We start from the raw sequence: 57,671 nt of genomic DNA, 5'->3' as shown, positions 1-57,671 counted from the left end.
GAGCATCTTTGTCCCTCACCTACAAGATGCAGTAGAAGATGCATACAAACGTCTTTTATTCCCTTCTCTGGAGCGAGAATTACGTAACAAGCTTACAGATAAAGCGGATGAACATGCCATAGAAACTTTTGCAACCAACCTATCAAATCTACTGATGCAACCACCGCTAGATCACAAGGTAGTGATGGGAATAGACCCTGCCTACCGTTCAGGTTGTAAGGTTGCGGTAGTAGACGAAACAGGTAAATACCTCGAGGGTACTACAACCTATCCTACTCCTCCACAAAAGAAGGTAGCCGAAGCAGAGGAAGTATTTCGGAGGTATATCGACAAATATAATGTAAATCTTATTGCCATCGGTAATGGTACCGCAAGCCGGGAAACTGAACAGATCGTGGCCAACTTCATACAAAAGCGAAAGGAGAAACATCCTGAGGAGGAACTCAACTATATGATTGTGAATGAAGCGGGAGCCTCAGTTTATTCTGCTTCTAAGATAGCAGCTGATGAGTTTCCAGATCTGGAAGCAGCACAACGCGGAAATATCTCTATAGCACGCCGTGTACTTGACCCACTGGCCGAGCTGGTAAAAATTGATCCCAAGTCAATTGGTGTCGGATTATACCAGCATGATGTTAACCAGAACCAACTGGCACAATCACTCGATGATGTCGTTGAGAGCTGCGTAAACCAGGTGGGTATCAATCTCAATACGGCAAGTGCTCCATTGCTTTCTCATATCTCCGGACTTAGTAAAAGGGTTGCAAAAAACATCGTAAAGCGTCGTGAAGATGAAGGGACTTTTACAAATCGTGAAGAAATAAAAAATATCAAGGGTGTAGGTGATTTTCGTTTTCAACAGGCTGCCGGATTTATGAGAATTCCGGAATCCAAAAACCCACTAGACAACACCGCAATTCACCCGGAAAGTTACGATGCCACAGAAAAACTTTGTAACCTTTTTGACATCGATCTCGATAAATTAAATGAACAGAATGAAGCTATTTCTAAGAAACTAAAAAACATCAATAAAGAGGAAGTTGCCGAGCAGATCAATGTTGGAATTCCAACCCTTGAATTGATCATTGAAAATCTTCAGAAACCAGGACGTGATCCTCGAGAATCTCTCCCAAAACCAGTACTCCGTGACGACGTTATGAAGATGGAAGATTTGAGTGAAGGACAAACACTTGAAGGCACTGTTAGAAACGTTGTCGACTTTGGGGCTTTTGTTGATATCGGAGTGAAGCAAGACGGCTTATTACACATCTCAAAAATGGCAAATCACAAAGTTGAAGACCCGCACGATGTAGTAGCAGTTGGAGATATCTTAAAGCTTACCATTGTATCACTTGACCTAGAACGAGGACGTATCGGATTGTCACTTGTTGACTAGAAACTTCTGATATTTGGGTAAATTGAAGAAATAACTTAGATAAATATCTATACAAAAATTTTCTTTCAGGGCTACCGATTTATAGTCGGTAGCCTTTATTTTTTTGGACTTATTTCGTAATTCAAATACTAAAATTACCTAAAAAGCTTAACATATACCTATTTTTTTTATATGTAATTCTTTTAAATAATTGCTATGCATGATTTTATATATATTTTAATTTCAATGAAAAAATGTCTCATCTAAAGAAAAAAAGTTTAACCTTAATTATTTAGGCTGTACACACAAGTAGAACTAATATAAAACAAAGCATTTTATAAATACTATAAAGCATTGTTTTTATTATACTTACGTATTTTTAATTCAGAAATTAATGTTACGACTTACAGAAACCATTATCACTTACCTAATTTATTTAAGTTCGGCACAAATAAACCCATACATACAACTCACACCGCCAAATAATTGACCACTACAAATCATTGCCTGCCATGACTTTAAGCCCTAAAACAAGCATATTAAATAAGTATTGACAGATTTAAATATCGGCTCTTATTACCCATACAGACTATCCTCCCCTGCCATCTGAACATTAGAAACTGTATGTTCTTGTTACGCAATGATTTATCCATATTTACGCCCAACAATCGGGGTATTGCCTATTGTTACTGACAAAATGCCAAGATAGCAACGAAAACTTGTTAAGCCTTCCTTTTTTGTTCAACACCACCCCTGTTTTGACTGAACATCCAGGAAATAATAAATCCTCCAATCATCCTTTTTTTATCTTTCCACATCTATAAGATTACCACTCTACCAACTGTTATCTTCCCATTCATTTGTGAAAATCTACTCTTAACTTTTAGAGACTAAAAAGCCGATCATCAGTACTATAAATTTACACCATTCCTAATCTCTGTTTCCCATCCAATATTGATATTCCTTCCCTCCCCTTTTAACTGTTTATAGAAATTACTAAACAGTAATAATAGTACTACTGGAAGGTTGAAATATGCCAGCAAATCCAGTGCTTTATCCCTCCCCTTTTTTTATGAAAAGCAGACATGGATCGGTTAAAAAAAGGCTGAACTTGACTGCTCTTAATCATTTTCTATTTCTACTTATCAAATCAATTTTATCCTTCTTTATTAATCACTGAATTACCCGTAAAATGCCCTTCTAACATCTTCCATTCTCAATCATTCTGAGGAGAAAATATAGCCTAAAAAACTTATTGCTAATATTTACTTAACCAGTCATAATGCAAGCATTATAATGTTCCCAAATTTTACTCTTTTATTTATGACTGGCTTTAATGGTTAGTCTCCCAAATAGTAAAATTTCATACTTCCCTTAAATTTTTATTACTATTGGTCAAAGCTTTAGCCAAACCCATTGCTACAATTAAAACAAAAAGTTCACATGCTAATAATCATGTGAGTAGGCAACGTTTATTTATATGGACTACCAACAAATTACTGAAAAGTATCACCTTCCCGTTTACAATAGATTTCCTATTACTTTAGTTAAGGGTAAGGGTTCTCACCTTTGGGATAATGAAGGCAATAAGTATCTGGATGCCCTTGCCGGTATCGCAGTTAATAGCTTGGGACATTGCCATCCCAATGTAGTAAAAGCCGTGCAGGAACAGGTTGAGAAGCTGATGCATATTTCCAACTTCTATTACAGCGAACCCCAGGCCCAACTACTTGAACTTCTTGCAGAACTTTCAGGACTTGATAGAGGTTTTATCTGTAACAGTGGTGGGGAAGCTATGGAGGCTTGCCTTAAATCGGCCCGCCGATATGGAAGTGCTCATCAAAAAAAAGGACCCCTCATAACCATAAGTAACGCTTTTCACGGACGAACGATGGCAACAGTATCAATGGGTATGGATAAGTACTCTAAAGGCTATGACCCACTTTTAAAAGGGTTTACCGAGATTCCGATGAACAATATAGAGGCCTTAGAAGATGCCTTTGATGACCAAACACTGGGCGTAGTAATAGAATCCATACAGGGCTCGGGAGGACTCCACGTGGCCTCACAACCATTTATGGATAAAGTACAACAACTTTGCAATAGCCATAATGCTCTGCTCATCGTCGATGAAGTACAAACCGGCATTGCCCGAACAGGAAAAATGTTTGGTTTTGAGCATTACGGCCTTCAACCTGATATCATCGGTTTGGCCAAAGCGATGGGAGGAGGGTTCCCTATCGGGGCAATGGTTTGTAGTAATGAAGTAGCAAAGACCCTGAACTATGGCGACCATGGCAGTACATATGGAGGGAACCCGTTGGCTTGCGCAGCTTCTCTTGCGGCTTTAAATACCGTGATAGATGAAAATCTAGCTGCAGAAGCTACCCAAAAAGGTGATTTTCTCAAGAATTTACTTATTGAGTTGAGTACCGGAATACAGGAAGTAACTGATATTCGCGGCAAGGGCCTGATGATTGGCGTTGAACTCTCTTTTAATGGACGGGAAGTTGTGGAGGAGATGATGCATCTCGGTGTGCTCTCAAACTGCACACAGGGTAATATTATTCGCTTAGTCCCCCCTCTGACTACCAGTACAGAAGATCTGACCACTCTGGCTGAGGTACTTATTGCCTCCATCAAAAAAAATATATCCTCTCATAAAATAAACTAAAAGTTAATTAGTTAGAGTACTTAAAATTAACCCATTCTGGTATTGCCTTGTATTCACTGAATAGGAAAACTGTTGCAATCTTACTGGTTATTGTTTCATTACCCCTATTGGCAACCACTCTTGGGATGGCCCAAGAAACAGATACAACCCAAATCAAAATCAAGGAAGACCCGAATTCATCTCGTATTCAAATGCTAGATCAATCTTTTGATCGCTCCATCTCCGGCGGATCACTTACCCAGATGGGTACTCATGAAGTGCCAAGAAAAAACCAGTATTACCAAGCTCCATTTAAAGGACAAATATACCTCGACCAAGCAGTAGAAGCCTACCGGGAGGAAATAAGGAATAAAGTTGGAGATGGTTGGTTCTGGAATTTTCTAAAATCTATAAGCCCTTATATCAAACTTGAGCTTGGTGCATTTGAAACCATGCAGATGGAATATGTTGATCGAGATAACCCACTCTGGAAGTCATACTCCAATGATGATAAACTTAAATAGCTTGGTACGAATACTCCTATTCATCAAAAAGCTCTTTAAAAGCTACTTCCACTTTTTCCAGATCCTCATCCATAACTTGAAAATGGAAGGTAGCCCGAAGCGTTTTTGGACCAAAAGGAACAATACGAACTCCTTTTTCTTCTAAATGCGGTATTACTGATTCAGCATCGCCCTCCTTCACATCAAAAATAAGGATATTGGTCTCCACTGAATCTATATCTATGGAAAGCTTACTGCAACTGCTAATTGTTTGAGCAAGCTCCTTCGCACGCTGATGGTCCTCTTCCAACAGTGGATAATGGTATTCTATAGCATGATCAGCGGCGGCAGCTAAGATTCCGATTTGACGCATCCCGCCGCCCCACATCTTTCGCATTCTGCGAGCTTTCTTAATATTTTCCTTCGAAGATAAAACCATCGAACCCACTGGAGCTCCCAACCCTTTACTAAAACAAACGGATAGCGTATCTGCAATGGTGCTGTAGAAGATAGGGTCGGTACCTGTAGCCGTCATCGCATTCCAGAGTCGTGCACCATCCAGGTGTATCTTGAGATCATTATTATCTGCAAATTCACGGATTCTATTTAGTTCTTCTTCCTTGTAACAACAACCACCGCCCTTGTTGGTGGTATTCTCCAGTGAAATCACCTTTGTCCTGGGATCCCAATCGTGCGAGCCCCTTACATTATTTTGAAGCAAGTCTACCGAAAGTTTGCCCTTTTTCCCTTCCAGGGTTTTCAATAGTACGGAAGACAAGTGAGCAGCAGCAGTAGATTCATAATTAAAAATGTGTCCGGTTTTATCGATCAAAACTTCATCCCCCTGCTTAGTAAGTACGTTGATACTCAGCTGATTTGCCATTGTACCACTGGGTACGAAAAGTGCGGCCTCGAACCCAAATAATGACGCTACTTTTTGCTCCAGGCGATTAACAGTGGGGTCTTCACCAAAAACATCATCGCCCACCTCTGCCTCGGCCATGGCTTTGCGCATTTCCGAGGTCGGTTTTGTTACCGTATCACTTCTAAGGTCAATCATTATCGATATATTTTATCTGGTAATTATTTCAAATAATCTTAAGCCCTGCTCTAACTCATTCCCCCCCTCTCTTTGGCGGCAGTAAAAAGTTTTATCCTTTATGCAGATAGAATTTGAGGCATTGCATAAACCCAAAATTAAGTAAGATAATAAAGCAGAAAATTACTTCTGAATGCTTTAAGAGGTATATTGGGAATAGATCATTTAGTACTATCAAGAATACTCTGATAACTTTGAGTATCGATATTTGTCCCACATACGATAATACCGACATTCTGGCCTTCGATCTTATCAGCGAGCGGACCGGTAGCCGCCGCTAATGCTGAAGCCCCGGCGGGTTCAACAGCCAGCTTTAACTCCTCAAACATCGTCCGCATCATCTGCGCCATCTTTAGATCCGTAATTGTCACCACATCATCCACAAAACGTTTACATAATCCAAAGCTGTATGGTGCCGCATGCGGAGCACCCAAACTTGCAGCAACCGTATCCACATTATCGATTTCTACGGGCTTTCCCGCTTCCAGGCTTTTACTCATGCTGTCAGCGCCAACAGGTTCTACGCCGTATACAGCACAATCTTCGACGGTTTGCTTTATAATCGCTGCAATTCCGGCACAAAGTCCACCCCCACCAATGGGTACAATCACAGCATCCAGATTGGGACACTCCTGCTGTAGCTCCAAACCCACCGTCGCCGTACCGAGTGCTGTTTCTTTTCCTTCAAAAGGATGAATAAAGGTCCGTTGCTCTTTCTTTTCGATCTCTTTAACCCGTTCAAATGCAAGGTGTACATCATCAACGAGCTCTACAACAGCACCCTGTGACTTACATCGGTCTATACGGAATTGATTTGCCGTTTTCGGCATCACTACTTTAGCAGTAGTACCCACCGATTGTGCAGCATAAGCAACGGCAATAGCATGGTTTCCGGCACTTACCGCGGTAACACCATTTTCAAGCTGTTCGTCTGAAAGCTCCAGCATATTCATCAGTGCTCCCCGCGGTTTAAAGCTGCCGGCGTATTGAAAAAGTTCCAGTTTCAGAAATGCCTTTGTCCCCTTTCCTAATAGGCGTTCAGCTACCTCTCCTTTCCACTGCCAAACGGGCGTTCGGCGGACCTTATCCCCCAATTTTTCACGGGCCTGTTCAATCTGGCGAGGTGTCGGTATCTGGATCGTTTCCATAGGTGATATAATTAAATATCAATTTCGATGAACAACTCATGAAATAATAAGAATTTTAGAGAAATGGAAGCAGTTCAACAGCTTTTTACAGCTTATTTTGCGAATCTAATTTTACTCTTATTCTATCCTCCTGTAAAATAGGCAAGGCAATCCTTTTCCTATTTCTTCTAAGCCTTCTATGAAGAAATATAAGTCTACAATTTTAGCCCGAGCGAGACATACGCGTTACTTTAAATCTTACTTGTTCAAGTTTGCAGCTTGGGTTGGACACAGTGGATCCCCATTTGGCCTTCCTCCCTCCACTCATTTTATTTTACCGAATTATTTTTAGTTTGTAATAAACATCCATCAAGTTTTCATAATGAGTACAGGAAATTTAAACATTGACGAATCAGAACATCAACGAGCTCCAACGCTCACTGAACGCGGGTTTCATGCCCTTGCAGCACTGGTGCTTGGCTTTATTCTCATCAATATTATAGCATTTTGGATGTTTCCGGGTATTGGCATTGGAGGAGTATACCTCTTGGCTGGAATACACTCATTCGCAACTATATTCAGTGAGGTAACTACAGTACTCATTTATACCTTTTTGGCACTATGTTTTATCGTTGGTTGGTTCCAAGGGAAACCCTTTGTGGACCACCTCAAATCATATATCAGCTATTGGCGATTTTGGTAATACTACGACCTATTTCAACAAGTCAGCACAAAGCAATACCCTGCCAGATATAACAAAACCCCCGAACATATTACTGTTCGAGGGTCATATTCAATAAATCCACTGGAGAATAAAACTAGTGCTCATAAAAACCTTCACCCGTCTTATCACCCAGTTTGCCGGCATCAACCATCTTAACCAGTAATGGGCAAGGACGGTATTTGGGATCTTTAAATCCTTCATACAACACATTCAGGATATCAAGGCAAACATCCAAGCCGATAAAGTCAGCCAAACGAAGTGGCCCCATGGGGTGTGCCATCCCCAGCTTCATCACAGAATCAACGTCTTCAGGCTCAGCGACACCTTCGTATACACAATAAATAGCTTCATTAATCATAGGCATCAGCACACGATTCGATACAAAGCCGGGATAGTCAGCTACTTCTACGGGATTTTTATTTAACAGCTTTGCAGTTTCTTCAATGGTATCAACTGTTTCCTGGTTGGTATCGAGTCCTCGCACAATCTCAACCAACTTCATGACCGGCACCGGATTAAAAAAGTGCATTCCAATAAATTGCTCGGGACGTGAAGTTGTTGTAGCCAGTTTTGTAATCGAAATGGATGATGTATTTGAGGCAAGAATGGCCTGATCAGGTGCTGCTTTATCTACATCACCAAATACCTTCTTTTTGAGCTCAAAGTTTTCAGGAACTGCTTCTACAACTAAATCTACATCCTTAACACCCTCGACCGTATTGGTATGTGTTTCTATATTCTCAAGGGTCTCTACTTTCTGTGCTGAATCGATCTTCTCTTTTTTGACCATTCGATCCAGGTTCTTCTCAATCGTTGCCAACGCTTTATCTGCTAATTCCTGGTTCATTTCTATTAGATTAACAGAAGTGCCATTCATGGCGAATACATGGCAGATACCGTTACCCATGGTACCGCCACCAATAACTGCTACTTTTTTAATATCCATAAATTATCAAGTTCGTTACGATTTAATCTTGTTCTTTTGCTATAGGAGAGTATAGAAATTCTGTGGCATTTTCAATGTTAAGAACGACAACATTTTTAGCTCTCTTTCCTCCTAAAACTGCAACCCTCTGAAAAGCTATTATATCCCCTATAGATTAATTACTATGTTTGCTACATTCTTGGGTGACTATCAACAATATCAGCAACTATGAAAACACTTTTTCGTGCGCTTCTTTTCATTATAATTCTCATAACGGGAATTAGTGGTATTGCCGTATACTGGACCTTCTACCGCCCACTGCCCGACTATCAAACCTCTATTGAGCAACCCACCCTCCGGGAAGAAGTTAACATCCATTGGGATTCGCATGGTGTTCCTCATATCTATGCTGATAACAAGCACGATCTTTACTACAGTCTGGGCTATGCCCATGCACAAGATCGCCTTTGGCAGATGACCGTATCCCAGATGGCCGCTGAAGGTCGATTTGCTGAATTTCTGGGTAAGGATCTTTTAGAATATGATAAGTTACAGCGCACTATCGGCTTCTGGCGTATTGCCCAAAGAATCGAATCAACACTGGCCGATTCAACCCGACAACTGCTACAAGCATATGCCGATGGGGTAAATAACTACGTAAAAACACACCCTAAAAGCTTACCCATACAATTTACCCTGGTAGATATGTCTCCCATAAAATGGACTGTTACCCATTCAATTGCATTGGCAAGGTTAATGGCCTGGGAGTTAAACCTTGCATGGAAATCAGAGCTTACCTATGCCTATTTGGCTCAACACCTGGACCCTCAAAAATTTTCAGATCTACTCCCAAACAAAAATTTAACTGCACAACATAGCTCTCTTAATAGTTCTCACCAGTGGGCCAAAGCCCTGATACCTCTCGTACAAAAAAATGAACAGCTCAATCAACTCATGGGCACCGAGGGTAGCTCTGTAGGTAGTAATGCATGGGCGGTAAGTGCAAAAAAATCGGCAACGGACTATCCTCTTCTGGCCGGTGATCCACATCTGGGACTTAATATGCCGGGAAAATGGTATGAAGCCCACCTGAATGTTAACGACCAAAACTTATCAGGTGCAACCCTGCCGGGTGCCCCGATAGTTGTACTAGGTCAAAACGACCACCTTTCCTGGTCTTTAACCAATATTATGCTGGATGACACCGACTTCTTTCAAGAAGCTATACATCCCCAAAATCCCAATCAATACCTACTTGATTCACTGGCCGGGGAGCCCGTGTACAAAAATTTTGAGCTTCAGAAAGAAGTAATGAAAGTTAAAAACGAGGATGATACGCTCTTTACACGCCGCCTCACACAACATGGTCCCGTGGTCTCAAAGGTCTTTCCTGAACAAAAATATATCGATGACCGCGTTATTACGATGCGCTGGACAGGTCAGGAGATCACCAATGAAATTGGAGCACTCCTTACAATGAACTGGGCAACAAATTTTGAGGAATTTCAACAGGGAGCACAAAATTTCAAAGTGCCCGGTCAACATTTTATTTATGCTGATACAGCCGGTAATATTGCACGCATTGCCTCAGCTAACATCCCGATCCGTAATGAAAGCCCACTACTTTTACGTAAAGGATGGAAACCTTCTCAAGATTGGCAAGGATTTGTCCCCTATAACGAAATGCCTTCACAGATCAATCCTGAACGAGGATGGGTTGCCAATGCCAACAACCCCCCTGTAGGTGAAGAGTATCCTTATTACTTATCGATCTACTGGGAACCTGATGCACGATATGACCGTATTCGGCAATATTTGAACCAAGATATTTCATTATCGGCAGAAGCATTTCAACAGATGCAAAATGACTCTTACTCTCTGTATGCCCGTGACATTACCCAAATCATTCTTCCCATTTTAAAAAATAGTAAGGAGTATGACTTTACCACCGTTATCTCATATCTCGAAAACTGGGACTATTCGTATGGGCCCTCAGAAACTGCTGCTTCGATAATGGATGTCTTTTTGCTGCGTTTAAGTAGAAATATTTATGAGGATGAGATGACAACCGCGATCTATAAAAACTTTATTAAATTTTCTGCACTGCCCGAACGTTCTATTCTTTATTTGCTGAATAACCAAAGTCCATTTTTTGATAATATAAATACACCGGATACCACAGAAACAGCTGATCAGATAATAACCAAAAGCATGAGCCAAGCCGTTCAATATCTAAAAGGTGAGTTTGGCGAAGAACCTTTTGAGTGGCGTTGGGAACAGCTGCATACCATCACATTGGAGCCCCCATTATTTGGACGTGCCGCCGAATCACCTAATGCTTCCACCTCCCTTAAACTTATTGTCAACAACCTTTTTAGTTCCGGCCCTCATGCCGTTTACGGCCATGATATGACCATCAACAATGGCGAATATAGCTGGAATGATCCTTTTGAAATGATATTAGGTCCCTCTATTCGCCGGGTAGTCGACCTATCTGATATGACTCGGACCTTCTCTATCCTACCAAGCGGACAATCGGAAAACCCCTTATCCCAATACTATGGTGATCAAACCGATAGTTGGCTAAATGGACAGTATAAATTTTTATACCAAGACAGTACCATGCTCAAAGAAAGTCAATATAAAACCATGAAACTGATGCCCACTAACCAATGATCTAAAAAGTAAACCGCTCTGGTATTGATTCACTTTATACATTCAACTATGTTGCATCCACTTTTATAATAAAACTATTTAGGTTCGAACGACTCATGTCCTGTATATCAAAAAAGCAGCAGCACCTATACAATACTATTATCATTCTGATTGTAGCCTTTCTATCCACCCAAAGCTGCTCCCACAGCCAACAAACCACTGCCAAAACCGATAGAAAGTCCTCTGTTGAACAACCCAGTGTGCTTACTAATATTAACTCTTTTAAAAAATCGGATACAACAGAAATACCGTCTAGAAATATATTATCGGCTAACAATATCAAGGTCGACTCACTGCTCCAAACCCTCAGCCTGGAAGAAAAAATCGGACAACTATTCTTCGTTCGTGCCTACGGTTATTTCAAAAATGATGATGATGCTAGTTACAAACGATTAATTCGCCAGATTCGGGACCACCATATCGGAGGAGTGATATTCTTCAATGGTGATATATATGGGCAAACTATACTCACTAACAAGTTACAAAGGAGGAGTAAAATTCCCCTATGGATTACCCAAGATATGGAATATGGGGCTGCTATGCGTGTTGATGGAGCTACGCGATTTCCACCGGCCATGGCTGTAGCCGCTACACAGAATACCGACTATGCCTACTGGATGGGTAAGGTCACGGCCCAAGAGGCAAAAGCATTAGGTGTAAACCAAATTTTTGCCCCTGTTCTCGATGTTAATAATAATCCCAATAATCCAGTCATTAATGTTCGTTCTTTTTCCGGTGATCCTGACACCGTAGCAAAGTATGGAGATCGATTTGTTCAAGGTGTACAGTCCGAAGGGATTGTTTCTACAGCCAAACACTTTCCCGGCCATGGAGATACCGATACGGATTCTCATCTTTCACTGCCCGTTATAACCTCTGATTTTGCACGCCTTGACTCGGTCGAACTCCTGCCCTTTCGTTCTGCTGTAGGCGAAGGAATCAATAGTATCATGAGTGCGCATATCTCTTTCCCCAACGTAAGTACACAAAAAAACTTACCTGCCACAATGGACTCTACTGTTCTTAATCAGATTCTCATAGACAGTCTGCGGTTTAGGGGTATGGTTGTCACCGATGGTCTTGAGATGAAGGGGATAGCCAGTCATTTCTCTCCCGGAGAAGCTGTCATTAAAGCTCTCAATGCTGGTGTAGATATGATGCTGCTAAGTCCAGATGAACTAACAGCCATTAATGAAGTTAAAACTGCCGTCCATAAAGGGAAGTTACAAGAGTCTCGCATTGATAGATCTGTTCGAAAACTACTGCGCTGGAAGAAAAAGCATGGCCTATTTGAAAAAAGACAGATCGATATCAATAGCCTTAGCAGTAAAATAAGTAACCGTGATCATGAACTCATTGCTGAAGAAATCAGTCGAAAATCACTCACATTGCTTAAAAATAAGAACGATATTTTACCACTCAGGGCAGCCAAATATCCAAAAGTAACGGTCGTATCTGTAGCTGACGATGAATCAGGAAGTGCCGGCGACGGCTTGGTTTCGCAAATCAAAGATTACCATCCAGATGTTAGCTCTCATGTGCTTGATAAAAGAACCAGTGAAGCCGAAATGTCGGAGATGCTGCAAGATGCCAAAGAAGCCGACCTGCTGATTATAGGGTCATTTATTTATGTACGCTCGGCAGAAAAGGTACAGCTAAGTAAAGAGCATCTCACTTTTTTAAAGAAACTTTATAAAGATACGCCATCAGTACTTGTTGCCTTTGGCAATCCCTATATCGTACAAGACTTGCCCGAAACAGATGCACAACTTATGGCATGGTCAGCAAATAGAGGACAGGTTAAAAGTGCGGTACCTGCACTTTTTGGAGGTTCTGAGATCAATGGACGATTACCCATTAAAATACCAGGTATGTATGAAATCAACCACGGCCTCACCCTGCCCCAAACGACCCTGCGAGCAGATGCTCCGGAAGTAGTGGAGCTATCCCGAGATTCTCTACAACAACTGGAAACGATAATGAATGAGGCTATATTCGACTCGACCTTTCCCGGCGGTGTGATTACTGTTGTTAAGAATGGAGTTATTGCCTACCAGGAAGGTTTTGGCTACCAAACTTACAAGAAACTAACTCCTGTCAAAGAAGATGCGATTTATGACCTGGCCTCGCTAACGAAAGTGACAGCAACAACACCGGCTATTATGAAGTTGGTGGAAGAAGGCATTATTTCTATTGATGACAAGGTTGGAAATTACATTCCGGAGTTTACAAAAGGTCAGAAAAAAAATATTACAATTCGAAACTTACTGCTCCATAATTCAGGCTTGCCCGCCTTTCGGGTTTATATTGATTCTTTAAAATCAGAATCAAGAATTATCGAAGCCGTTAAGAATGAACCCCTTGTTTATAATACGGGTACCAAATATGAGTATAGCGATCTCGGTTTTATCCTGCTCGGAGAGATCGTTGAAGAAGTAACAGGGATGCCACTCAATAAATATGTGCAAAAGAAACTCTATTATCCCTTAGGGATGAACAGCACCTTCTTTAATCCCAAACGATACAACCATTGGGTCAATAAACGAATTCCACCCACAGAAATCGATACGACCTATCGTATGAAGACAATGAAGGGTGAAGTGCATGATGAACGTGCTTATTACCTGGAAGGTGTTGCCGGACATGCCGGGCTCTTTTCCACGGCCAGTGACCTAGCAATATATTGCCAGATGTTACTCAATGGGGGCTCATATGCAGGAAAAGAGTATCTAAAATCTGAGACCATTAACACATATACAAGCCGACAATCATCCCATTTGAATCGCGGGTATGGGTTCGATCGCAAAAGCAACGGTTTTAGTACAGCAGGATCGCTGACCAGTGATAAAACGTTTGGCCATACCGGCTTTACCGGAACCAGTTACTGGATTGATCCCGAAAGAAATTTGGCCATCATCATCTTAACAAATCGTACCTATCCGCACCGCTCATTTGGCAAAAACATTAGCGAAATCAGAGCCCGTGTAGCCGACGCGGTAGTATCATCAATTATTGAATAATGAATATTTCTGATCTAACTGCACATTCGTACGTTCCTTACTCTGACAACCCGAATATTGCTGTTGCCAAAAGTACAACTGGCCGTTATTACCCGGGATGCCGTATAGAAAATATATCGTATCCCCTAAGTATCAGTGCAATACAAAATGCCCTGTTTTGCTGTATCAGTGAAGGCGAGACGCCCGAGAAAGTGTGGGCTCCAAATACTGAGAAGACACTGCTTTCTTTCTGGGAAGAAGAATTCGATGTTGCTGTTACTACCCAAGAACAAAACAAATGGACTGATGTCCGCTTTCCAAATATAGTGCTCCAAGAGCATACACCCATAGAAAAAACGTTACAAAAACTTCTGGCTAAAGCAGTGGTGGGCGAATCGGACTTCCCGGTAGCAGCAATCTTGGAAACGGAAATAGGCTTTTTTAGCGGAGTTAACATCGAATGCAGTAGTTGGAGTATGGGATTGTGTGCCGAACGCGTTGCTATAGGCAAAGCGCTTTCCTATGGGGCTCAGAACCTTAACCGACTCCACATCCACACACGAGACGGTGAATTTAGCAGTCCCTGCGGATCATGTCGACAGGTAATTATAGAGCACATGCCTCAAAAACAGGTCTATCTTCATCATGCCGATAACTCAAAATCAGTTCATTTCGGGCAAGATCTTTTGCCACATAGCTTTCGATCATCAACACTTAGCAATCGATAACTTTCTTTAACTCTATATTTTCATGCAGTATCTCGCAGCACTTGATTACGATCACCTTGACAACGGTGTTTTTCTAACCTCATTGGCCCGTTCCCTATCCCAACAACAGGGTGAAAAAAAACTGCGCTCTATTATTGTACACGGCGACAGTGAATATACTCAGCGTATTATTCAAACAGGCGTTATGAGCAAAGAAGCCAAAGTTCGTAGTGTCAAAGATCTCAATAATAGGCTGGTTGCCCTTTTTGCCGACCAAGGCGTCTCAACGGTAGGGATAAATCCCAGTCAACGAAAGATGATAACTCTGAAAGAGGATAAGCTTTCACTGGATCATTCCTTTTTAAATTCCCTACCCGAACAATCGGTATTATTACTTTCAACACTTGTTTATAATATTGAAACAGAAAGTTCCACTGTCGTTGAACTACCAAGACTGATTTCTTTTTTAGGAGAAGAATTGAAAGTCGATGAGCTGTTTCTATTTTCAAAAGATGATGAGGCTGAAATATTTACCAATGAGGCAACACCCGAACAAATTCAGTGGAATACAATGGAAGATGACTTCCGAGAAAAACGGATTCCGGATGAATTTTCAAATTTTGAGCAATCTGTGCGGCTTACTTCAGCACGAGATTTCAACCAATTACCGAAATTAAGCCACAGCATTGCTATAAAAAGCTCTTTGTAAAATTGAGAGCTAATTAGTATGGAAATGTAAAAATACACATCCAAAACAGGAAAAACCTACCTAATATGTTAAAAAGGGCTTTTTTTACTTGACACGGCACTTCCATATACATAGATTCGACCATTCGATGTTAAAAGACAGCGCATCGAAAAAAGTTTTTTAAATCTCAAATATTAATCAAACGGAGTTATATAATGAGCCGATTCGATGAAATGAGCGAATTGTTAGATCAGCTAGAACCAGACATTAATAAGTTTTACGACAAAGGAAATAAAGCTGCGGGTACCCGTGCACGTAAAACTCTTCAGGCAATGAAGAAAAAAGCACAGGAAATCCGTATGGAAATCCAAGAGTGGAAAAATACTGGGAAGGTTTAACAACCCTAAGAGTTTTTCACAAAAGGGATGTTTCTTTAAGGAAACATCCCTTTTTTTATTTCCGCTTTTTTAGAAACCTTGTATTTACCCATAAAAAAAGCGACCTGGATTTTTCCAAGTCGCTTTATAATAATATTTAAAAGGCTGTTTAATTAACTATGTTCGGCATCAAGGAAATTTACGATCGCCTGCCATACTGCTTCTAATTTTGTATCCTCTTCTGCACTATATGAGGTACCTTCATCGGTTATCACTTCACATGAAGTGCCCTTAATAATGACAGTGTGCCCCATATCATTTTCAATTTTAACAACCACAGGCATAAGCCACTTCCAGGATGCGTGAAATTTCATATCTTCTGGCTGTAGAAACGCCAGTGGGATATCTTTTACATCATCCTGCTTAATTTTTATGGTACTACCCATGATACCTTCTATCAGCCGGCTTCCTTTATTGATTTCTTCCTGTGTCATAAAAAATGTGTTTGTTACTAATATTTTCTAAATCTAAAAATGATTCCCCTAAATTTGGACAAAATAATATTGAGTTGAAAGTAATTATTTGTTCCTTCCAACAATTTGAGATGCCAAGGGGAAAATGTTAAATATTGAGGCCAAACTTACTTATCAGCTCTGTACATCTTAATCCTATTCCTCCTCTCTTACTTCCTCTTCTTGGTAAGATTCAACAGCCTCTTCAACAGTTCGATAACTTTTAAACACTGTTATCAACTTGGTAATCATGAGCAGACTCTCAATCCGTTGATTTGCACCGGCAATTCTAAGATCTCCTCCTGCATTTCGCATGGTAGTCATACCGCCAATTAAGATACCAAGCCCTGAAGAGTTCATGAACTTAACGCTACTGAGATCTGCAACAATTTCTTTTTTTCCCTCGTCAATCAATTCATGAAGATCTTCATTAAACTTATTGGCATCCGGGCCTCCTCTTAAATTTCCACTAAACTCAATTACTACACAATTATACCGTTCATCTATCGAATATTTCATAATACCAATATCAGTTCGTTTAGATTTATAAATTCCCACCCTTAAAGTGTGATTAATATAAAAGACTTAACTATTAATGCGAATTAAGGATTAGATAACTCATACGATTATAAAAGGAGAAAGGTACACTACTGCTTGATAATACGACTAAAGAACATAATCCCTCAACTGAGATACCATTATGATACCTCAGTCGCTAAGGAATATATATATTTAGAACCACGTAGACCATGGAATACGAGATAAGACAAACAGTAGACCAAGGCCATAAAAGATGAGCACTTTCTTATAGCTTGCTGTATCTTCGGTAGCCTTCTTCGACTTGGAATATCCAATAGTTATTAAAGCAATACCCAGTATCATCATTAAGGGATGCTCCAACATTAATAACCTAGCCATTGAATCCCCCATCGCTTCGCCCGAAAAGTTAGAAAGTCCATTGGGAGATATAAAATAAAGTACCAAGCCTACCAAAAGCTGGATGTGTGCTGCAATAAGACCGACAAGTGCACTTTTACGCACGGTCTCAGTAAAAGGCTTCTTATTTAGAAAGTTGATAAGTACATAAAGAAAAACTACGACTAAAATTGCCAGAACAAGGTAAGCCAGCCCGGAATGTAAATGCAAAAATCCTGTATACATAAAATCGATAATTTTTAGGGTAAGTTATTTGATTGCTTCAATAATAAGAAACTGCCCAAGCAACGGAAACCCCTACTGTTTTGGGGATACCCCTCTGAGATTCTTTTACAAGCCAAAACAAAGATAACCTTCTGGCTGCTACTATTTTCGGCGTCTGAAATATGCTAAAGCAGCTTATCAAAATTGGAATATTTTATCTTTCAATCTGGTTACAAATTGCTATTTTTCATCTTATTTGAACTATTAAAAATTCCCCCATTATGCGCCCCATTGATACCTCTATCAAACGTACCCTTCCCTTCAGTACCGATCTAAAACTTCGTCGCAGGTTTATGATTGTAGACCAAGATATTGTTGGGAATATGCGATGGGGACGATTACTGGAGAAACTTGATAAGCTGGCTGAGGATATTGCATTACACTATGTACACCAGTATGAACCCAAAGCTCGAGTTGTCACTGCTGCTGTAGATGATATTGCACTTCATGTCCCGGCAGAAATAACGAAAGATGTATATATGCGTGCCAGAATTAATTATGTAGGTCGCACCTCTATGGAGGTAGGAATCCGGGTTGATCAGGATAAAAATGCGGAACACTCACTGGCCTCTTGTTATTTTACTATGGTTAGCCGTATTGGTGAAGGCAATAATGCCGAAAGTCTGCCTATCCCTCCTTTGGAATACGAAAGCCCCATAGAAAAGGAACGTTACAACGCCGCTATTGAGCGACGCCAAGCTTACAAAGAACAGATGGATGCCCTGCAGGACCCCCCCAGTAAGGATGAGTTCCAGCTTCTGCGTCAATTACATCATGCACAGGAAGAAAAAAAATTTGATGGTATGCTGGCCGGCAACTTGGTAAAAAGTAATATGGAGCGGATGTATCCTGATCATGAAAATGTGCCCAAGAAAATTTTTGGGGGCTATGTAATACGACGGGCTTTTGAGCTGGCCCTCATGCATGCCGAGGAGATTGCTCCCCACCGTCCGGTCTTTGTACGCGTTAACCGCATCAATTTTTTACAACCTATTCGTATTGGTGACAAACTCGATTTTACCAGCCGTATCGTCTATACTGGCAATACATCCATCAGCATAGAGATTAACATTGAGCGTACCAGCCTCGATAAAGTGACCAAGGCTCTTTCAAACACCTGTGTGTTTACCTTCGTGAATGTTGATGAGAATATGCAACCCCAACCAGTACCCAAAGTATATCCCACGACCTACGCTGAAGACGAACGATATTTGAAAGCCCACCGCCGCCGAAAAGAGCACTTGGAAAACACCCATTAATTTGCATTTCCTAAACTTTAGGATTCTCTAATATATCTTAAGCCTTACATTCTTATCCCGATAAACTATGTAATACCAGGTTATTTAAGCGGTTAAAAAAAAGGGGATGTAATTATTAGGTATAAGATATAAGTATGGGTGTTAGTCAACAATAATGGCATAATTATTAAAAATATCTTCTCTCTATTTAAGAATTATTGATTATTCTTCCCCTGTCATTATATTAATTATTAAACATGATATTTTATGGCAGCTCTTAAAAGGATTAAAGATTTTAAGCAACCTACTCCAACCAATAAAGAACGTCCGTTTGAATATCACGAGCTATTCTTTTCCATAACGGATAAAAAATCGCATATCACCTTTGCCAACGATGTTTTTATACGTATCAGCGGGTATGAGGAAGAAGAGTTAATCGGTGTGCTGCATAAACTGATTCGTCATCCCGATATGCCCCGGGCCGTCTTTAATATATTTTGGAACTTTTTATTAAATGATAAACCCGTTGCCGCTTATGTCAAAAACCTTGCCAAGGATGGCTCATATTATTGGGTCATGGCCCTTGCATTCCCCTGCGAGGAGGGATACCTCTCGATACGACTAAAACCGGGCAGCGTCATGTTTACTACTGTCCAGGCATTGTATGACCAAACTTTACTATACGAAAAACAACAAGAGAAAAAGACCGACAAGAAAACGGCCATGCAGCAGGCTGAAGAGTTTTTATTACAAAAAATTGATGACCTTGGTTTTGAAAGCTATGAAAGCTTCATGTGGAGTGCCCTTGAGGCTGAGATGAAAAACAGGCAAAACCATCTGGACAAAAATGAATTTCGGTCGACCTACCAAAACAGTACCATACCTAAGCAAATGCTTGAACTCAATGACCTGCTTTACAAGCTTTTCAAACATCTGGATAATCTAAAAAGCTTACAGACTACCCTTAATGAAAATTCAGGCTTCATTCTGGAACTAGCCCGAACCATTTTCCTATTATCTATCAATGCTCAGATAGGTTCCTCCCGGTTGGATCAAGATGATATCTCACTCTCTGTTGTTGCCCAAAAGATGGGAGAACAAGCTGTTAAAGGGGAAGACTTTTTAGAGCATATGCAAGTGACTATATCTCAACTTCAAGATCTATTAAATCGTCTTTCGTTTGATATTATTTCATCTAAACTGATGACAGAAACAACGAACTATTATGCGAATGAAGTTTATAGCTCGGATACTAACTCATATTCATTCTCTGAGCTTTCACCCCAAGACATCGTTTCATTACTCCAGGATTCTTTCCTTCCTTATGTTACCAAAACTAATCACTCCCTTAAACAGGTTCCCTCTTATCTGAACGAATTGGATCATGACGTACAAGATATCGAGCGATTCTTAAAAGTGCTTCGGTTTGTGCATAATACCGGCAAAATTGAAATTGCACGACTCAAAAAATCCGCAAACGGCTTTTCCACCACTTTCAAGGAGCTACTTAAAGAAATCGATTCTGCCCAGAAACGTGTCGAATCGTTAGCGAATCATATTCTTGAAAGTAAATCACATAATAAGTTCTATGCAGCTAGTAACAGATCCCTCAAACAGATAACGGAACAACTGGGAAATGAAGCGATTATAAAAAATGCAGTAACGACATGATGTGACTGTATAAAACTCAATATAAATCTGAATACATAAATAATGTGGATATTAGAAGAAGTAACCGGCCAATCCTCCCGCCCTTTTACCAATGGGCAGAGGGCTCCCAAGATTACAGAAGATAGGTCTTAAGGATGGAATAAGTATCTACAATCCCTCTTGGAACCGTTACCGACTGCTATCTGCAAGAGATTGATCACTCCTTAGTTATTTAGAGAATAGATACCTTCATTAATTATTTGGTACAGCCTCAAACACATCTTTAACACCATTGATGCTTAGCTATCAGATTAATCGTTCTACCTTTTCATCGGTATATTCTAAGTCTCTTCACCCTAGATTATGCAGGGTATCGCTAAGCAGGAACTTTTTATAGCTTGAAGCATAGAACCCTCACCAAAGAAGGGCAAATAACAACGCTCATCGTAAATTAACCGCAACAAATAGAGGCTTTCTGGCTATTTACAAAACTACTTGACTAACCTATTGATCAGCTAATCTATACGGATAATGTCTACCGGGCAGGCTTCGGCCGCTCGCTGATTGTATTTTCGTTCATATTCACCCACATCGGCCCGGTATACCTGCCCTTTTTTCTTACCGCCAATAAGTACACATTTGCCATCGCGTTTCGACATCTGCCAGCGTTCCGGCCAGGCTTCTACGCAGTAATTACAGCCAATACATTTTGATCTGAAGAATGTAATTTTCATTGGTCCCGATCCTCCCAGAGATACACTTTATCTCCTTCACGCACCTCTGCATCAATTTTCAGGGTACATTCTTGTCCCTGCACCGTTTTTTCAACCGGCTGATCATCCACCCATATTGATTTAATATTCGGTTCAGCTACCCCGGTTTTCTTCCCGATGATCAGGATATCATCATCTAGGCTTAGCTCTTTGGTTTTTATCCGGACATGGGCCACTTCTGCCTTGGGGTAATAGTGCAACACTTTGCCAATAAAAGTTTTCTCTTTTTCAGCCGCAGAACCATGGACTTTACTCCACTCACCGAGGCGTTGTCCCAAGTAGTAGCCATTCCAGAAACCACGATTATATACGTCTCGAAGATCCTGTATCCAGCGATCCACCTTTTCCGGCGTGTATTCATCATTTACCACCGCTCGTGCCGCTTCGCGATAGCATCGGGTTACCGTTTTAACATATTCCGGTGAACGCCCACGTCCTTCTAACTTCAATACTTGTATACCGGCACCCAGCAGCTGATCTAAAAAATCGATAGTGCACAGATCCTTGGGAGACATGATATACTCATTATCAATTTCCAGCTCGTTGCCATCATCACTGGTTACTCTGTACGAATGACGACAATTTTGCTTGCACGCCCCCCTGTTGGCCGATGAATTATAAGCATGCAAGCTTAGATAACATTTACCCGAAACTGCCATACAAAGCGCGCCGTGGGCAAAGACCTCAATCTCTACCAATTCTCCCGAGGGACCAATAATCTGCCGTTCTTCAATACCTTCTACAATGTTTTGAACCTGTCCCAGGCTCAACTCACGGGCCAGCACCATTACATCTGCAAAGTGGCTGTAAAACTCTACCATCTCAATATTCGAGATATTCGCCTGCGTTGAAATATGTACTTCTACATCTTGCTTGTAAGCATATGATATGGCCGATTGATCAGCTGCGATAATAGCGGTAATTCCCGCCTCTTTGGCCCCATCTACAATACGACGCATTAGCGGAAGATCGTGATCATAGAGCACAGTATTCAGTGTTAAATACGTTTTTACCCCTTGTTCCTTGGTGAGAGAGGCGATTTCCGGCAGGTCTTCGAGTGTAAAATTATTTGAGGCTCTTGCTCGCATATTGAGCTGTTCGATGCCAAAATAGATCGAATCAGCTCCCCCCTGCAGGGCCGCACGGAGCGATGCCCAGCTGCCCGCCGGAGCCATTATTTCGGGATATCGGGTTTCCATAGTCTTCTCAGATGTGGTAGATATGCGCATGAGCAAAAGCTGTTATCCTTTGTAAATGTTTATTATTGCAGTTTCCTGAGAAGCCAAATATAAAATATTTAGGAGTCTTTTATATTAAATATTTGTAATTAATTTTTATCCGGATAATTCCTGCTATGGTGTTAAACAGAAAATGAGTTTTCATCCACAGATCTTAAAAAAGTTGATCTGCAAGAACGGCATACATATCAACTTTCCCCTCTTCGAAAAAAGATTATGAGGGATAATCAACGATCAACCATAGCTAACATCCCTTGGTATTGGCCACGCTTTCAATCCGAACACCGGTTTCAGTAAACTGCCTTGTCCTACCCTTCAAACCGATGAACATCCAGTTCCTCAGGAATCTCTTTTCCATCAACAAGATGATCCGTCAAAAGTGAAGCCCCATAATGTGAATACAGTAATCCCTTGGAGTTCATGCCGGTATAGATGCACATCTTATCATTATTAGGATGACGCCCGATCACCGGTAGTCGGTTCGGAGTTGTTACGCGGACTCCGGCCATCTGTACCTGCTTTGTAACCTTCGAAGAAACATCTTCAAACATAATATCCAGTTTACCGGCAATACGCTTATAGGCTTCCTCCGTGGTTTCCAGTGAATCAAAATGGTGCTCATAGGTGGAACCGACAATCAGCTTTCGCTTGCCACGTCGCATACAATAGCCTTTGGCAGAAACCGCATGTCCCCACTTCAGATCCTCTTCAGCCTCGAACTGCACGATTTGTCCTTTTACCCCTTCCAACGGTAGACCTGCCCACTCCTTGAATTCAGGCGTACGGTAACCTGCCGCAACAACCACGTGCTCTGCCGTACGTTCATCATCCCCTATCTGTATCATAAACTGCCCTGCGGAACCGTCATACTGATAATCGGCCTCCTCGTATCTACATGCTACACCCTGCTCGCGCAGATACGTTCGATAAGTATTCAAATAGTTATCTACATAGACGGTATAGCCACATTCCAGGTAAAGTCCCCCAAGATTGGATGCTATTTGGGGATTAAGTTCCTCGATCTCTTCTTCCTCCATCCAACGTACCCAGCCTTCGGGCCACTCGTATTTATCCAGTGCCTTCTTAAAATTTTTAGCCAGCTTTTCGTTAATTGCCGGACGAAGCACCCCACTGTCAGATACCAGATCATCACGGCCCGAATAGTCCATTAGTGTTTCTATCTGATTGCGTAATGCTTCATAGCAGTCCTTAGCATTCCAGCACAGCTTAGCACGCATACCCGTAGCCGGATTTACCAACCCAGCCGGTGGACCGGGAGCATCCTCAGATACATGGGGATCAATCAGCAACACCTTTTTTCCAGCTTTATTTAACTCATTAGCTATGGCGGTACCACAGATCCCCGCACCAAATACTACTGCATAAAAATCACTCATAAATACTTATTAACTGTATCTTAATTTTGTTTTAAAATCTAGCTTACTCTTCTGTTTTCATCACTTTTACCGTCCACTCTTTGGGCATGGTAGAAAGATATTCCCACTTAAAGGGATCCTCACTTTCAGCCTCAAGTTGATAGTACAGCGGTTTGGGATCATGATCATTAATAAACACAAAAGCTTCGCCCGGCTTTAGCTCATCAAAAGCATCAAATACCAAGTCGTGACGTTTTGCAGGCGGGTGTGGGCGCACATCAAATTTATTGACGACGGTAATATCCCCGGCCGTACTGTCACTTTCTTCCCGCTTAGTAACGTGAACTACATATTCTCCGGGCAGATCCTTTTGGTAGCTCCAGTCATATTCACCCTCAAATTTATTCTTAAATATCTTTCGGATCACTTCTGGATCTTTATCAGCAATAATCTCCATAGTGTCTCCTTTCAGCATCATACTGTAGCGATGGAATACCGCATACTTTCCTTCTTTATCATCTGCCTTACGTAGATCCAACAGGGTTGAAACACCTTCGGTATCGCGGGCCTCCGAGGACTGTGTTCGCGTTACCCTCACTTTCCACTCTTCGGGGTCACGTTGCAAGTATTCCCATCCGACGACATCCCCATAAATGGAACGAAATTCATAGTATAACGGCTTGGGATCATGATCGTTGATAAATACAAAGCTCTCTCCGACGGGCAACTCTTTAAATAGCTTCAACAGCTTTTCATGTCGTTTAATGGGAATGAGTGATCGCACGTCTAGTTCTTCTGTTTGTAGCATAACATTGTTCATTTTGATATTTGAGCAGGTCTAATCCAAACTTAGTTTTAACGTTCATTTACAGGCTATACCTACTATCGTATTTAATACTATTTTATCTTATTATTACTAAAAGTTTTATTCCCCACATTTTCACGCTTATTGCGAAGTTTAATCAATAGAAATATCGTAGGTGCAAGCATGATCACCTTCGGCAATAAAAGTGGTGCGCTCTGCCGCTTCATTGAACAGCTTTTTGTAAAACATCTCTTCGAGCTGGCAAGGCAATCGTGTTTCTTTAATAACTTCACTAAAGGGACAGTTACACTCTTTGATCTCAACTTTCCCTTCTTGGGTATCAAGATCAAACTCCGGCATAAAACCCTCCTCTTCAAGCATTGCCATTAACACTTGTAGTTTCGACTCCATATCACCGGCCGACGATTGATCCATGCGGTCCCTGGCTGTATCAAACCGTTTCTGCCAAAACTCCTCAAAAAAATCTTCAACGACCTCTTCATTGCCGTTGTCTTTCAGGTATTTAATGATATCACGAATTAATACCGATTCGGAGGATGGAAACAAGCTGTTGCCTTTGGGAGTGAGCTGATAATGTAAGCTGGGGCGACCCGGTCCGGAGCGTACATATTCGCGTTCTACATAGCCATCGCTTTCGAGCTGCAGGAAGTGTTCGCGAAGGGTTGTTTTGGCCAGTTCAATCTGGCTTACTGCCTCATCAATGGAGAGTGTTCCCTTTCGCTTTACTAAGTCAATTATTTCTTTTTTTGAACCAGAAACCATAGCAGTTATTGTTAAAATGTTATTTTTAGAGGTTAGGACCTACTGCTTTGCTTTAATTTCACTTTTGATACGCGGTATCAGCTGATCTTTTTCAAAGGAAAACTGTTTCTCAATGTTACCGAACAAAATTTTAAAATTTTTATTTTGCATCTTCAATAATGTGCTGGCATCATCAGGATTTTGAAACTGCTGTCCCTGCCTGCGGAGACTATTCATCAGATGTTGCAACCGATCACGATCTTTAGCAAGGATAGAAAAAGATCGTTGAAGTTGACGCACGATACCATGGCTGATATTTGCTTTTCGGCCTTCATCTAAACGTATAGCAAGGGGCATAAACTTCTTTTCCTGAAATGTATGATACAGCTTGATTGTTTCTGAGAAGGATAAAAAAGCTTCTTTTACCTCTTTGAGCCAAGGATATTCATCAATATGTTTTTGATAAACTTGGGGAAAATCTTCTCCAAGTTCTTCCATTACCGCTGTACAAGGGCTGATAAAACTATTTTCCATATAGGATTTCCACTTTTTTAGGGATTCCTCTTCACCCGGTACTGGTAGTTGTTGACGATTTCTCATAGCACGGTGATTTTTCATCCACTCTAATACTTCAACTTCGCACCACTGCTGTTTCTCACAAACAGAGCGTAATGTTTCTTCCTCATGTTTGGTTAACGATAGCCCTATTGAAGCCAAAAGTTCGGCAGCTTGCTTGTTCGAATTTGTTATTTCTGCAATAGTAGCTTCCGGTGTTAACCCGGCACAGGATTGATTAGTATTCATAATAAAAAATGTCAAAGTGATTATTTGTTTCAATCCATACTTAAGATATTGATGATTTTTAGACGAATCAATAAAAAAGGTTAAAACCGTTTTTATGGTTGATATTAAATTTGGGGACTCCTACATTTGGATAGAATCACCAAAAAAACTGATTTTTTAGCAAAATGGCTTATGTTGTTACCGAACCCTGTGTCCAATGCAAACATACTAACTGTGCGGCTGTCTGTCCGGTGGATGCCTTTCGGGAAGGGCCAAACTTTCTAGTCATTGACCCTTTTGAATGCATCGACTGTGATGCCTGTGTGGCAGAATGTCCCGAAGAGGCTATTTATCCCGATGATGAGGTCCCCTTGGAATGGGAAGGGTATATTGACCTGAATGAACAGCTCTCAGAGGCTTGGGCCGACCACATCATCAACCAGGAAAAAGATCCCCTGCCCGAGGTTGATGCCTGGAGCGATCGTGACAACAAACGAGATGCATTAATTAAGAGCTGGGATGATGCGGTAGCTGTTGATTAGTTTTCATACGACCTGTTACAACTTTTACGAATAGAAATGATTAAATTTTTAACATGCTAACTTTCTACTCCATAGACCGAGGCAACATTGTTCAACAACTCAGAGAGGTGATTGACCCGGAGCTGGGTGTCAATATTGTGGATTTGGGCCTGGTTTATAACATTTTTGCCGAAGACGGAACATTGGTTGTTGAATATACTGCTACTACACCGGGTTGCCCTATGCGACGGTACCTACAGCAGCAGATCGAGGCGGCATTAGCCACTGTAGATACTTTTGAAAATTATGAAGCTCGTCTTGTCTGGGAACCGGAATGGTCGGTAGAGATGATCGAAAATGGTGTTGATTTTTTCGGGCATCCCCCACCACAGGTGAACGATAGTTGATGGCAATCTTGTCCCCTATTATCCCTAATTAATTAGATAATAATGAGCTCCTCCAGAACTCCCACATACATTCTAATTGGACTACTTGCCTTTGCTGCTTTTGGCTTGTTAACGGGACTTTATGCAGGACTCCTTCGCCTTGGCATATTCCACCATTTATCTACCCAATCGATATCTCCCCTCTCCCATGGCCCCCTAATGATTAATGGTTTTCTTGGGACCTTAATTGGGCTTGAACGGGCAGCAGCCCTTGAAAAAAAATGGGCATATGTAGCCCCGATACTAATGGCTGCGTCAACAATTTTTGGATTAATAGGTCATGCAGAAACAGCTCAATGGTTGATGGTTATGGGGGCGCTGGGATTGGCCGGAGTTATGACTTATCTCTATTTTCTCCAGCCTAAAGTCTATCACCTCATTATGGCCCTCGGAGCACTTAGCCTGCTGACTGGAAACCTGCTGTATCTCTGGGGATGGCATATCTATGAGCTTGTAGGTTGGTGGGCTGCCTTCCCGATGCTTACCATCTTTGGCGAACGGCTGGAACTAAATCGAATTATGCGTCCCCCAAAACGAGCCCAACACTTCTTTACTGCACTAAACATTTTATGGATTGCATCGCTGGTTCTGGTTCATTTTACCCGTCCTCTGGGCTGGCGCATCAGTTCAGTTCTGCTTATTGCTATCGCCTTATGGCTTTTTAAATATGATATTGCTAAACGTACGATTAAATCTGTAGAATGGACACGCTACAGCGCTATCAGTTTACTGTCGGGATACAGTTGGCTGATTATAACGGGCCTATTTGGCTTGTGGCAGGGCTTTTTAACCGCCGGTCCTTTTTATGATGGCCTGCTGCATATGATATTCGTGGGCTTTATTTTTAGTATGATTTTTGCTCACGCTTCGGTTATTATTCCATCGCTCTCGGGACGGCTTGTCCCTTATCATAATTATTTTTACTTCCCCCTTATCTTATTACACGCCTTCTTGGCACTACGCATTATTGGCGATTTTGCGATGCTCCCTTCGTTACGAAAGATCGGCAGTTACGGTAATGTGCTGGCAATTATTCTTTTCTTGGGAGGAGTAGTATTTCAGCTATTTATTAAAACAAAAAAACCGTTTCCCAATAGAAATCATTAGTCAATTTTAAATTCAAAACTATTTTTTTTCTACAATGCCTGTAAGAAAATCAGAAGCCCAATGGAATGGCAATTTTCAAGATGGAGAAGGTTCAATGAAAATTGTTAATGGGACGACTTTTAACGAAAACTATTCGTATGCCTCACAATTTGAAGATGGACTAGGTTCGAATCCTGAAGAACTTATCGCTGCAGCACACGCCGGTTGCTATTCCATGGCTCTCTCCGATACCCTTGCCAAGGCAAACTATAATCCTAAAAAGGTTAACACTAAAGCAGAGGTTATTTTTGAAGTTACCAATAATGGAGCTGCAATTTCAGCAATTAAACTACAATGCACAGCGGATGTGCCGAATATTGATATTACAGAATTTCTTAAATATGCCGAAGGGGCAAAGGCCGAGTGCCCGGTTTCAAAAGCTCTTTCCGTTACTGATATATCTCTTGAAGCAGAACTGCTATAATTAAACTCCTGAACTGCTAGCCTAACTACGATATCATGTACTACTTATCGGTTTACATCCATATTATTTCAGCAATTTTTTGGATTGGCGGCATGCTATTTACGGCTGGTGTATTGGTTCCTGTTAGCAGAAAACCATTATTAAAGAATAAAAAAGGAGCCTTCTTTGCGGTAGTTGGTAAAAAATTCAGCCGCATCTCATGGGCTTTATTTTTAGTACTAATCATCACGGGCATCACCAATTTACTAACCCGTGGGCATACAGTAAGTCAGCTCTTGGATCCTTCTTTTTGGACGAATGTTTTTGGAGGATACCTGTTTATCAAGCTACACATTTTTGCACTCATACTTATTGTCAGTGGAATCCACGATTTCTATGCCGGTCCCAAGGCGGTAGAACTTATGGACAGTGATCCCAAAAACAATAAAACACAAAAGATGCGTAAACTATCAAGCTGGTTGGGACGCCTAAACTTAGTTCTTGGTCTGACAATTTTGTATTACGCCATGCGACTGCTGCGGGGATAATATAGTAGCTTCTGCTCAATCTATCTTGCGCCTACTCATCCCGGTATGATGCTCTGCCTTTATTAGGTACTAATTAGCTCAGCACAGTATAATATCGTAAGAAAAACGATTGCTTTGTTGTCAAGAGTATGAAGTAAAATAGGAAAAAAGCATAATAATATGATAAAAGTAGCTGTAGTAGTACTGGCAGGAACAGATTCTCATGAATCACTTGGTCGCGTCGTCAATGCCCTGGAACTAACTAAGGAGCTTCAAGACCATAATGAAGAAGTGAAACTTATATTTGACGGAGCTGGAACCGAATGGATCCCCGAGCTTGAAGATGAAAACCACGATGCTCATCCATTATACAAAGCTGTAAAAGCTAACATACATGGAGCCTGTCGTTTTTGTGCAAAAGCTTTTGAAGTCTTCAAAGAGATTAAAAAAACAGATATTGATCTCCTCGATGAATATGATCAGCACCCAAGTTTGCGAAATTTCATTGCTGATGGATATCAAATAGTGACGTTCTAACATCCTACTCTAGTAATATGCATGATAATAAATATTAATTAAACACTATTTATACTGTAATTAATATTTAAACGTATTTTATCATGATTCCATCCAGTTTTCGGATGAAGGGCTCAGAGAGTTTTTGCGAAGATGTCCTCTAACTAGAAAACTGCCATCTTTATGACAGCTAGAGCCCCCAAAGCCAATTTTTTATTACAAAATAAACATGGGATCTCTTTTTAATATTAAGAATTATTAGTAAACTCCTAACATGTTGTTTTATATTTACTTATCAATAAATAATGGAGGGAGCTATGAAAAGGTTAGGTATATTGTTAGGGGTTTTTGTAATACTACTTACATCAACTGCTTTAGGACAAGAAGAGGAAAAACAAAAAAATGAGATCTACATTGTAGATTTTTTAAAGCCTCAAATTGATAAAATACAGGTATTTGAAGATGCTTTAAAAGAGCATAATAATAAATACCACAGCGACTATCCCGTTTTTGTTTCTTACCACATGACGGGAAAATTCGCTGGTTATTATGGAGTAGTTATGGGGCCACATACTTGGACGGAGTGGGAAGCCAGAGAAACCAGCCAGGACCACGACAAACATTGGTTAGAGGAGGTACTACCACTTTGTGAGAAGATATCAGAGCCTCAATATTGGCGAAGAATACCCAAGTTTGAGCTGAATCCTATTGAAGGGGAGATAGAAAAATCTATCGTTACAGTTCTATCTATTAAACCTGGAGAATTTGCCCGTTTCTGGAGAACGTTGGAAGATTGGCACGAAACCAACAAAGAAAGTGAAGACTACACAAATAACTACAATGTATATACGAGATGGTTTGATAATCCCGACCAAATCGCCATTGTGGGAGGTCTTAAAAATGGATTAGCTGACTTTGATGAACAAGGAAACTTCCGTTCTAGATATGAGGATCAACATGGAAAACAAAGTTGGGATGTATGGTTTGATGACAGTATCATGTCAATAGAATCCATTGATGAGACTTTACGAATGCACCGCCCGGAGCTGGGTACCCAAATGGAATAAACGATGCATAACTATTAATAAAATAATTCATGAGGCCTGAACTAAATTCAGGCCTCCATGAATTTTTCTATCTACTCTTTCAAAGGAAGAGCCGCATACTATATTCAACTTTTTTCTTCTATCAAAGAAGCTCTTGGGTATTTTCAATCCGAATTTCATCTGACTCTTCGTACCCTTTCCAACGTTGGGGAACAGCTACCCGATGCCCAGTTGATATATATACATAAGTTATGCGGAATGGGAAAAGTTCTCCATTGTCAAAAACCCAAAAAGCATTTAAACCCATTATAAATGCTAAAAGACCGTTTATCTCTCGGCATTTCTAAAACACTGAAGCAGTATATAGCAGCTAATAATATTACTTTTCTCCAGTCAGTGATAAGCTTCTAAAATTCGTAAGGCTATCTCTAACCCCCCTCATCACCGATAATGTAATCACCCACAAATGCTTATGAATATTTAAGCTTACTTTAAGGCGCTCTTTGTACATTACAGAGGAAGCGACAAATACACTTTTCATAAATAAAACCAAATAGGTATTTATCATGAAACAATTTATCCTCACATGTATCGCTATTCTATTTGTGGTAGCAACCACTACTGCCCAGCAACAAGATAAAATGCCGATGAAGAAACAGCAGATGATGCAAATGATGGAGGACTCCACCATGCGCACAATGATAATGACCCATATGGCCCAGCATCCTCAAATGCGTCAACAGATGATGCGGCATATGATGCGTTCGATGAATATGGACAGTACTATGGGTATGGCTAATATGAAAAAGATGATGATGGATAATCCCGAAATGAAAAAACGCATGGAAACCCACATGCAGATGATGCAATCAATGATGCAAGGCAACAATATGGAGAATATGATGGGCAACAAAAAAATGCGTGAAATGATGCCCATGCATAAAATGTGCATACAGATGATGATGAAAGAAAATATGATGCATCAAAAAGGGATGATGAATGGCAAAAAAAATCGCCAATAAAATTCAATTATTTTTGAATGATTCCTCAATCTTAATAACGTAGTTAGACATTAGGCAGATAACGTTGTAGTGTGAAATGCCAAAAGAGTTTGCCAAACGGTGACATAGAAAATAAAAAGAATATAAAGCAGTAATTGTACACATATATATTTTTTATGAATTTACCTATAACTAAGCGTTCAACATTATACACACTGCCCTTTTTCATGATAATGGTTTTATTACTTTCATCCTGTGGTTCGGACACAACAAACCAGATGAGCAAGGATGAGCAGAAACAATTAACTGATATCTTTGAAACCATATCTGCCCAACACCAACAGTTGATGGATAAATATGCTGCCCACAACGATACCCTGCCTCCTAATATCCGTCACTTATCACTTCAGACTCAGAAAATGCATCGCCGGATGGGGACCAACCACCAACGTATGATGGCTACCCACCAGCAAAGAAAAATACACGATCAAAAAATGCAGATGGGCCATATGCGCATGCATATGGAAAATCACAGGGCTGGAGAATGGTATCAGCAGATGAGGGATATGTACAGCCAAATGCAGAAATTGCATCAACAATATGGACAGGAAGAGTTGGCACTGATGAATAAAAAAATGGCAGATCATTTCAAACGCATGCAAGATATGGTACCGGGACTAAACCAACCTACCGATATACCATTCAGTGCCCAGAGCAAACCATCCAAGCTTAACGGTAACCGCTTTTATGTGCGCGATTGTGCTTCTTGCCATGGAGAAAACGGTCAGGGCATCGAAAAGGTTTACCCTCCGGTAATCAATTCCAAGTGGATAACAGCAGAAAAATCAATCCCTATTCGTATCGTATTACATGGAGTACGGGGAGAGGTTGAAGTACAAGGCAAACACTACGACGGAGTTATGCCCTCTTTTAAAGCACGGCTTAGCGGGGCCGAAATTGCCGCTATCCTCAATTTTTTACGTAAAAAAAGTGACGATAATCTTTCAAAAATTACACAGCAAGATGTTCTAACTATTGACAAAAAATATTCAAACCGCAGTCATCCTTGGAGTCCAGATGAATTAATGACAAAGTAGCTTTTAAATTATGAAGACCGGAACTAGTAATCACACCCAAAGCCGGTATAATGTTATTGCTCCGCTGTATGATTTTATGGAGTGGCCGATAGAACAACTTTGGTATAAGAAATGGCGACCCCAACTTTGGAATGACATTGATGGTTCCAATATTTTAGAAATTGGAGTGGGTACCGGGAAAAACATCGCCTACTATCCGCCGGAGAAAGAAATTACCGCTATTGATCTGTCTCCGGGCATGCTTAAAAGAGCAAAAGATCTCTTACCTGCTAATATGAAAAGCCAAGCATCTCTTCAGCAAATGGATGCCCAACAATTGACCCTTCCGGATAACTACTTTGACGACATCGTTGCTACTTTTGTCTTCTGCTCGGTACCCAACCCCGTGCAGGGATTAAAAGAAGCACTACGGGTAACAAAAGCTGGCGGAAAACTTCACCTGATCGAACATACGCGATCTGACAACCAGCTACTGGGTCCATTGATGGATTTTCTTGATCCTTTTATTCACTATTTAGTTGGGGTCCATGTTGCTCGTAACACCGTTGATAACGTAAAAAAAGCCGGATGGCATATTAACCAAGTTATAGAGTTAACAGCTGGGGGTATTTTTAAAAGAATTGAAGCAGTGAAGCCAGCTAACTAAAAAGGCAACAAAACATTGTTCTTTCCCAAAACGTGGAATGTCTTTTCAGGCTGCCTCCAATAGCGGCAGTTCAACTAACAAATGTTCTTTCCTTCCCTATGCCCTTGCTATAGGCTCTAATTTTTCCTCCATATAGCTCTACAATTTCTTTACAAAGAGAAAGCCAAGCCACTACCCTGTTACTCTTGAACTACTGCTGCAAATTGTGTTGGGATGAGAAAAACTGCTACTAAAAAGAAACAGATTACCAACAATGATCAAAAACGACCGCATTTTAAAGGAAAATGCAAATATGTTAAATGGGATCAATCATGCCCAGGTTTCATTATTGTACTGAAGAGTACATTGATCGGAATTGCCTAATCTTTATTCAAGAAAAAAAGGGATTACTACCATGATCCGCAGTAAGTAACGGTACGTAAAATTTGTATTTCATCATATTTTGATCAAATTATAGAAAATAAAATTAACGAAAGTAATTCTATTGGATCGTCAAGAATTTAAAGATAAGCTACAGAAAAAAATTGAGGGTAACCTGCAGGATGATCTAATCCAGCATATCGAAGCACGCTTTAATAGCTTTGAGCAACTTCTGAGATACTTTTTGGCAATTGAAAAAAAATATGAGCCCGAAAATATTATAACACAGGGACTCCCGCAGATTTTAAATAATATTGAAGGTACGATAACAGATAAAGAAAGTGAGAATCTATTAGGGACATATCTATCAGCTGTTAATAAAATTAGTAAAACGTTTCCCAATAAAGAAGTTTGGAAACAAAATGAAGAACGGTTCATAGTCCAACAGCAAGATTCTGTTTGGGTAGCAATAGGAAAAAGAAGCAAAAGCACTTTCCGAAGTGTTGCTAAGCTTGGTTTTAGGGCCGTTCAATCACAAAAAAATATTTTCGGAGGTAACAAAAAAGCATATCCCAAATGGGAGCAAGAGATCCCTTTAAATAAAGTGGTGAGCTATCCTTTGTTGGATAATGAATCAGTATTGGAATGGGGACATACACTTCAGCGCATACAGCTAAATCTGATTAGGGATATTGAGGAACTGTTGGTTCAAGAGCGAGAAGTGCAGAAAGAGTTTGATATCCCTACTTTTGTATCAGATCAAAAGAACAGACTGGAAGAGGAAAAAAAGGACCTGCTGAAAAAGGTAAAGCAAGTAATCAGCAGCAAGCATACTCAAATAGTTCGAGATGTTGAGAAGGTGGGAACACTGGAATGGCGTAGTAAATTTTTTGATGATAACAGGCTTCAAGTTAAAGAGGAATATATACGTAACCGTTTTAAGAGCCAAAAGGAGCAATGGCAGTTTGTACAACGGCTCTTTTTTGAACGGACTAAGGATGTGGTACAATTTTTAAAACTGCGTTCTGAAATTGAAAAGGAGATTGAAGAGTTCAAGGTATCATTTGAGGATATATTCCAACAATCACTAAAAAAACCGCTACAGGAATTCTTAACAGATCTTGAAATTTCTATCGAGAAGATTGGCCAGAGAGCTACGCTGGATGAATTGAAAACTTTGCATGAAAACCTTGCTGGTTTTGTGGAAGAGCGACTAATACAGCCCATACAGAAGCTGCTGGATAAACAAATTTTGGAAGATAAAACAGAGCACCTGTTTGAGGATCTACTACTAAAGGTGGGGCAATCTCCACAGGAAGTACAACTCGTTTTCGGGACCCAGCTTGATAAAAATCCCCCGACTGTAAATCAGGAAGAAGTAGAATGGCGCCAATTGGTTGTTCGGGCTCTCAGGGAGTTATTTATGAAGCCCTTACAACCGTCCAATCAGCAGCAGGAAGAATTTCTATCTCAAAATTTGAGCGAGATTATTGAGATAAAGAAAATAATCTCAGTCAACTTTGAATCGGCACTTGAAGCTCGCGATGAAGAGGTAGCTGAAAAAGAGGATCCTACAAAAGTGGTGCGTGAAGCATTACAGCGTATTCTATCGAAGGTTCTGGAACTCAATGAGCAGGCGGGGAAAAAATGGGAACAGATTAATAATGCAATTGATAAGGGAAGTGAAAAGTTCTTCTCTTCTTTATTAGCTCTGCTTCACGAGGGAGATTCTAAGCAACTGCAACGACTAAACGCCAAATATGCGGTAAAAGAAAAAACCAATGACTGGCATGCCGTTCTGGATTCACGCTGGGCAAGCATACAAGATCAGCTGATGCTATGGAGCCGTTTTATTTGGAAAAAAGCGAAAAAGTATGGTGCTGATATAAAAGTTGCGTTAGGATTTAAAACGTCAACAATTCAGGCATCTAAGCGTGCAGATATAGCTACATATCTTTCTGAAACCGATAGTAAAATGAAGGAGTTGCCTTATATATATCGGCGACTTTTTGATTTTAAATCACTTGCGGACAAGCAATTTTTTAAGCCTGCACAAGAATCAACCATGACTTTTAGAAGATCGTATGAACAATGGAAAAATCAGTTCCCCACGAATTTTTCCGTGGTTGGTGAAAAGGGAAGTGGCAAATCATCATTTTTGAGTTTAGTAGTTGATTCAGAACTCGGTGAAGAGCAGGTTGAAACCGTTGAGTTTGTAAAAACTATTTGGGAAGAAGATCAGCTATTAAGTAAGATAGCAGCAGTGCTAAAGGTTGAATCCCCGCAAACAATCGAAGAGCTGGTGGCAACGATTAAAGAATCAGATAACCGGAAAGTGGTTGTTATTGAATCCATACAAAATTGCTTTATCCGTGATATTAATGGCTTTAAAGCTATCGAGAAGTTAGCGTACTTAATTTCAGAAACCAGAGAAAATATTTTCTGGATGGTTAGTTGTTCCAGGTACGCCTGGTCGTTTTTGGATAAGATTTTACAGATCAGCGAATACTTTTCTCATATCAGTAAAAGTGATTCTCTAAATGAAGAGCAGATTGAACAGATCATTTTAAGCAGGCATCAGGCCAGCGGTTATTCGCTACACTTTGAGCCGGACGATCAAATAATGCAGTCGCGTACCTATCGTAAAATCAAGGGACAAGAACATGAGGTCCAAGAGCATTTGAAGGAGGAATATTTTGAAAAACTGACAAGATTGGCTGAGGGGAATCCCTCAATTGCAATGATATTTTGGATTCGTTCGATTCGGGAATTTGACGAGAATTATTTTTATATACAGCCGCTTGAGGTAACATCAGTAGAGATGATTGAGGATCTAAATCCTCAGGTATTATTTGCATTGGCAGCGTTTGTACTACACGATACGTTATCTGACAGCGAGTTAGCCATGGTACTCAATGTAAAACTCGAAGAAAGCAGGTTATTGCTAAATCGGTTGAGGTCACGGGGCATGTTGATCGAAAAAAATGGGTCCTTCACTATTAATCACTTAATGTACCGACAGATAATTCGAGTGCTTAAAGAACGCAACATAATTCACTTGGGGTAATAACTGGATGCACAAATTAATCAAACTATTACTGCTTGCGATCACTTTCCTTTTGGGATCTCATAGCGAGGCTCTTTCTGCCCTACAAGACACCGTATCACAGCAGACCGACACAACCGTTATAATTGGCTCTAGTCAGATTGATATAATCCAGGCGGATACTGTAAATATTGACACCGCCCGCATCGATACGACTGCTAATTTAGCTCCTGTTGATCAAGGTACCAGTCAATCCCTATCAGAGATTGAAAATCTTATTTCTGTTGGCGTTGTACTGGCAATTATCATTGCCTTAATACTTACCTACTTTCTTAACCGATTTATTGTGGTAGTGCTCGAAAACCTGTCAGAACGGTTCACCAGTTATCGGCTGGGAATCAAGCGGATGGTACCAGTTGTACGCCTTGTTATTTGGACGTTTTCGATTTATGTCATCATTGCTGGTATCATTAATCCTCCTATGAGTACTATTATCACGGTGTTAGCCTCGGTGGGTATAGCCGTCGGATTTGCTGCACAGGATATCCTAAAAAATATTTTTGGCGGATTTATTATCATAATGGATCGGCCATTTCAGGTTGGAGATAAGATTGAGGTCGCGGAACATTATGGTGAAGTGGTTTCAATTGGATTGCGGTCAAGCCGAATTGTTACTCCCGATGATTCCTTAGTAACCATCCCCAACAGCGAATTGATGAACAAGGCCGTATCTAATACAAATTCCAGTGCTTTAGACTGTCAGGTGGTGGCAGAAATTTTTCTTCCAATGGATGTAGATGTAGATGAGGCCAAACGAATTGCTTACCGAGCTGCTGTTTCATCACGTTATGTCTATTTACAAAAGCCTATAGCAATTATTGCATTGAATGAAGTACACGAGCAAAATTTCGTGCTTAAACTTCGGGTAAAAGCCTATGTTCTTGATATTAGGTACGAATTCCCTTTTAAAAGTGATATGACAGAATTGATTTTAAGTGAACTAAAAAAACACGATATGATTCCCAATCAAAAACACATTGATAAATCGTAATTCCTGTAAGCTGAAATTTAATAAATTTGCAACTCACCTTATTTAAAATATTATCAATACTATTCTTGGCAAGTTGTAGGGGTATAGAAATTGATAATGAAATGGCGATTAATGATCATATCAATTAGCATACTTCATTAACCTTTTCAGCAGACATTTCATCGCCAAGGGATAATTATAAAGCTGCTTATTAATGCCGATAAGTCCATGGATAAAATATTAGACACGAAAACTATAGCAATGAAACTTTTACCGAGAATGTTGTGCTCTAACCTTTAGGCACCAACTTTAATCCTTCAGATATGGGCAATGAGCCGTTCAAAAAAGGAACTACAAAGCCAAAGGAAACCCTTTGTGGGAAGGTCGAATAGTAATTGGACAACCATTCTGTATTACTAGGATTTTTAAGGACAGCATCAACTTAATCTACTGCAAAAAAAGCCTTGAACCAGGCTTTGAGTTCTTATTCGTTGAATAGGCTCGCTATTCGCTTCAAGAGCACCTTAAACCTGACTCTAATTGACTTCTTTTCATCATAATTTTGTATCTCCGGCAGCTTCCCAAAAAGATCTTTTAATTTGTCTCCGAAAGCGGCAATTTAACTACAAATGCACTTCCCTTCTCTATGCCCTTGCTATAGGCACTAATTTCTCCTCCATATAGCTCTACAATTGCTTTGCAAAGGGAAAGACCCAACCCACTACCCTTCTGCTCTTGAACTGCTGCTTCATTTGCACGATAAAAACGTTCAAAAAGATGTTGTTTAGTATCTTCATCAAAACCGATTCCCGTATCTTTTATACGAATCACTGCTTCACCACCTGATCGTTTTACCTGCATATTTATGGTTCCACCCTCTGGGGTATATTTTAACGCATTTTCTAATAGATTATGAATTACTTTCTCAATATAACCTCCATGAGCATTTACAATTAAGCCTGGATCAATCTGTGTTTCCAATGTGATATCCATTCCATCGGCATGGGATTGATAGGCTTGGACTGCGCCCTCCGCAATACGACTTACATTCACCGCTCCATCTTCAACATGTTGTTCCGAATCTATTCTTGAAAGCTGTAACAGCAGATCAACCATCCCACTCATTCGTTTCACCTCATCCAAGACCCGCTCTAACGTCTGTTCATACTCTTGTTGTGATCGGGATTTCCTTAACATAATTTCAGCGTCACTGCGGATAGATGAAAGTGGAGTCATAAGTTCATGGGCTGCATCCGCAGTAAATCGTTTCTCGCGTTCAAACCCCTTCTGTAGGCGATCCAGCATAATGTTAAATGTATCAGCAAGGTCCGTGAGCTCATCTTTCACCTGGTAGTTCACAGGTATACGCTTATCCAAATCTGTTGCAGTAATAGACTTCGCCGTGTTGATAATAGAGCTAACCGGAGATAAAGCACGACGGGAAAGCAAATAGCCACCAATAATCGAAAATATCACACTTAGTGCTATCAAAACGAATAAGTACTTCCTAAACCTGCTGAGCTCTTCATGAAGGGTCCATTCAAATCCCGTAACTTCCAGCCAACCACAAAATGTACCATTGTCGTTTTCTATAGGATAAAATAGTGTTCGGGCTGGCATAGACTGCCATTCAGTACTAACCGAATGCTCTCCAGCTATCTTCGGAATCGAAGTTTTTAGCGGCTCGTTGATCTTAGAAAAGTTAGGGCTGCGATATATTAACTCACCACTTTCATCATACAAGCGTACATAGGTTCCATACTCAATACCACTTTTTAAGGCCTCATTTCTGCTATAACCTGTTATATCCATCGAAAGGGTATCTCCGGTTTCTATAAACGGAAGCAACTGTTCGGCCTCAAAGCGAAGGTGCCGATCGTAGTTATGGTGTATGGAATCATGAAATGAATCATATAAGAAATAGCCGAATACGCTGAGCATTACAAAAAGACTCGCTCCATACCAGAAAGCCAGCCTTTTGGATATTGAAAGACGATTTAAAAAAGAGGATACTTTTCCCACGATCTCATTCTTTGATATTAATGATATCACTATTCAACCGGTAGCCAGCTCCCCGAATTGTCTCAATGACTTTTGGAACTTGTTCAAAGGAGATCTCTTCACACTCCTTAAGAGACTCCGATAATTTCTGTCGTAAAGTAGAAACCGTTGCTTCGATCGTATTATCACTAACATAATATGGAGATCCCCAAACACGCTCGGCAAGTTGTGTTTTTGAAAATACTGTTTCTGGATCTTTAAGTAATAGTTCTAATAATATAAACTCTTTGGGTCGCAGCGACCGTTTAATACCACATACCTTAACCCAGTGTTTACGAGAATCTAGTTCAATGGGGCCCGCTGTAACCTTTCCTGTGACATTTAGATCCCCAGACCGTCTTCCCAAAGCCCTAATCCGTGCTAATAACTCCTCAAATGAAAAGGGTTTGCTCATATAATCGTCCGCACCTGCATCCAGCCCCATAACTTTATAATCCAAATCACCAAGAGCCGTCAACATAAGAACCGGAAAGTTTCGTTCTTCTTTACGCCAATGCTTCAATATCTGTTTACCATCACGGTTGGGAAGACGCCAGTCCAGAATAACGACATCATAATTATTGACCATGCCCTGCAGTTCAGCCTCCTCCCCGTCGTGCATCACTTCCACCACATGCCCCTCTTCCTCAAGACCTCTTTTTACAGAGTTAGCTAACTGTTTTTCATCTTCAACTAATAAAATCCACATGCAAATAGGCTATGAGTATCTTTTTACTTCTTCACTAAAATAAGAGACAATTTCCAAAGATGTTTTAAGCTTCATTTAAGGTTTATCTTTACCTTAAAAAACTATTTAAATATTAAATTATATTCAGAGCTGCATATTTAAGCTAGCTTTAAGGTTCATTTCATATGTTATGATTGATTCACAAATTTATGCATGCAAAACTGATTTAGCTCACTACTTTTGAGAACCGTAGGCACGGACTTCTCTTTTACAACTTGTAATATATTAGTTATAACTATTCGTATCATTACACTGAGTAATTTAAAAAAGAAATTGTCATGAACGACGATTCAAATACTATTAGTCGACGCACTTTTCTACGCTATACTGCTTCGATGGCGGCAATGGCTGGTCTTAGCACTGTATTACCCACTTATGCTTTTGCAAACCTTGAGGACAGAGATATTCTCACTCCCCAAGGTCCCGATAACGTAGTTGACCTAACTATTGGTAAAATGTCGAAGGTTATCGATGGAAAAGAAGGGGAAGCTATTGGCATCAACGGTACCGTACCCGGTCCTATCATTCGTCTAAAAGAAGGGGAAGATGTATTGTTACGAGTGAAAAATGAACTCGATGAAGAGACATCGATACACTGGCATGGTATTATCCTACCCTTCCAGATGGATGGCGTACCCGGAGTAAGTTTCGATGGTATTGCACCCGATTCAACTTTTGAGTACCGCTACCCAGTAAAACAGAATGGTACGTATTGGTATCACAGTCACTCAGGACTTCAAGAACAGCTGGGGCATTACGGGCCACTTATTATTGATCCTGCTGGTGAAGATCCTGTTGAATATGATCGCGATTATCCGATTGTACTCTCTGACTGGACCTTTGAAAACCCTTACAGAGTACTGGCAAATCTTAAGAAATCTGAAGGGTATTATAATTATCAAAAACGAACGCTTGGCGAGTTTTTTAAAGATGCCAAGAAAAAAGGAATGGGAAATGCTCTAAAAGATTATCTTTCATTTGGGAAAATGGGCATGAGCGCTACCGACCTTGCGGATACGACCGGCGCTATGTATACCTACCTGTTGAACGGCCGCGGACCGCAATCAAACTGGAATGCCCTGTTCAAAAAAGGAGAAAAAGTGCGGCTTCGGTTTATCAACGCCTCGGCCGGCTCCATCTTTGATGTTCGTATTCCAGGAGTCAAAATGACTGTGGTACAAGCCGACGGACAAAACATAAAGCCGGTCCCTATTGATGAATTTCGCATCGGTATTGCAGAAACCTATGATGTTATTGTTGAACCCGATGACAATCAAGCATATACCATTTTTGCGGAATCGCTCGACCGCAGCGGTTATGCCCGTGGAACACTTGCACCCAAAGAAGGCATGGAAGCTCCTGTTCCTGAGCTACGTCCCCGCCCTACACGCAGTATGAAAGATATGGGTATGGACATGGATATGGGCGACATGGATATGAAGATGGATAGCGGCCATAACCATATGAATATGGACGGTGGTGCAATGAAAATGAAGATGGATAATCCGAAACCACCAGTCAAACACGGTCCCGATGGACACGGTATTGGCGCCGCTGCTATTGCTCAAAACCAATTCGATAGACTCCATGAGCCCGGCATTGGTCTTGGTAATGACGGAAGGGATGTACTGGTCTATAACGACCTAAAAAGCCTGAATCCCAATATTGATGAACGTGATGCTGAACGAGAAGTAGAGTTACATCTGACCGGAAATATGGAACGTTATATGTGGTCGTTTGACGGCAAACAGTTTCATGAGGTTGAAGGGCCCATCGATTTCAAACATAACGAGCGGCTGCGACTTACTCTTGTTAACGACACTATGATGGAACATCCTATTCATCTACACGGTATGTGGATGGAGCTGGAAAACGGCAACGGACAATACAATCCCCGAAAACATACCCTGCTGGTACAACCTGCTCAGCGAATATCGGCCCTAATTACTCCCCGTGATAAAGGAAGATGGGCATTCCACTGCCATATTCTCTATCACATGGAGATGGGAATGTTCCGTGTTGTTCAAGTAAGCGACGAAAATGGAAGTATCTACTAATACTGGCAGTCAGCAATAGTTTTTAACCCAATTATGAAACCGAGAAGAGTTACTATAATGCGACAACTAAGTAAATTTCTTTCTGCTGTATTTCTAATGATATTGTTTATGAGCAATAATACAGCTGTAGCCCAAAAGGCCCCGGAATTCAGCAATGATCTGCTGATGGATAACAAAACGTATACTTATATCATAGCTGATAAACTTGAATACCAAAGTATGCCGGGCCCTAACCCCGTTATGTGGGAAGTTCAAGGCTATATAGGTAAAGATCTACATAAGTTTTGGTTTAAATCTGACGGAGAAATCGTTACTACCCACGATGAAACCGAACTAGAATTCCAGGGACTGTACAGCAGGGCAATATCGCGCTACTTTGATCTGCAGGCAGGCATACGATATGACCTAATCTATGAAGGCAATGAAAACCTGTCGCGCGGTTTTGCCGTTATTGGTTTTCAAGGCATGGCACCATACTTTTTTGAGGTAGACGGGGGGCTGTTTATTAGCGAGAAAGGTGATATCTCTGCTTCCTTTGAAGCCGAGTACGATCTGCCAATCACTCAACGACTCATCGGGCAACCGCTCATTGAAACATCCGTAGCCTTCCAGGATGTCCCAGAATATGGCATTGGCTCTGGCATTAATGATATTGAGTTAGGCTTTCGATTACGATATGAGATAGAACGGGAATTTGCTCCATATATCGGCGTCAATTGGGAACGTAAGTTCGGAAAAACAGCCGATATGTACAACGACCCTAGCAGCCTAAGCCTGCTAGGCGGTCTGCGTATGTGGTTTTAAACTTTCTAGTTATTATACCCTTGATGAATACGATTTATACCGTGAGGAAAACGCATAAAAATAAAATAACTTAGTATCATGAGCTTAATTCCCGAATGGGCCCCAAATATTCATCCTCTTATTGTTCACCTGCCGATCGGCATCATCCTACTGGCTGTATTAATGAATATTATGAGCTTTTTACTATCCAACGATTGGTGGGATGAAATGAAATCAACAATACTGTATGGTATTGGCATCCTATCTGTAATTGCAGCTTATTATTCTGGTAATATCGCAGCCGACAGTGTTTTTATACCCGCAGATTCACAAACGGTGTTGAACAATCATGCCGACTGGGCTTGGTGGACCATGTGGTTTTTAGGTGCCTACTTGTTTCTGCGTATACTTTTTCACTATCTCAAGCTGATGAATCAAAAGATAATACGGATTATCGCTTTTATTACCGTACTGCCGGGCATCTTTTTTCTCTACAAAACAGGCGATCAAGGGGCAAAAATGGTTTTTGGTTATGGTGTGGGGACAGGACAGCTAATCCAACAGAAAGAATCTGCTTCCGCCTATACAGATAGTCTTAGTAAGGGTAAATCTACTTTCATCCAAAAAGACACTGGAAGCTGGAGCTGGGAAATGGGCTCAAAAGGCGTAAGTACATTGCTTTCTCATTTCCAGTGGCTGGAAGGTACGCCCTCAGACCTTAACCCTTTCATGGTTTCGGACAGTGAGAACTATATGCTGAAGTTAACAAGCGGTGAAAAACCAAACTTTCTTGTAGAAAAAAGTAGCTTTCAAAATGTACAAGTCGATTACTATCTCGACTTATCTGGCTTTGAAGGTTCACTCTCACTCGTTAATCATGTTCAGGATATAGATAATTATGATTATGTTACTTTAAATACAGAGGGTATCATTTCTCAGGGACGAGTCGAGGATGGATCCAAAAAAGTATTTGCCAAAGAACCGTATTCAGCTACAGGTATGCTTTTTATCCGTACAGTGGGCAACGGTACTCACTTTAGAGCCTATATCAATAAAGAGATGGCGGTACATGGACACGGTGATGCTCCTGATCCAGGGAAAATAGGGCTCAAAATTGACGGACAAGGTAGTATCCTTATTGATAAAATGATTGTAACACAGCTTTAACTGATTTTATGCAGAAAATACTTTCTGTCATTGTACTCTTATTCCTAGTTCCCGGCTTTCTCATAATAAGCTGTAACAGTTCAGATAAATCACCCCCCAAAGAGACTGTTGAGGGACGCTGGTTTACCCAAAAACAGTACAAGTTGGGCAAACAGGTATTTACCAATAACTGTGCCCAATGCCACGGAACACGCGGTCAGGGAATTGTTGAAAACTGGAAAAAGCGTAATGCTGACGGTTCCTTTCCTCCTCCCCCGCTGAATGGCTCTGCACATACCTGGCATCATCCTTTCAAAGTTTTAATGCGTACCATTAATCAAGGCGGCAAACCGGTAGGCGGTACCATGCCTGATTTTGGAGATAAACTTAACAGGGAAGAGAAAGTGGCCGTAATTGCCTACTTCCAAAGTCTCTGGGATGATAGAACATACAACCGCTGGGTAAAAATGAATGCCCGTCAATCGAAATAACCAACACTTAATTTAGGAATTGAGGATAAAATTATTGGCTTAAAACTGATCATAAATCTCTAAACTCACAATATTTAATACATAGTCCCTATGAAAATATTAAACACTGTAATACTATTCGTACTTCTTTCCATTAGTACTGCCATTGCTCAAAATGGTGATGAACCCATCGCAAACGTCCAAGAAACCTTTGTCCCGATTTTAGATGATTTTAAATCAGCTATTATTAATAATAATCAGGATGAAGCATCCAGTTTGTTAACAGAAGATGCCCGTATCCTGGAAGGTGGCGGAATTGAAACCAAAGAAGAGTACCTCTCACACCACTTCCATTCCGACGGGAAATTTCTAAGTGCTATGGATGTGAAGGTTATGTCTCGCAAAGTTAACTCAACCGAAAATACCGCTTGGGTATCAACGGTCAGTAGTATAAAGGGTTCTTACAACGACCGGGAAATGGATCTTCGGTCGGCCGAACTTGCCGTTTTGGTCAAAACGGATAGCGGTTGGAAAATTTCGGCTGTCCATTGGTCATCGCGCCAAGCCCGGCAATGATTTAAATTAATCAAACAGAATTTTAAGCTTCCCGTCTCTTAAACCGGGAGCTTTTGACTACATTTGTAAATTCCGGAGGAGATAACACATACTTTTCCTTATTTTGTCATAACAAAAATCAAAAGCTAACATTTTAAGATTTCTACTTTTGCGATATGGAAGAACTAACATTTGAGATCCCTGATTTACACTGCGAAGGATGCGCTAACCGCTCCGCTGAAATTTTAGAAAAACTGGAAGGTGTAGAACAAGCTACTGTATCGATCGACAATAAATCTGCAAAAGTATTTTATAATTCTGATCAAACATCCTTTGATACTTTTAAAGAAGCTCTGGCTAAAGCAGATTATACAGCAGAAAAATAAATATTTACATTGGGAGATATCCCAAGAACCCTTTTTTGATCCCATTCAGGAGAGGGGGCAGTTGGAGCCTATCCCATTTTATATGCATTAGAAGGAGAATGCAAAACCCGTTAGCAAGAGAAAAATAACTGCTCCCAATCCAACATCACTTTACATTCAACTTATTTGCTTGCCTGAATGTGGATATGCCTCCGATAAGGCTGTTTGCCAAAATACCTTCCAGCTTTTCTGGAAATGCCTCAATTGTGATACAGTTTTAAAACTTTAAGACGAGAATTGCTGCGTGCTTTGGTTCTATAGACCCCATCCCTGCCTCAACACAACAAAACAACCAAAATAAACTTTACAAACAAGAGTTCTGTATTATCCTTGTTACTCAATAATATTACTTGAAGATCCTTTCTTTACCTTTCTCTCAAATGTTATTTTATAGGTGGTCCCCATTCCATCACTACTCTGAACCGTTATATCTCCATCCAGTTGCTTAACCAGTTGCTTGACTAATTTATGTCCTAATGAATCTTTTGCCATTTTTTCAAACTGATCCGGAAGGCCAGGACCATTGTCCCTAATTTCAATGGTAATAGTTTCACTTTCCTCTCTAAAAGAAACCGACAGCTTATTTTCACTTTCTTTATCGAAGGCATATTTAAAAGCATTCGTTACCAATTCATTAATAATGAGCGCACAAGGCATAGCTTGGTTAATATTCAAGTATATATCATCATAATCGATATCTAACTCCACACCCTTCTCTACTCCCTGCATACTATCATGAACCGTTTTCACTAACTTGTCAATGTAGTTTTGCAATTGTACCGTTGTAAAGTCATTGGATTCATAAAGCAACTCATGAATTTGGGCCATCGAGTGAATACGATGCTTACTCTGCAACAGAGCTTTATGCACCTCGCTCTGCTCATTCCAGTTCATTGCTTCCAACAGTAACAGGCCCGAAATAACAGCCAAATTATTTTTTACCCGATGATGTACTTCCGACAGTAGAGTCTTTTTCTCTTGCAGAGAGTTTTGCAATTTCTCCTCTGTTTTTCTGAGATCTGTAATGTCAATATAGATCTTAAAAGCACCGATCAATTCCTTATCTATAACTACCGGTACTGCCCCTACAAGTAGATCCTTTTCTTCTCCATCTTTGGTAATACGCTGGGCTTCATAGTATTTGGATGGGTTGTTACCACCAGAAAAGACTGATTCATAGATCTGCTGAATTTCATCATATCGTTCTGCCGGCAAATTATGCTTCAACAAGTCTTCTCCCAAGAGTTCCTGCTCAGAATACCCGAACAAATCTTCAAAACTTTTATTTATTCTTTCTACCTGCCCTTCGGTATTCACCATTACTATTGCTACAGGAGCATCAATAAATAAACTTTCAAGCAGATTATTGCTAAGGGTCAGCTTTTTCTGGGTTCTTTTTTTATCAGTTAAGTCACGTACAATAGCCTGTACATAATCATTATCATCTAGTTCTATAGTATTAAGGCTTACCTGTACTGTGATTTCGTGCTCTTCCTCACCATTTTTTCGAAGGTGTACCCATTCAAAAACCTGCGGTGAACCTTTTCTTACCTGCTTAAATCGTTTCTTTGCCTTTTCTTCTGACAATGACCCATCAGGTTGGTATTCAGGCGAAAAGTCGAACGGTGTGTTGCCGATAATATCTTGTTTATCCCTGCCAAATATTTCAGTAGCCCGTTGATTACAATCGATGAACGTATTTCCATCCAACAAAACAATTCCATCATTGGCATCTTCAAATAAACGGTGATATTTCATTTCCCGCTTCAATAACTCACGCTCATACTCTTTTCTGACACTGATATTTTCAATAAACGCCAACACTGATTTCAAATCATTTTCTTTATTCCGTAACGCGGAAGCATGTACTAGTACTTCCATTATTTCTCCATTTTTAAGTCGGATCTTGGTTTCAAAACGATCTTTATTTTTTTCCCCTTTTGAAAGAGCAAGCATCCGTTTCTTTATTTTATCGACTTCATCACCTTCAAAAAGCGGGATATCAAATGTGGATGTACCCAATACTTCCTCTTTGGTATAACCGGTTTTTTCTTCTGCCCTTTTAGACCATTCAATAACCCTGAAATTACGATCGTATTTAACCATTGCCAACGGGTTATTTTCGATATGATATTGCTGTTCGCGGTATGCCTCATCAACTTCTTTCTTGAGTCTAACGGTTTCGGTGATATCATGAATATGAACGATATAAGCATTACGACCCTTTACAGAAAACTCCTGAACAGCAAGCTGCACATACAACATTTTACCATCTTTAGTACGGTGACGGAAGGTCCCGATATCAAGCATATCGAATTTGTTATCCAGCTCATCCAGCTTTTCACGTAGTTTTGGGATGCCTTTGGGAGGTCTTATATCCTCAATTGTCAACTGGATAAACTCTTCTTCTGAAAAACCATATTTCTTAACAGCACTTTCATTCACTGCTAAAATTTCTAGTGTATCAGTGTCAAAAACGAGCATAGGGTTGGGATTCTGCTCAAATAATAATGATGGTAATTCCATATAATTCTTTTAAGTGAATAATCAATATTCATTTAGCCTATTATCTGCAAAACCTTTCTTTTTCTACCCCCCCTTTTAATAGTGAACTAAATAATTAGCCGATTCTATATCATGTCATATACTATTAAAACTGATATGTAATATTGTAAGTTCCTATATTGTAAATACGAATCTCTTATAACTCTTCACATTACACCAATTACATTTTATATACCCGATAGTAATTCTTTTAAGCTTCATTTAAGGTTAATCTTGTATCTTAGAAGAGAATAAAACAAAAAACTTTTTGTAGTAGTATGTTTTACCAGCTTTGAAAACTAAGAAACACACATATCGCCTATTCTCGGCAATACTACTGATTGCCTTTGTAACAAATATCTTACTGCCCATAACTGTAGAATCAGCAAAGGTAATATGTGACAGCATGGCCTTTGATTCCCCAACAACAACTGCTGTTACATATGATAACTGCTGCAGTGGTAAAAATTCTATAAGGAATGTCTCCGAAACAACTTGCTCCTTCGATCAGCTCTGTAATCATGTGTTTGTAAATGGCCTTACTGAGACGGCAATTGTCCATTCACAAAGCCACCAGTTACCGTCAGTAGCTATTTATACCCTGCCCAAAGGGCTTGTTCTTGCTATTTCAAAAATTAATATTCCCAAATTTATTTCATCAGTACCATCTGTTCTAAGGAGTATCTATCTCCTGAATGGTACGTTTATCATTTGATTCCTTTCTCCCTTTTTTCATGGCAATTAGATGCCATTCTATGCCAATTTATTAGGCCAGAATTTAAGATTAATGGACTAACACTATGCTTCTTAGAGACTGAGGCATAAACAGTAACAGACCAACTTTTCTAAATAATACCCCTATATACAATGAAAACGAAGCACTTATTTGAGATTATTACATTATCTCTGTTTCTATTCACATTGATGCCTGTTTCCGGTTCAGCTCAAGTCGCCAATTCAACACTTAACCTTGATGAATTAATACAGAAAGTATTAGCTCGAAATCCGCAGTTACAATACTCTTATGAGGATTGGAAAGCCAGTAATACGCGTATATCTCAACAAAAGGCACTCCCTGACCCTACCCTAGGCTTGAACATGATGAATCTGCCGATTAATAGTTTTGCCCTGGATCAAGAACCCATGACCGGTAAACAGCTTAGTCTCATGCAGGCTTTCCCCTTTCCGGGAATACTTAACCTAAAGGGAAAAATTGCTGAAAGTGACTCGAAGATCAACAGATACCGACACCGAGAACTGAAAAACCAGCTCATAAAACAGACAAAGCAGGCTTACTACGATCTTTATTACATAGATCAGGCTTTGAGAACAGTAACTGAAAACCAAGAGCTGCTCCGGAAATTTGTGGAGATCGCCGAAACCCGTTACGGTGTCGGTAAAGGATTGCAACAGGATGTACTTCGTGCCCAAGTGACCCTCTCCAAGATGCTTGACCGCGAGCTTAAGCTCCAACAAAAAAGGACAGCGACGCAAGCTAAAATTAATATACTTATCAATATCCCGGCTGATGCCCCTCTCGGTATACCAACAGCTCCTCCGATGAGTACTTTATCTACAACACTGAGAGAACTCACACAAAGGGCAGACAGCACTAACCCAATGTTGGCCGCTTGGGAAACAACAGTAGAAAAAAGCGATCAGCAAATTGATTTAGCACACAAAAACCGGTACCCCGATTTTTCGGTAGGTATCGCTTATACACAGCGCGATGACTTACAAAGCGGCATGAAAGGCTATGATTTTGTCTCAGCGATGGTCAATCTAAAACTCCCTCTCTTTCACAAAAAGAAACAAGCCCAAAAAGTGCAGGAGAAGCGGATCACAAAATCTGCAATCGAATATCGCTATCAAAATATAACCAATACAGTTGAACAAAAGCTTCAGCAATCGTTATCGAATCTTAACAAAAGTAGACGTCTGATTGAGCTCTATAAAACAGGCATTATCCCCCAGGCGGAAGAGTCACTAGAATCCTCGTTAGCCGGCTATCAAAACAATAAAGTAGACTTTCTTTCACTCCTTGACAGCGAGCTTACCCTTTTCCAGTACCAACTGGACTATCACCGATTTCTGGCCGACTACCACAAAACGGTAGCCGAACTCGAAGCTCTTATCGGTACTGGCTTATAACATTTTTCAATATCAAACATCCAAGGAACTTGATCATGAATACGAAATACTTACTTATCTCCCTGACCCTTATTGTTTCCTTTTCCCTTGGAGGATATTGGCTTGGAATACAAACCAAAAACCCTTCTAAACAGGCAACAATCAGTAGCGAGCAGATGGAACATAAAGATACACAGGCACCCTCAGAAGAAAGTAAAACCAACAAAAAAGATCGTGAAGTTCTGTACTGGCAGGCCCCGATGAATCCGAGTGAAATCTATGACAAGCCCGGCAAGTCAAAAATGGGAATGGATCTGGTACCGGTATACGCCGACGAGGCTAACAGTGCTGAAGGAGTAGTCAAAATAAATCCCACTGTGGTTCAAAATATGAATGTGCGTACTGCTATGGTACAACAAAAAGAGTTATCCACTACCGTAAGCACGGTAGGAAAGGTCGATTATGACGAACAAAAGCTCTATAACGTAAATCCAAAAATATCAGGATGGGTAGAACAGCTGCATGTAGATTACACCGGCAAAATGGTGCAGCGTGGCCAGCCACTCTACAGCATCTATTCCCCTGAGTTAGTCACCACACAACACGAGTATCTGCTGGCGTTGAAGGCCCGCGAAAAAGTAGCCTCCAGCAGTTTTGAATCAATTCGTAAAGGCGGCAATAGTTTGCTTGAGGCCACCCGACAACGGCTAAAATATTGGGATATCCCCGATTCTGAAATTGCCGACCTGGAAAAGACCGGTAAAATAAAAAAAACGATTACCCTTGAAGCCCCGGCTTCAGGTATAGTGCTTCACAAAAATGCAGTAGAAGGGGAATATATAAAAGCAGGAACCCCTGCTTTTAAAATTGCTGACCTCTCAACCGTCTGGGTAAAAGCAAGTGTATATGACTATGAAATACCCTGGGTTAAAGAAGGTCAGAAAGCCCGCATGCAATTGTCTTATCAACCGGGGAAAACCTACCGAGGTACCGTATCATATATTTATCCCACCCTCAAGGAAAAGACGCGTACGGTACAACTCCGGCTCGAATTCCCAAATCCAAACCTTGAGTTAAAGCCTGGAATGTTTGCCAATATCCAAATCCAAACGCGTCCCAAAAAAGATGTTACGGTGGTACCGAACAGTGCAATCATACGCACGGGAAAAAGGAATATCGTCTTTGTAGCTAAAGGAGACGGAGCGTTCGCCCCACGCGAAGTAACGCTGGGCATGGAAGGCGGCAAACACAATAATGAAATTGAAATACTTTCGGGCCTTACCCCTGATGAAGAAATCGTTACCTCAGCTCAATTCCTGTTTGATAGCGAAAGCCGACTCCAGGAAGCAATCCAAAAAATGCTCGACCAACAGGCAGATACATCTGCTGAAACAAAGATGGATATGAGTGGTGGGGATATGAATCAAAATAAGGTGCGTACAGACTCAACGGACCACCCAGAAATGAATATGTAACAGATCTTTTGAAGATAAGACAGCCGAACTTTTAACAGTTTTTAGAATTTCAATATCATGCTACAAAAAATAATTGAACTTTCCGTTAATAATCGCATTATGGTGCTTATCACCAGCGTATTGATACTGGCCGGCGGTACCTACGTAATGTACCAAACACCGGTGGATGCGATTCCCGATCTCAGTGATGTGCAGGTCATCGTATTTACGAAGTACCCGGGCCAGGCACCACAGGTCGTAGAAGATCAGGTTACCTATCCTCTGACCACTACCATGATGTCGGTTCCCAAATCAAAGGTAGTTCGCGGTTATTCCTTCTTCGGACTCTCTTTTATCTATATCATCTTTGAGGATAATACCGACATATACTGGGCCCGCAGTCGGGTGCTCGAATACCTAAATACCGCCGGAAACAATCTCCCGGAAGGCGTCACGCCTACCCTGGGACCGGATGCCACCGGGGTTGGCTGGGTCTATGAATACGTTTTAGACGGTGGAGACAAGCATAATCTGCAGGAACTGCGATCCATACAAGATTGGTTCTTAAAATACGAGCTGTTAAGTGTGGATGGAGTAGCCGAGGTAGCCAGTGTTGGCGGACACGTCAAACAGTACCAGGTAGATGTAGACCCCGATAAACTGCTGGCCTATAATATGCCGCTGTCAAAAGTTAAAAGAGCCATTAAACGTAGTAATAATGATGTAGGCGGACGACTGGTAGAGATGAGTGAAACGGAGTTTATGGTCCGGGGAAAAGGATATATCAAAACTGTAGCCGATGTTGAGAACGTGCCCATAGGAAGTGATGCTAATGGTACGCCCATCCTGATAAAAAATGTAGCGGATGTACACTTGGGCCCGGACCTGCGCAGAGGTGTAGTAGATTGGAATGGGAAAGGAGAGACTATTGGTGGGGTGGTGGTTATGCGTTATGGCGAAAATGCCCTGGAGACCATTAACAAAGTCAAAAAGAAGCTAAAAGAACTGGAAAGCGGACTCCCCGAGGGTGTAACCATTAAAACAGCCTATGATCGATCCAGCCTGATCAGTCGTGCTATTAGCTTTCTGAAGCATAAACTTATAGAGGAAAGCATTGTAGTGGCACTGATCGTTATGATCTTTCTGCTCCACTTTCGAAGCGCTCTCGTTGCTATTGTGAGCCTGCCCATCGGAATTTTAATAGCCTTCCTAGTGATGTATTTCCAGGGAATTAACGCCAATATTATGTCGCTCAGTGGAATTGCCATAGCTATTGGAGCGATGGTAGATGCCGCCATTGTGATGGTCGAAAATGCGCATAAACATCTTGAAAGAGATAAAAACAAAAAAGACCATTGGCGTATTATTGTCGATGCTTCCAAAGAAGTAGGCCCAGCCCTCTTTTTCTCCCTGCTTATTATTACTGTTTCCTTCCTACCCATTTTTGCCCTACAGGGACAGGAAGGGCGCCTCTTTAAGCCCCTGGCCTTCACCAAAACTTATGCCATGGCAGCCGCTGCCCTGTTATCAATTACCCTGGTGCCTGTTCTCATGGGCTTTCTTATTCGCGGACATATCAAGCCGGAGCACAAAAATCCGGTTAACCGCTTTTTAATTTGGATCTACCGCCCGGTCATCAACTTTGTATTGCGCTTTAAATGGAGCACCATTATCGCTTCGCTTGTGATATTGATTATTTCTATTATCCCACTGAAACAGCTGGGCTCCGAATTTATGCCCTCCATCAATGAAGGAGACCTTCTCTATATGCCCACCACCGATCCTGGCATCAGCATCACAAAAGCCCGAGAGCTGCTGCAACAGACCGATAAAATCATTGCCAGCTTTCCCGAAGTAGAAACTGTATTCGGCAAATCGGGACGCGCTCAAACCTCGACTGATCCAGCACCGCTTTCGATGTTTGAAACTATTATTCAGCTCAAGCCCAAAGATCAGTGGCGTGATGGTATGACGATGGAAAAGCTAAAGCAAGAGATGAATAATGCCATACAGATTCCGGGTCTCACTAATGCCTGGACTATGCCGATTAAAACGCGTATTGATATGCTTTCTACTGGTATTAAAACACCCATCGGCATAAAAGTTACGGGGCCAAACCTAGACGAACTTTCCAAGTTAAGCCAAGATATCGCTTCTATAACCCGCGGCGTAGATGGCACCTTAAGTGTCTTCGCAGACAAAACAACTGGCGGTAACTACCTGGATTTTGATATCAACCGCAAAGAGGCTGCCCGTTATGGACTAACTACCGGCGATGTTCAGGATGTCATTCAATCGGCTATTGGTGGGATGAATGTTACACAAACTGTGGAGGGCTTAGAACGGTACCCAGTCAATGTACGCTACGCACGCGAGCAGCGTGAAAATATTTCTGACCTAAAACGCGTGTTGATCCCCACTCCCTCAGGCGCACAAATTCCACTCTCATATGTCGCAGATCTTAGCATTAATAAAGGCGCGCCGGTTATCAAAACTGAGAATGCCCGCTATTCGAGCTGGATCTATGTAGATCTTACCACCTCTGATATTGGCTCCTATGTCAACCGCGCACGCCAAACTGTTGCAGAAGAGATTGACCTTCCTGCAGGATACAGCCTAAACTGGAGCGGTCAGTATGAATATATGGAACGGGCTAAAAAACGCCTGCAGATAGTGGTACCCATTACCCTGCTAATTATCTTTTTACTGCTCTACTTCAACTTTAAAAACCTGCAGCAAAGCCTTATCGTAATCCTTACGCTGCCCTTTTCACTGGCAGGCTCATTTTGGCTGCTGTACCTGTTGGGCTATAACCTGAGTGTAGCTGTTGGTGTTGGAGCCATCGCACTGGCTGGCGTGGCCGCTGAAATCGGCGTTATAATGCTCACCTACCTAGATAACGCCTATAACGAGCGAAAATATCATGATAAGATGAATTCTTTGGATGATCTAAAGAAAGCCATCATGGCAGGTTCTGCTCAACGAATACGTCCCATTTTTATGACGGTTTGCGCTATTATAGCCGGTCTGCTACCCATTATGTGGGGTACCGGAACCGGGGCTACCGTAATGAAACGTATTGCAGCCCCAATGGTAGGCGGAATGATATCTGCGACCCTGCTCAGCCTGGTAGTTCTGCCCGTTGTTTACTATCTCTGGAAAAGTCGTGAAGTGAAAGAATTGGCAAAGGCAACCAGAAAGAACAGTAATTAATTACTCATGCTAAAATATTTCAGGTTTCCAATACCTGATAAGGCTAATTAAAAGGTAACTCTTATGAATGAATTTTAGGTATTTACTCGCAACCCAAAAGCAAAAAAGTTGTTAATGGTCAAAAAAAGAATTCTGCTGTATGACACTTATAGATGTAAGAGCAATTAGTCCCTGATCCCAGCTATCTCAGGCATCTCTGAACGGTTTTCGGACTTGGCGATATTAGTAGGAGCGTGTAGTGAAAAAGTTACGGACGAAGTCGTTAAAATAATCCATCCCTATGCTCGAGGCGCTAAATCCGGGAATGAAATTATCTAGGTGTCTCCAGTATTTCAATCTGTCCATATTCGAAGTGATGAGATCAAAATCATTTTTAACAAAGCAGGAGAAAAAAAGATTGATCTATAAAATGAATCCAATAACCTCCAATTTAATTGAAAAAAATGTATTCTAGAACGTTACAATTACTACTACATCCAATCCAGGGGTAAACTTCAGTATCTGTAGGTGGAAACGTTACATTTTGCTTGGTAAGCCACACTACAAATAGATCGATACGCTATACTTATATTACTACTAAATCTAAAACCTGTTGACATAATGATATTTGCACAGCTTGTGGTAGTACTACGGTACTTCTATTAGCAAGTCTAAATTAGTGACCGTGGACTTCTCCTTGTGATTTCTCAACCAGGATAATCAAGGAGTGTGCAACGGTCTTTTTTGCCGGCATCTGAAAAGTTACGGCAATCGAAGCCAGCAGTTGAGGGTGTCTTGCATTGTAAGACTGAGATTATACCTCCATAACTTGAACCGGCTGAAGCCGGCACAAGGAAACTGCTGGCTTTTTTTATATCCCCTTTCAATCTACACTCATAATATTACTTCGTTTTTTTCCAATACTACAGCAGGTAGAACACGGGTTTACTTCATCATACAATACTCTTGCTTTTTTTAATGCTTCCAAAGCACTATCAAATTCTCCTAGTTTAACCATTCCTTTTCTGATGGGTAACCATACACAGTTAGATTGGTGAAGTTCATGCACGCCATATTTTTTTATGTAATAAGAACTCATTTTATCGCCCTCCCTTTTATTCCTCTTTCATTATTTATGGAATATAATACAAAGTGATATGTGAGAAATGCTAGAAACCCATAAAATAAATGTAGGGGTTTTCACCATATTGTTATGTGGCTGTCTTTCTATACCTGCAAGAAATAACTCAGCAAATTCAACTTATCAAGAAGTGTTAATATTATAGACCTATCTAAGTGAGTGTGTAGCTTAATTTATTACATTTTCCCGACTTTATTCGATTTTCATCAAATTTTCCCTACATGTATTTTATCGAAATACCTACAGCAAATGAATATTTAGGACCTAATTTGTATTTCATGTACAAATCAAAAAGAGAGGTTATATATGTACCAAATCAGTGTTCAACTCCCATTTAATGGATTTCATGTAAAAGGAAAAATAACTCTTCCGGTACAAGCAAACAGCCTGATTATTTTTTCGCATGGTTATGGTTTATCCAAACTGATGGTACACGAACATAGGCTTGCTCTTGAATTTCAGCAAGCTGGATTTGGCACCCTGGTATTAGATCTTCTTGATGAGCATGATGAACTGCCGATAAAATATAAAGACATTGATTTATTGAGCAAGGGATTAGTCACTTCAACGAACTGGCTGAGTAGCCACTCTGAATACAGATCACTTAACTTAGCTTATTTTGGCAGCGGTACAGGTTCTGCCGCAGCCGTAAATGCAGCATCAGAACTGGGGTCAATAATAAAAACAATTGTCTCGCTAAGTGGTCGTCTAAACCTCTGTAGTAAAAACCTGGTAAAGATAAAATGTCCGGTCCTGTTACTTACCGGTGAAATGGACTTTAAAACGGTAAACATCAATCAAAATGCTATTAAGTACCTTAAACCAAACAAACAACTAGCAATTGTGCCCGGAGCTTCTCATATGTTTGAGGAAGCTGATAAGCTAAATGAAGCAGCAAACATTACCCTGTCTTGGTTCAAAAAACATTTGTCTTGGGATAAGTCCAAAGCATCTACATTTTAGCTAAGAAAT

51 protein-coding genes and 1 riboswitch (1 of these 52 cut by a window edge) are annotated in these 57,671 nt (G+C 40.7%); of the genes, 34 read left to right on the top strand and 17 right to left on the bottom strand.

Annotated features, from left to right (window positions below; translation table 11 throughout):
- The 3 genes from FCN14_RS01025 to FCN14_RS01015 all read left to right on the top strand — a co-directional run.
- A protein-coding gene (locus FCN14_RS01025) for a Tex family protein (RefSeq protein WP_138429229.1) crosses the window boundary here: on the top strand, window positions 1-1,396 show its 3' portion. It extends 779 nt beyond the left edge of the window; 1,396 of the gene's 2,175 nt are visible here — the last part of the coding sequence; the start codon falls outside the window, past its left edge; the stop codon is at window positions 1,394-1,396.
- Between the two features lie 1,459 nt (window positions 1,397-2,855).
- Window positions 2,856-4,049 carry an aspartate aminotransferase family protein gene (locus FCN14_RS01020; protein ID WP_138429228.1) on the top strand — a complete coding sequence of 398 codons (1,194 nt, stop codon included), beginning with the start codon at window positions 2,856-2,858 and terminating at the stop codon, window positions 4,047-4,049.
- Window positions 4,050-4,174: 125 nt separating this feature from the next.
- Window positions 4,175-4,552: a hypothetical protein gene (locus FCN14_RS01015; protein WP_138429227.1), complete on the top strand. Its 378-nt coding sequence runs from the start codon at window positions 4,175-4,177 to the stop codon at window positions 4,550-4,552.
- A gap of 16 nt (window positions 4,553-4,568) precedes the next feature.
- On the opposite strand, the gene FCN14_RS01010 is transcribed toward FCN14_RS01015, so the two are convergent.
- The gene (locus FCN14_RS01010) at window positions 4,569-5,591 is read right to left on the bottom strand and encodes a threonine aldolase family protein (protein WP_138429226.1); all 1,023 of its coding nucleotides are present in this window, start codon (window positions 5,589-5,591) and stop codon (window positions 4,569-4,571) included.
- Between the two features lie 200 nt (window positions 5,592-5,791).
- Entirely contained in the window at window positions 5,792-6,778 is a 987-nt protein-coding gene (locus FCN14_RS01005) for a threonine ammonia-lyase (protein ID WP_138429225.1), read from the bottom strand.
- 361 nt (window positions 6,779-7,139) lie between these two features.
- On the opposite strand from FCN14_RS01005, the gene FCN14_RS01000 reads away from it, so the two are divergent.
- The gene (locus FCN14_RS01000; protein ID WP_138429224.1) at window positions 7,140-7,460 is read left to right on the top strand and encodes a hypothetical protein; all 321 of its coding nucleotides are present in this window, start codon (window positions 7,140-7,142) and stop codon (window positions 7,458-7,460) included.
- Window positions 7,461-7,575: 115 nt separating this feature from the next.
- Here FCN14_RS01000 and FCN14_RS00995 read toward each other — a convergent pair whose 3' ends face one another.
- Window positions 7,576-8,421 (bottom strand): 3-hydroxyacyl-CoA dehydrogenase family protein, encoded by an 846-nt coding sequence (locus FCN14_RS00995; protein ID WP_138430676.1) that lies wholly within the window; start codon window positions 8,419-8,421, stop codon window positions 7,576-7,578.
- A gap of 213 nt (window positions 8,422-8,634) precedes the next feature.
- On the opposite strand from FCN14_RS00995, the gene FCN14_RS00990 reads away from it, so the two are divergent.
- The 5 genes from FCN14_RS00990 to FCN14_RS00970 all read left to right on the top strand — a co-directional run bounded on the left by FCN14_RS00990 (window position 8,635) and on the right by FCN14_RS00970 (window position 15,913).
- On the top strand, window positions 8,635-11,082 hold the full coding sequence (locus FCN14_RS00990) for a penicillin acylase family protein (protein WP_138429223.1): 2,448 nt from the start codon (window positions 8,635-8,637) through the stop codon (window positions 11,080-11,082).
- 95 nt (window positions 11,083-11,177) lie between these two features.
- The gene (locus FCN14_RS00985) at window positions 11,178-14,141 is read left to right on the top strand and encodes a serine hydrolase domain-containing protein (protein ID WP_138429222.1); all 2,964 of its coding nucleotides are present in this window, start codon (window positions 11,178-11,180) and stop codon (window positions 14,139-14,141) included.
- Window positions 14,141-14,848: a cytidine deaminase gene (locus FCN14_RS00980; protein ID WP_138429221.1), complete on the top strand. Its 708-nt coding sequence runs from the start codon at window positions 14,141-14,143 to the stop codon at window positions 14,846-14,848. The genes FCN14_RS00985 and FCN14_RS00980 overlap by 1 nt, the downstream gene beginning before the upstream one ends.
- A 22-nt stretch (window positions 14,849-14,870) precedes the next feature.
- Window positions 14,871-15,536 (top strand): hypothetical protein, encoded by a 666-nt coding sequence (locus FCN14_RS00975; RefSeq protein ID WP_138429220.1) that lies wholly within the window; start codon window positions 14,871-14,873, stop codon window positions 15,534-15,536.
- A gap of 194 nt (window positions 15,537-15,730) precedes the next feature.
- A complete protein-coding gene (locus tag FCN14_RS00970) occupies window positions 15,731-15,913 on the top strand; it encodes a histone H1 (RefSeq protein ID WP_138429219.1) in 183 nt (60 codons plus the stop codon).
- A gap of 152 nt (window positions 15,914-16,065) precedes the next feature.
- On the opposite strand, the gene FCN14_RS00965 is transcribed toward FCN14_RS00970, so the two are convergent.
- From FCN14_RS00965 to FCN14_RS00955, 3 genes are all read right to left on the bottom strand, one after another.
- Window positions 16,066-16,386 carry a hypothetical protein gene (locus FCN14_RS00965; RefSeq protein ID WP_138429218.1) on the bottom strand — a complete coding sequence of 107 codons (321 nt, stop codon included), beginning with the start codon at window positions 16,384-16,386 and terminating at the stop codon, window positions 16,066-16,068.
- Between the two features lie 174 nt (window positions 16,387-16,560).
- Complete coding sequence (locus FCN14_RS00960) at window positions 16,561-16,923, bottom strand: STAS domain-containing protein (RefSeq protein WP_138429217.1); 363 nt, start codon at window positions 16,921-16,923, stop codon at window positions 16,561-16,563.
- Window positions 16,924-17,136: 213 nt separating this feature from the next.
- Window positions 17,137-17,565, bottom strand: coding sequence for a hypothetical protein (locus FCN14_RS00955; RefSeq protein WP_138429216.1), 429 nt, complete (start codon window positions 17,563-17,565; stop codon window positions 17,137-17,139).
- A 260-nt stretch (window positions 17,566-17,825) separates the two neighbouring features.
- Here FCN14_RS00955 and FCN14_RS00950 point away from each other — a divergent pair, with 260 nt between their 5' ends.
- Window positions 17,826-18,863, top strand: coding sequence for a hotdog domain-containing protein (locus FCN14_RS00950; RefSeq protein ID WP_212747540.1), 1,038 nt, complete (start codon window positions 17,826-17,828; stop codon window positions 18,861-18,863).
- A 246-nt stretch (window positions 18,864-19,109) separates the two neighbouring features.
- Window positions 19,110-20,513, top strand: coding sequence for a PAS domain-containing protein (locus tag FCN14_RS00945; protein ID WP_138429214.1), 1,404 nt, complete (start codon window positions 19,110-19,112; stop codon window positions 20,511-20,513).
- A 494-nt stretch (window positions 20,514-21,007) separates the two neighbouring features.
- Here FCN14_RS00945 and FCN14_RS00940 read toward each other — a convergent pair whose 3' ends face one another.
- From FCN14_RS00940 to FCN14_RS00915, 6 genes are all read right to left on the bottom strand, one after another.
- Window positions 21,008-21,226 (bottom strand): ferredoxin, encoded by a 219-nt coding sequence (locus FCN14_RS00940; protein ID WP_138429213.1) that lies wholly within the window; start codon window positions 21,224-21,226, stop codon window positions 21,008-21,010.
- Window positions 21,223-22,464, bottom strand: a complete 1,242-nt coding sequence (locus FCN14_RS00935; protein ID WP_138430675.1) for a peptidase U32 family protein — start codon at window positions 22,462-22,464, stop codon at window positions 21,223-21,225. The genes FCN14_RS00940 and FCN14_RS00935 overlap by 4 nt, the downstream gene beginning before the upstream one ends.
- A gap of 347 nt (window positions 22,465-22,811) precedes the next feature.
- Window positions 22,812-23,900 (bottom strand): NAD(P)/FAD-dependent oxidoreductase, encoded by a 1,089-nt coding sequence (locus tag FCN14_RS00930; protein ID WP_138429212.1) that lies wholly within the window; start codon window positions 23,898-23,900, stop codon window positions 22,812-22,814.
- A 43-nt stretch (window positions 23,901-23,943) separates the two neighbouring features.
- Entirely contained in the window at window positions 23,944-24,687 is a 744-nt protein-coding gene (locus tag FCN14_RS00925; RefSeq protein WP_138429211.1) for a DUF2249 domain-containing protein, read from the bottom strand.
- A gap of 150 nt (window positions 24,688-24,837) precedes the next feature.
- Complete coding sequence (locus FCN14_RS00920; RefSeq protein ID WP_138429210.1) at window positions 24,838-25,467, bottom strand: helix-turn-helix transcriptional regulator; 630 nt, start codon at window positions 25,465-25,467, stop codon at window positions 24,838-24,840.
- A 39-nt stretch (window positions 25,468-25,506) separates the two neighbouring features.
- Window positions 25,507-26,250: a hypothetical protein gene (locus FCN14_RS00915; RefSeq protein ID WP_138429209.1), complete on the bottom strand. Its 744-nt coding sequence runs from the start codon at window positions 26,248-26,250 to the stop codon at window positions 25,507-25,509.
- A 164-nt stretch (window positions 26,251-26,414) separates the two neighbouring features.
- Here FCN14_RS00915 and FCN14_RS00910 point away from each other — a divergent pair, with 164 nt between their 5' ends.
- From FCN14_RS00910 to FCN14_RS00880, 7 genes are all read left to right on the top strand, one after another.
- On the top strand, window positions 26,415-26,771 hold the full coding sequence (locus FCN14_RS00910; RefSeq protein WP_138429208.1) for a ferredoxin family protein: 357 nt from the start codon (window positions 26,415-26,417) through the stop codon (window positions 26,769-26,771).
- A gap of 53 nt (window positions 26,772-26,824) precedes the next feature.
- A complete protein-coding gene (locus FCN14_RS15980; protein ID WP_138429207.1) occupies window positions 26,825-27,157 on the top strand; it encodes a metal-sulfur cluster assembly factor in 333 nt (110 codons plus the stop codon).
- Between the two features lie 42 nt (window positions 27,158-27,199).
- A complete protein-coding gene (locus FCN14_RS00900) occupies window positions 27,200-28,303 on the top strand; it encodes a DUF8744 domain-containing protein (RefSeq protein WP_138429206.1) in 1,104 nt (367 codons plus the stop codon).
- Between the two features lie 34 nt (window positions 28,304-28,337).
- Window positions 28,338-28,766 carry an OsmC family peroxiredoxin gene (locus FCN14_RS00895; RefSeq protein ID WP_138429205.1) on the top strand — a complete coding sequence of 143 codons (429 nt, stop codon included), beginning with the start codon at window positions 28,338-28,340 and terminating at the stop codon, window positions 28,764-28,766.
- Window positions 28,767-28,801: 35 nt separating this feature from the next.
- Window positions 28,802-29,293 (top strand): DUF4149 domain-containing protein, encoded by a 492-nt coding sequence (locus FCN14_RS00890; protein WP_138429204.1) that lies wholly within the window; start codon window positions 28,802-28,804, stop codon window positions 29,291-29,293.
- 159 nt (window positions 29,294-29,452) lie between these two features.
- Window positions 29,453-29,809, top strand: coding sequence for a DsrE family protein (locus FCN14_RS00885; protein ID WP_138429203.1), 357 nt, complete (start codon window positions 29,453-29,455; stop codon window positions 29,807-29,809).
- Between the two features lie 296 nt (window positions 29,810-30,105).
- Window positions 30,106-30,855, top strand: a complete 750-nt coding sequence (locus FCN14_RS00880; protein WP_138429202.1) for a hypothetical protein — start codon at window positions 30,106-30,108, stop codon at window positions 30,853-30,855.
- Between the two features lie 121 nt (window positions 30,856-30,976).
- On the opposite strand, the gene FCN14_RS15655 is transcribed toward FCN14_RS00880, so the two are convergent.
- Window positions 30,977-31,141, bottom strand: a complete 165-nt coding sequence (locus FCN14_RS15655) for a hypothetical protein (RefSeq protein WP_171032761.1) — start codon at window positions 31,139-31,141, stop codon at window positions 30,977-30,979.
- Window positions 31,142-31,400: 259 nt separating this feature from the next.
- On the opposite strand from FCN14_RS15655, the gene FCN14_RS00875 reads away from it, so the two are divergent.
- The 5 genes from FCN14_RS00875 to FCN14_RS00855 all read left to right on the top strand — a co-directional run bounded on the left by FCN14_RS00875 (window position 31,401) and on the right by FCN14_RS00855 (window position 38,035).
- Window positions 31,401-31,856 (top strand): hypothetical protein, encoded by a 456-nt coding sequence (locus FCN14_RS00875; protein ID WP_138429201.1) that lies wholly within the window; start codon window positions 31,401-31,403, stop codon window positions 31,854-31,856.
- Between the two features lie 155 nt (window positions 31,857-32,011).
- Window positions 32,012-32,932: a c-type cytochrome gene (locus FCN14_RS00870; protein WP_138429200.1), complete on the top strand. Its 921-nt coding sequence runs from the start codon at window positions 32,012-32,014 to the stop codon at window positions 32,930-32,932.
- Window positions 32,933-32,942: 10 nt separating this feature from the next.
- Window positions 32,943-33,578, top strand: a complete 636-nt coding sequence (locus FCN14_RS00865) for a class I SAM-dependent methyltransferase (protein WP_138429199.1) — start codon at window positions 32,943-32,945, stop codon at window positions 33,576-33,578.
- A 484-nt stretch (window positions 33,579-34,062) separates the two neighbouring features.
- Complete coding sequence (locus FCN14_RS00860) at window positions 34,063-37,005, top strand: hypothetical protein (protein WP_138429198.1); 2,943 nt, start codon at window positions 34,063-34,065, stop codon at window positions 37,003-37,005.
- Window positions 37,006-37,012: 7 nt separating this feature from the next.
- Window positions 37,013-38,035 (top strand): mechanosensitive ion channel family protein, encoded by a 1,023-nt coding sequence (locus FCN14_RS00855; RefSeq protein WP_138429197.1) that lies wholly within the window; start codon window positions 37,013-37,015, stop codon window positions 38,033-38,035.
- A gap of 573 nt (window positions 38,036-38,608) precedes the next feature.
- Here the strand turns inward: FCN14_RS00855 and FCN14_RS00850 are convergent.
- Both FCN14_RS00850 and FCN14_RS00845 read right to left on the bottom strand, forming a co-directional pair.
- Entirely contained in the window at window positions 38,609-40,066 is a 1,458-nt protein-coding gene (locus FCN14_RS00850; RefSeq protein ID WP_171032760.1) for an ATP-binding protein, read from the bottom strand.
- On the bottom strand, window positions 40,041-40,763 hold the full coding sequence (locus tag FCN14_RS00845) for a response regulator transcription factor (protein WP_138429195.1): 723 nt from the start codon (window positions 40,761-40,763) through the stop codon (window positions 40,041-40,043). The genes FCN14_RS00850 and FCN14_RS00845 overlap by 26 nt, the downstream gene beginning before the upstream one ends.
- Before the next feature lie 317 nt (window positions 40,764-41,080).
- On the opposite strand from FCN14_RS00845, the gene FCN14_RS00840 reads away from it, so the two are divergent.
- From FCN14_RS00840 to FCN14_RS00815, 6 genes are all read left to right on the top strand, one after another.
- The gene (locus FCN14_RS00840; protein WP_138429194.1) at window positions 41,081-42,859 is read left to right on the top strand and encodes a copper resistance system multicopper oxidase; all 1,779 of its coding nucleotides are present in this window, start codon (window positions 41,081-41,083) and stop codon (window positions 42,857-42,859) included.
- A gap of 57 nt (window positions 42,860-42,916) precedes the next feature.
- Window positions 42,917-43,663, top strand: coding sequence for a copper resistance protein B (locus FCN14_RS00835; protein WP_138429193.1), 747 nt, complete (start codon window positions 42,917-42,919; stop codon window positions 43,661-43,663).
- 78 nt (window positions 43,664-43,741) lie between these two features.
- Window positions 43,742-44,809, top strand: a complete 1,068-nt coding sequence (locus tag FCN14_RS00830) for a DUF2231 domain-containing protein (protein ID WP_138429192.1) — start codon at window positions 43,742-43,744, stop codon at window positions 44,807-44,809.
- An 8-nt stretch (window positions 44,810-44,817) separates the two neighbouring features.
- A complete protein-coding gene (locus tag FCN14_RS00825; protein WP_138429191.1) occupies window positions 44,818-45,279 on the top strand; it encodes a c-type cytochrome in 462 nt (153 codons plus the stop codon).
- A 90-nt stretch (window positions 45,280-45,369) separates the two neighbouring features.
- Complete coding sequence (locus FCN14_RS00820; RefSeq protein WP_138429190.1) at window positions 45,370-45,834, top strand: nuclear transport factor 2 family protein; 465 nt, start codon at window positions 45,370-45,372, stop codon at window positions 45,832-45,834.
- 155 nt (window positions 45,835-45,989) lie between these two features.
- The gene (locus FCN14_RS00815) at window positions 45,990-46,199 is read left to right on the top strand and encodes a heavy-metal-associated domain-containing protein (RefSeq protein ID WP_138429189.1); all 210 of its coding nucleotides are present in this window, start codon (window positions 45,990-45,992) and stop codon (window positions 46,197-46,199) included.
- 372 nt (window positions 46,200-46,571) lie between these two features.
- Here the strand turns inward: FCN14_RS00815 and FCN14_RS00810 are convergent, their stop codons facing one another.
- The gene (locus FCN14_RS00810) at window positions 46,572-48,764 is read right to left on the bottom strand and encodes a PAS domain-containing sensor histidine kinase (protein WP_138429188.1); all 2,193 of its coding nucleotides are present in this window, start codon (window positions 48,762-48,764) and stop codon (window positions 46,572-46,574) included.
- 310 nt (window positions 48,765-49,074) lie between these two features.
- Here FCN14_RS00810 and FCN14_RS15650 point away from each other — a divergent pair, with 310 nt between their 5' ends.
- The 4 genes from FCN14_RS15650 (at window position 49,075) to FCN14_RS00795 (ending at window position 55,579) form a co-directional block, all read left to right on the top strand.
- Window positions 49,075-49,497 (top strand): hypothetical protein, encoded by a 423-nt coding sequence (locus FCN14_RS15650; RefSeq protein ID WP_171032759.1) that lies wholly within the window; start codon window positions 49,075-49,077, stop codon window positions 49,495-49,497.
- A 152-nt stretch (window positions 49,498-49,649) separates the two neighbouring features.
- On the top strand, window positions 49,650-50,933 hold the full coding sequence (locus FCN14_RS00805; protein ID WP_138429187.1) for a TolC family protein: 1,284 nt from the start codon (window positions 49,650-49,652) through the stop codon (window positions 50,931-50,933).
- 35 nt (window positions 50,934-50,968) lie between these two features.
- Window positions 50,969-52,387: an efflux RND transporter periplasmic adaptor subunit gene (locus tag FCN14_RS00800; protein ID WP_246043071.1), complete on the top strand. Its 1,419-nt coding sequence runs from the start codon at window positions 50,969-50,971 to the stop codon at window positions 52,385-52,387.
- Between the two features lie 57 nt (window positions 52,388-52,444).
- Complete coding sequence (locus FCN14_RS00795; RefSeq protein WP_138429186.1) at window positions 52,445-55,579, top strand: efflux RND transporter permease subunit; 3,135 nt, start codon at window positions 52,445-52,447, stop codon at window positions 55,577-55,579.
- A 755-nt stretch (window positions 55,580-56,334) separates the two neighbouring features.
- A riboswitch (TPP riboswitch) is annotated at window positions 56,335-56,431 on the top strand.
- A gap of 10 nt (window positions 56,432-56,441) precedes the next feature.
- On the opposite strand, the gene FCN14_RS00790 is transcribed toward FCN14_RS00795, so the two are convergent.
- Window positions 56,442-56,657 (bottom strand): hypothetical protein, encoded by a 216-nt coding sequence (locus FCN14_RS00790; protein WP_138429185.1) that lies wholly within the window; start codon window positions 56,655-56,657, stop codon window positions 56,442-56,444.
- A 348-nt stretch (window positions 56,658-57,005) separates the two neighbouring features.
- On the opposite strand from FCN14_RS00790, the gene FCN14_RS00785 reads away from it, so the two are divergent.
- Window positions 57,006-57,662: a dienelactone hydrolase family protein gene (locus FCN14_RS00785; RefSeq protein WP_138429184.1), complete on the top strand. Its 657-nt coding sequence runs from the start codon at window positions 57,006-57,008 to the stop codon at window positions 57,660-57,662.
- The last annotated feature ends 9 nt before the right edge of the window (window positions 57,663-57,671 follow it).

This window comes from Fodinibius saliphilus (assembly GCF_005869845.1).
Taxonomy (GTDB): Bacteria; Bacteroidota; Rhodothermia; order Balneolales; family Balneolaceae; genus Fodinibius; species Fodinibius saliphilus.
Note: the sequence above shows the minus strand (reverse complement) of the source record. Positions and strands in the feature narration are given on the sequence as shown.

What these genes read in the sequence shown, in the direction of transcription:
- FCN14_RS00825 (WP_138429191.1), top strand. Translation starts at nt 44,818, where the DNA reads ATGCAGAAAATACTTTCTGTCATTGTACTCTTATTCCTAGTTCCCGGC.
- FCN14_RS00890 (WP_138429204.1), top strand. Translation starts at nt 28,802, where the DNA reads ATGTACTACTTATCGGTTTACATCCATATTATTTCAGCAATTTTTTGG.
- FCN14_RS01005 (WP_138429225.1), bottom strand. Translation starts at nt 6,778, where the DNA reads ATGGAAACGATCCAGATACCGACACCTCGCCAGATTGAACAGGCCCGT.
- FCN14_RS00840 (WP_138429194.1), top strand. Translation starts at nt 41,081, where the DNA reads ATGAACGACGATTCAAATACTATTAGTCGACGCACTTTTCTACGCTAT.
- FCN14_RS00960 (WP_138429217.1), bottom strand. Translation starts at nt 16,923, where the DNA reads ATGAAATATTCGATAGATGAACGGTATAATTGTGTAGTAATTGAGTTT.
- FCN14_RS00980 (WP_138429221.1), top strand. Translation starts at nt 14,141, where the DNA reads ATGAATATTTCTGATCTAACTGCACATTCGTACGTTCCTTACTCTGAC.
- FCN14_RS00815 (WP_138429189.1), top strand. Translation starts at nt 45,990, where the DNA reads ATGGAAGAACTAACATTTGAGATCCCTGATTTACACTGCGAAGGATGC.
- FCN14_RS00835 (WP_138429193.1), top strand. Translation starts at nt 42,917, where the DNA reads ATGCGACAACTAAGTAAATTTCTTTCTGCTGTATTTCTAATGATATTG.
- FCN14_RS00990 (WP_138429223.1), top strand. Translation starts at nt 8,635, where the DNA reads ATGAAAACACTTTTTCGTGCGCTTCTTTTCATTATAATTCTCATAACG.
- FCN14_RS00945 (WP_138429214.1), top strand. Translation starts at nt 19,110, where the DNA reads ATGGCAGCTCTTAAAAGGATTAAAGATTTTAAGCAACCTACTCCAACC.
- FCN14_RS00985 (WP_138429222.1), top strand. Translation starts at nt 11,178, where the DNA reads ATGTCCTGTATATCAAAAAAGCAGCAGCACCTATACAATACTATTATC.
- FCN14_RS00885 (WP_138429203.1), top strand. Translation starts at nt 29,453, where the DNA reads ATGATAAAAGTAGCTGTAGTAGTACTGGCAGGAACAGATTCTCATGAA.
- FCN14_RS00855 (WP_138429197.1), top strand. Translation starts at nt 37,013, where the DNA reads ATGCACAAATTAATCAAACTATTACTGCTTGCGATCACTTTCCTTTTG.
- FCN14_RS00870 (WP_138429200.1), top strand. Translation starts at nt 32,012, where the DNA reads ATGAATTTACCTATAACTAAGCGTTCAACATTATACACACTGCCCTTT.
- FCN14_RS00935 (WP_138430675.1), bottom strand. Translation starts at nt 22,464, where the DNA reads ATGGAAACCCGATATCCCGAAATAATGGCTCCGGCGGGCAGCTGGGCA.
- FCN14_RS00845 (WP_138429195.1), bottom strand. Translation starts at nt 40,763, where the DNA reads ATGTGGATTTTATTAGTTGAAGATGAAAAACAGTTAGCTAACTCTGTA.
- FCN14_RS00920 (WP_138429210.1), bottom strand. Translation starts at nt 25,467, where the DNA reads ATGGTTTCTGGTTCAAAAAAAGAAATAATTGACTTAGTAAAGCGAAAG.
- FCN14_RS00900 (WP_138429206.1), top strand. Translation starts at nt 27,200, where the DNA reads ATGAGCTCCTCCAGAACTCCCACATACATTCTAATTGGACTACTTGCC.
- FCN14_RS01000 (WP_138429224.1), top strand. Translation starts at nt 7,140, where the DNA reads ATGAGTACAGGAAATTTAAACATTGACGAATCAGAACATCAACGAGCT.
- FCN14_RS00970 (WP_138429219.1), top strand. Translation starts at nt 15,731, where the DNA reads ATGAGCCGATTCGATGAAATGAGCGAATTGTTAGATCAGCTAGAACCA.
- FCN14_RS01020 (WP_138429228.1), top strand. Translation starts at nt 2,856, where the DNA reads ATGGACTACCAACAAATTACTGAAAAGTATCACCTTCCCGTTTACAAT.
- FCN14_RS00930 (WP_138429212.1), bottom strand. Translation starts at nt 23,900, where the DNA reads ATGAGTGATTTTTATGCAGTAGTATTTGGTGCGGGGATCTGTGGTACC.
- FCN14_RS00795 (WP_138429186.1), top strand. Translation starts at nt 52,445, where the DNA reads ATGCTACAAAAAATAATTGAACTTTCCGTTAATAATCGCATTATGGTG.
- FCN14_RS00975 (WP_138429220.1), top strand. Translation starts at nt 14,871, where the DNA reads ATGCAGTATCTCGCAGCACTTGATTACGATCACCTTGACAACGGTGTT.
- FCN14_RS00955 (WP_138429216.1), bottom strand. Translation starts at nt 17,565, where the DNA reads ATGTATACAGGATTTTTGCATTTACATTCCGGGCTGGCTTACCTTGTT.
- FCN14_RS15980 (WP_138429207.1), top strand. Translation starts at nt 26,825, where the DNA reads ATGCTAACTTTCTACTCCATAGACCGAGGCAACATTGTTCAACAACTC.
- FCN14_RS00950 (WP_212747540.1), top strand. Translation starts at nt 17,826, where the DNA reads ATGCGCCCCATTGATACCTCTATCAAACGTACCCTTCCCTTCAGTACC.
- FCN14_RS00830 (WP_138429192.1), top strand. Translation starts at nt 43,742, where the DNA reads ATGAGCTTAATTCCCGAATGGGCCCCAAATATTCATCCTCTTATTGTT.
- FCN14_RS00895 (WP_138429205.1), top strand. Translation starts at nt 28,338, where the DNA reads ATGCCTGTAAGAAAATCAGAAGCCCAATGGAATGGCAATTTTCAAGAT.
- FCN14_RS00820 (WP_138429190.1), top strand. Translation starts at nt 45,370, where the DNA reads ATGAAAATATTAAACACTGTAATACTATTCGTACTTCTTTCCATTAGT.
- FCN14_RS15655 (WP_171032761.1), bottom strand. Translation starts at nt 31,141, where the DNA reads ATGGGTTTAAATGCTTTTTGGGTTTTTGACAATGGAGAACTTTTCCCA.
- FCN14_RS00790 (WP_138429185.1), bottom strand. Translation starts at nt 56,657, where the DNA reads ATGAGTTCTTATTACATAAAAAAATATGGCGTGCATGAACTTCACCAA.
- FCN14_RS00875 (WP_138429201.1), top strand. Translation starts at nt 31,401, where the DNA reads ATGAAACAATTTATCCTCACATGTATCGCTATTCTATTTGTGGTAGCA.
- FCN14_RS00910 (WP_138429208.1), top strand. Translation starts at nt 26,415, where the DNA reads ATGGCTTATGTTGTTACCGAACCCTGTGTCCAATGCAAACATACTAAC.
- FCN14_RS00785 (WP_138429184.1), top strand. Translation starts at nt 57,006, where the DNA reads ATGTACCAAATCAGTGTTCAACTCCCATTTAATGGATTTCATGTAAAA.
- FCN14_RS00915 (WP_138429209.1), bottom strand. Translation starts at nt 26,250, where the DNA reads ATGAATACTAATCAATCCTGTGCCGGGTTAACACCGGAAGCTACTATT.
- FCN14_RS01015 (WP_138429227.1), top strand. Translation starts at nt 4,175, where the DNA reads ATGGCCCAAGAAACAGATACAACCCAAATCAAAATCAAGGAAGACCCG.
- FCN14_RS00865 (WP_138429199.1), top strand. Translation starts at nt 32,943, where the DNA reads ATGAAGACCGGAACTAGTAATCACACCCAAAGCCGGTATAATGTTATT.
- FCN14_RS00810 (WP_138429188.1), bottom strand. Translation starts at nt 48,764, where the DNA reads ATGGAATTACCATCATTATTATTTGAGCAGAATCCCAACCCTATGCTC.
- FCN14_RS01010 (WP_138429226.1), bottom strand. Translation starts at nt 5,591, where the DNA reads ATGATTGACCTTAGAAGTGATACGGTAACAAAACCGACCTCGGAAATG.
- FCN14_RS00925 (WP_138429211.1), bottom strand. Translation starts at nt 24,687, where the DNA reads ATGCTACAAACAGAAGAACTAGACGTGCGATCACTCATTCCCATTAAA.
- FCN14_RS00800 (WP_246043071.1), top strand. Translation starts at nt 50,969, where the DNA reads ATGAATACGAAATACTTACTTATCTCCCTGACCCTTATTGTTTCCTTT.
- FCN14_RS00940 (WP_138429213.1), bottom strand. Translation starts at nt 21,226, where the DNA reads ATGAAAATTACATTCTTCAGATCAAAATGTATTGGCTGTAATTACTGC.
- FCN14_RS00965 (WP_138429218.1), bottom strand. Translation starts at nt 16,386, where the DNA reads ATGACACAGGAAGAAATCAATAAAGGAAGCCGGCTGATAGAAGGTATC.
- FCN14_RS00805 (WP_138429187.1), top strand. Translation starts at nt 49,650, where the DNA reads ATGAAAACGAAGCACTTATTTGAGATTATTACATTATCTCTGTTTCTA.
- FCN14_RS00880 (WP_138429202.1), top strand. Translation starts at nt 30,106, where the DNA reads ATGAAAAGGTTAGGTATATTGTTAGGGGTTTTTGTAATACTACTTACA.